General features: G+C 70.0%; 46 protein-coding genes and 1 pseudogene (2 of these 47 running past the window's edge). 20 read left to right on the forward strand and 27 right to left on the reverse strand.

Annotated elements, in window-relative coordinates; genetic code table 11:
- A pseudogene (locus OV427_RS11555) lies at positions 1–211 on the reverse strand (methyl-accepting chemotaxis protein); its annotated part reaches 881 nt to the left of the window's first position; the annotation flags it as partial.
- Between the two features lie 365 nt (positions 212–576).
- On the opposite strand from OV427_RS11555, the gene OV427_RS11560 reads away from it, so the two are divergent.
- On the forward strand, positions 577–1176 hold the full coding sequence (locus OV427_RS11560) for a hypothetical protein (protein ID WP_267856133.1): 600 nt from the start codon (positions 577–579) through the stop codon (positions 1174–1176).
- Between the two features lie 3 nt (positions 1177–1179).
- Here the strand turns inward: OV427_RS11560 and OV427_RS11565 are convergent, their stop codons facing one another.
- Positions 1180–1923 (reverse strand): PP2C family protein-serine/threonine phosphatase, encoded by a 744-nt coding sequence (locus OV427_RS11565; RefSeq protein ID WP_267856134.1) that lies wholly within the window; start codon positions 1921–1923, stop codon positions 1180–1182.
- 383 nt (positions 1924–2306) lie between these two features.
- On the opposite strand from OV427_RS11565, the gene OV427_RS11570 reads away from it, so the two are divergent.
- Complete coding sequence (locus OV427_RS11570) at positions 2307–3314, forward strand: hypothetical protein (protein ID WP_267856135.1); 1008 nt, start codon at positions 2307–2309, stop codon at positions 3312–3314.
- 4 nt (positions 3315–3318) lie between these two features.
- On the opposite strand, the gene OV427_RS11575 is transcribed toward OV427_RS11570, so the two are convergent.
- The 3 genes from OV427_RS11575 to OV427_RS11585 all read right to left on the reverse strand — a co-directional run bounded on the left by OV427_RS11575 (position 3319) and on the right by OV427_RS11585 (position 6830).
- The gene (locus OV427_RS11575; RefSeq protein ID WP_267856136.1) at positions 3319–4617 is read right to left on the reverse strand and encodes a hypothetical protein; all 1299 of its coding nucleotides are present in this window, start codon (positions 4615–4617) and stop codon (positions 3319–3321) included.
- 21 nt (positions 4618–4638) lie between these two features.
- Entirely contained in the window at positions 4639–5523 is an 885-nt protein-coding gene (locus OV427_RS11580) for a hypothetical protein (RefSeq protein WP_267856137.1), read from the reverse strand.
- Between the two features lie 188 nt (positions 5524–5711).
- A complete protein-coding gene (locus tag OV427_RS11585) occupies positions 5712–6830 on the reverse strand; it encodes an aminotransferase class I/II-fold pyridoxal phosphate-dependent enzyme (protein ID WP_267856138.1) in 1119 nt (372 codons plus the stop codon).
- Positions 6831–7035: 205 nt separating this feature from the next.
- Here OV427_RS11585 and OV427_RS11590 point away from each other — a divergent pair, with 205 nt between their 5' ends.
- Genes OV427_RS11590 through OV427_RS11600 form a run of 3 tightly spaced genes read left to right on the forward strand, consistent with a single transcriptional unit; the run spans position 7036 to position 9136 of the window.
- Positions 7036–7509, forward strand: a complete 474-nt coding sequence (locus OV427_RS11590) for a TlpA disulfide reductase family protein (RefSeq protein WP_267856139.1) — start codon at positions 7036–7038, stop codon at positions 7507–7509.
- A gap of 40 nt (positions 7510–7549) precedes the next feature.
- Entirely contained in the window at positions 7550–8596 is a 1047-nt protein-coding gene (locus tag OV427_RS11595; protein WP_267856140.1) for an SDR family NAD(P)-dependent oxidoreductase, read from the forward strand.
- 54 nt (positions 8597–8650) lie between these two features.
- Positions 8651–9136 (forward strand): hemerythrin domain-containing protein, encoded by a 486-nt coding sequence (locus OV427_RS11600; protein ID WP_267856141.1) that lies wholly within the window; start codon positions 8651–8653, stop codon positions 9134–9136.
- Here the strand turns inward: OV427_RS11600 and OV427_RS11605 are convergent, their stop codons facing one another.
- A complete protein-coding gene (locus tag OV427_RS11605; RefSeq protein WP_267856142.1) occupies positions 9137–10246 on the reverse strand; it encodes an MJ1255/VC2487 family glycosyltransferase in 1110 nt (369 codons plus the stop codon).
- Between the two features lie 70 nt (positions 10247–10316).
- On the opposite strand from OV427_RS11605, the gene OV427_RS11610 reads away from it, so the two are divergent.
- Together OV427_RS11610 and OV427_RS11615 are read left to right on the forward strand one after the other, a co-directional pair.
- A complete protein-coding gene (locus OV427_RS11610) occupies positions 10317–10604 on the forward strand; it encodes a hypothetical protein (RefSeq protein ID WP_267856143.1) in 288 nt (95 codons plus the stop codon).
- Between the two features lie 104 nt (positions 10605–10708).
- Positions 10709–11614, forward strand: a complete 906-nt coding sequence (locus tag OV427_RS11615; RefSeq protein ID WP_267856144.1) for a LysR family transcriptional regulator — start codon at positions 10709–10711, stop codon at positions 11612–11614.
- A 1-nt stretch (position 11615) separates the two neighbouring features.
- Here OV427_RS11615 and rsmB read toward each other — a convergent pair whose 3' ends face one another.
- From rsmB to OV427_RS11635, 4 genes are read right to left on the reverse strand one after another with little or no spacing between them, the layout of a single operon-like run.
- Positions 11616–12932 (reverse strand): 16S rRNA (cytosine(967)-C(5))-methyltransferase RsmB, encoded by a 1317-nt coding sequence (rsmB, locus tag OV427_RS11620; protein ID WP_267856145.1) that lies wholly within the window; start codon positions 12930–12932, stop codon positions 11616–11618.
- On the reverse strand, positions 12929–13849 hold the full coding sequence (locus OV427_RS11625; protein WP_267863411.1) for a type II 3-dehydroquinate dehydratase: 921 nt from the start codon (positions 13847–13849) through the stop codon (positions 12929–12931). The genes rsmB and OV427_RS11625 overlap by 4 nt, the downstream gene beginning before the upstream one ends.
- A gap of 47 nt (positions 13850–13896) precedes the next feature.
- Positions 13897–14835: a methionyl-tRNA formyltransferase gene (gene fmt / locus OV427_RS11630; protein WP_267856146.1), complete on the reverse strand. Its 939-nt coding sequence runs from the start codon at positions 14833–14835 to the stop codon at positions 13897–13899.
- Between the two features lie 29 nt (positions 14836–14864).
- The gene (locus tag OV427_RS11635; protein WP_267856147.1) at positions 14865–15446 is read right to left on the reverse strand and encodes a signal protein; all 582 of its coding nucleotides are present in this window, start codon (positions 15444–15446) and stop codon (positions 14865–14867) included.
- 103 nt (positions 15447–15549) lie between these two features.
- Here OV427_RS11635 and OV427_RS11640 point away from each other — a divergent pair, with 103 nt between their 5' ends.
- Positions 15550–17145 (forward strand): HEAT repeat domain-containing protein, encoded by a 1596-nt coding sequence (locus tag OV427_RS11640; protein ID WP_267856148.1) that lies wholly within the window; start codon positions 15550–15552, stop codon positions 17143–17145.
- Positions 17146–17151: 6 nt separating this feature from the next.
- Here the strand turns inward: OV427_RS11640 and OV427_RS11645 are convergent, their stop codons facing one another.
- Complete coding sequence (locus OV427_RS11645) at positions 17152–19269, reverse strand: FUSC family protein (RefSeq protein WP_267856149.1); 2118 nt, start codon at positions 19267–19269, stop codon at positions 17152–17154.
- The gene (locus tag OV427_RS11650; RefSeq protein WP_267856150.1) at positions 19266–19964 is read right to left on the reverse strand and encodes a dienelactone hydrolase family protein; all 699 of its coding nucleotides are present in this window, start codon (positions 19962–19964) and stop codon (positions 19266–19268) included. Before OV427_RS11650 ends, OV427_RS11645 begins: the two co-directional genes overlap by 4 nt.
- Before the next feature lie 282 nt (positions 19965–20246).
- Between OV427_RS11650 and OV427_RS11655 the strand changes: the two genes are divergently transcribed.
- The 3 genes from OV427_RS11655 to OV427_RS11665 all read left to right on the forward strand — a co-directional run bounded on the left by OV427_RS11655 (position 20247) and on the right by OV427_RS11665 (position 23852).
- On the forward strand, positions 20247–20810 hold the full coding sequence (locus tag OV427_RS11655; protein WP_267856151.1) for a DUF6992 family protein: 564 nt from the start codon (positions 20247–20249) through the stop codon (positions 20808–20810).
- 835 nt (positions 20811–21645) lie between these two features.
- A complete protein-coding gene (locus OV427_RS11660) occupies positions 21646–22125 on the forward strand; it encodes a hypothetical protein (protein WP_267856152.1) in 480 nt (159 codons plus the stop codon).
- 68 nt (positions 22126–22193) lie between these two features.
- On the forward strand, positions 22194–23852 hold the full coding sequence (locus OV427_RS11665) for an alkaline phosphatase family protein (RefSeq protein WP_267856153.1): 1659 nt from the start codon (positions 22194–22196) through the stop codon (positions 23850–23852).
- A 55-nt stretch (positions 23853–23907) separates the two neighbouring features.
- Here the strand turns inward: OV427_RS11665 and OV427_RS11670 are convergent, their stop codons facing one another.
- The gene (locus tag OV427_RS11670) at positions 23908–25287 is read right to left on the reverse strand and encodes an LETM1 domain-containing protein (protein ID WP_267856154.1); all 1380 of its coding nucleotides are present in this window, start codon (positions 25285–25287) and stop codon (positions 23908–23910) included.
- Between the two features lie 169 nt (positions 25288–25456).
- On the reverse strand, positions 25457–26302 hold the full coding sequence (locus OV427_RS11675; RefSeq protein WP_267856155.1) for a metal-dependent hydrolase: 846 nt from the start codon (positions 26300–26302) through the stop codon (positions 25457–25459).
- Positions 26303–26577: 275 nt separating this feature from the next.
- Here OV427_RS11675 and OV427_RS11680 point away from each other — a divergent pair, with 275 nt between their 5' ends.
- The 3 genes from OV427_RS11680 (at position 26578) to OV427_RS11690 (ending at position 30099) form a co-directional block, all read left to right on the forward strand.
- Positions 26578–28437, forward strand: a complete 1860-nt coding sequence (locus OV427_RS11680; protein ID WP_267856156.1) for an HSP90 family protein — start codon at positions 26578–26580, stop codon at positions 28435–28437.
- Positions 28437–29552, forward strand: coding sequence for a hypothetical protein (locus OV427_RS11685; RefSeq protein ID WP_267856157.1), 1116 nt, complete (start codon positions 28437–28439; stop codon positions 29550–29552). Before OV427_RS11680 ends, OV427_RS11685 begins: the two co-directional genes overlap by 1 nt.
- Before the next feature lie 205 nt (positions 29553–29757).
- Positions 29758–30099 carry a hypothetical protein gene (locus OV427_RS11690; protein WP_267856158.1) on the forward strand — a complete coding sequence of 114 codons (342 nt, stop codon included), beginning with the start codon at positions 29758–29760 and terminating at the stop codon, positions 30097–30099.
- Positions 30100–30263: 164 nt separating this feature from the next.
- On the opposite strand, the gene OV427_RS11695 is transcribed toward OV427_RS11690, so the two are convergent.
- From OV427_RS11695 to OV427_RS11715, 5 genes are all read right to left on the reverse strand, one after another.
- Positions 30264–32699 carry a Tex family protein gene (locus OV427_RS11695; RefSeq protein WP_267856159.1) on the reverse strand — a complete coding sequence of 812 codons (2436 nt, stop codon included), beginning with the start codon at positions 32697–32699 and terminating at the stop codon, positions 30264–30266.
- Between the two features lie 97 nt (positions 32700–32796).
- A complete protein-coding gene (locus tag OV427_RS11700; RefSeq protein WP_267856160.1) occupies positions 32797–33348 on the reverse strand; it encodes a GNAT family N-acetyltransferase in 552 nt (183 codons plus the stop codon).
- 95 nt (positions 33349–33443) lie between these two features.
- Entirely contained in the window at positions 33444–35696 is a 2253-nt protein-coding gene (locus OV427_RS11705; protein WP_420718262.1) for an alkaline phosphatase D family protein, read from the reverse strand.
- A gap of 146 nt (positions 35697–35842) precedes the next feature.
- On the reverse strand, positions 35843–36934 hold the full coding sequence (recA, locus tag OV427_RS11710) for a recombinase RecA (protein WP_267856162.1): 1092 nt from the start codon (positions 36932–36934) through the stop codon (positions 35843–35845).
- Between the two features lie 112 nt (positions 36935–37046).
- Positions 37047–37904 carry a hypothetical protein gene (locus OV427_RS11715; protein WP_267856163.1) on the reverse strand — a complete coding sequence of 286 codons (858 nt, stop codon included), beginning with the start codon at positions 37902–37904 and terminating at the stop codon, positions 37047–37049.
- Positions 37905–38055: 151 nt separating this feature from the next.
- On the opposite strand from OV427_RS11715, the gene OV427_RS11720 reads away from it, so the two are divergent.
- The 5 genes from OV427_RS11720 (at position 38056) to OV427_RS11740 (ending at position 41052) form a co-directional block, all read left to right on the forward strand.
- Positions 38056–38667, forward strand: a complete 612-nt coding sequence (locus OV427_RS11720) for an RNA polymerase sigma factor (protein ID WP_267856164.1) — start codon at positions 38056–38058, stop codon at positions 38665–38667.
- Positions 38664–39140 (forward strand): anti-sigma factor family protein, encoded by a 477-nt coding sequence (locus OV427_RS11725; RefSeq protein ID WP_267856165.1) that lies wholly within the window; start codon positions 38664–38666, stop codon positions 39138–39140. The genes OV427_RS11720 and OV427_RS11725 overlap by 4 nt, the downstream gene beginning before the upstream one ends.
- Entirely contained in the window at positions 39137–39634 is a 498-nt protein-coding gene (locus tag OV427_RS11730) for a DUF3106 domain-containing protein (RefSeq protein WP_267856166.1), read from the forward strand. The genes OV427_RS11725 and OV427_RS11730 overlap by 4 nt, the downstream gene beginning before the upstream one ends.
- 71 nt (positions 39635–39705) lie before the next feature.
- Positions 39706–40002, forward strand: coding sequence for a hypothetical protein (locus tag OV427_RS11735; protein WP_267856167.1), 297 nt, complete (start codon positions 39706–39708; stop codon positions 40000–40002).
- A gap of 114 nt (positions 40003–40116) precedes the next feature.
- Positions 40117–41052: a serine/threonine-protein kinase gene (locus OV427_RS11740; protein WP_267856168.1), complete on the forward strand. Its 936-nt coding sequence runs from the start codon at positions 40117–40119 to the stop codon at positions 41050–41052.
- A 132-nt stretch (positions 41053–41184) separates the two neighbouring features.
- Here OV427_RS11740 and OV427_RS11745 read toward each other — a convergent pair whose 3' ends face one another.
- From OV427_RS11745 to glmU, 8 genes are all read right to left on the reverse strand, one after another.
- Positions 41185–41904: an SMI1/KNR4 family protein gene (locus OV427_RS11745; protein ID WP_324289952.1), complete on the reverse strand. Its 720-nt coding sequence runs from the start codon at positions 41902–41904 to the stop codon at positions 41185–41187.
- A complete protein-coding gene (locus OV427_RS11750) occupies positions 41858–42184 on the reverse strand; it encodes a hypothetical protein (RefSeq protein ID WP_267856170.1) in 327 nt (108 codons plus the stop codon). Before OV427_RS11750 ends, OV427_RS11745 begins: the two co-directional genes overlap by 47 nt.
- A gap of 3 nt (positions 42185–42187) precedes the next feature.
- Positions 42188–42826, reverse strand: a complete 639-nt coding sequence (locus tag OV427_RS11755) for a hypothetical protein (RefSeq protein ID WP_267856171.1) — start codon at positions 42824–42826, stop codon at positions 42188–42190.
- A 26-nt stretch (positions 42827–42852) separates the two neighbouring features.
- Positions 42853–46905, reverse strand: coding sequence for an RHS repeat-associated core domain-containing protein (locus tag OV427_RS11760; RefSeq protein ID WP_267856172.1), 4053 nt, complete (start codon positions 46903–46905; stop codon positions 42853–42855).
- Positions 46902–48212: a hypothetical protein gene (locus OV427_RS11765; protein WP_267856173.1), complete on the reverse strand. Its 1311-nt coding sequence runs from the start codon at positions 48210–48212 to the stop codon at positions 46902–46904. Before OV427_RS11765 ends, OV427_RS11760 begins: the two co-directional genes overlap by 4 nt.
- A gap of 11 nt (positions 48213–48223) precedes the next feature.
- Positions 48224–50677 carry a type VI secretion system Vgr family protein gene (locus tag OV427_RS11770; protein WP_267856174.1) on the reverse strand — a complete coding sequence of 818 codons (2454 nt, stop codon included), beginning with the start codon at positions 50675–50677 and terminating at the stop codon, positions 48224–48226.
- A gap of 348 nt (positions 50678–51025) precedes the next feature.
- Positions 51026–52861, reverse strand: a complete 1836-nt coding sequence (gene glmS, locus OV427_RS11775; RefSeq protein WP_267856175.1) for a glutamine--fructose-6-phosphate transaminase (isomerizing) — start codon at positions 52859–52861, stop codon at positions 51026–51028.
- 105 nt (positions 52862–52966) lie between these two features.
- The gene (gene glmU, locus OV427_RS11780) at positions 52967–54370 is read right to left on the reverse strand and encodes a bifunctional UDP-N-acetylglucosamine diphosphorylase/glucosamine-1-phosphate N-acetyltransferase GlmU (protein WP_267856176.1); all 1404 of its coding nucleotides are present in this window, start codon (positions 54368–54370) and stop codon (positions 52967–52969) included.
- A gap of 519 nt (positions 54371–54889) precedes the next feature.
- Between glmU and ggt the strand changes: the two genes are divergently transcribed.
- Positions 54890–56471 carry the 5' portion of a gamma-glutamyltransferase gene (gene ggt, locus OV427_RS11785; protein WP_420718355.1) on the forward strand. It continues 173 nt past the right edge of the window, so the window shows 1582 of its 1755 coding nt (coding positions 1–1582); its start codon is at positions 54890–54892; the stop codon falls past the right edge of the window.

Below are 56471 nucleotides of genomic sequence, written 5' to 3' on the forward strand. Positions count from 1 at the left end.
CGAGCTGGCCAATCTCGTCGTCCGAGCGCACCGTCAGCGTGCCGCGGAAGTCGCCCTCCGCCACCACGCGGGCCGTGGCGGCGGTCAGCTCGCGCAGGGGCGCCGTCAGCCGGCGGATCAACGTGAAGACCACCGCCCCCGCGACCAGCGCGAGCGCGCCGTTCAGCAAGAAGAGCCAGAGCAGGGAGCCGAAGGAGAACGCCTCGGAGCCGGACCGCAGCAGAGCCCCCGTGAGCGCCACGCTCACGGTGGTGAGGACGAAGATGACCAGGGAGATGGCCACCGACAAGCGCGCGGCAAGGCTGTGCGTCATTCGCTGCGAAGCCAAGGAGAGGGACACGAGGGGGAGCCGCCGAGCATACTCCGATCGGCACTCGGTTGTTGAGGGGTGCGCACTGAATTCACAGGTTGCGTGGTGGTCTGAATGACCCTGGTGGACCCGACACGGCTCCACGGGTCGTCCCCTCCAAGGTGACGTTTGCGGTCGTCCGTGGATCGCAATCTTGCGCCCGGACTCCGACACTGTCCGCGACGTTGGCTTGACGGGAGCGCGGCCCCTGCGCTCCCGTGTGCGCCATGCGCCTGCCCTCCCTGCTGTCGGCCATGGCCCTGCTCGCCCTCACGCCTGGCAGGCTGCGGGCGGAGGAAGCGCAAGGCGAGGTCCGGGCGAAGGCGGAGCCCGCCCCCACGCCGCGCAACTTCGGCAACCTTCGCGTCGGAGGCTCCACGGCCAACGGCAACGGCCGGCCCGAGCTGTGCCTGGAGCTGTCGCCGGTGTCCTTCCTCTCCGTGGAAGGCTGTGGCACGGGCAGTGGATTCCTGCACGGAGACCCGGAGCCGGAGGTGGCGCACTTCCGCGCCAAGCTGCGGCTCCTGTCCTTCGACGCCGAGGGCTGGGGCACCCTCCAGCCCTTCCTCGCCGCCGGCATGGCCGAGGCGCAGGTGGGCGAGGACGACCCGGGCTTCCAGTTCAACGGCACGGACGCGCGCCGCGTGTCCACGACGGGGCCGGAAATGGGCGTGGGGCTGCGCTTCCTGCGCCCGCTGGCCTCCGGCTTCGAGCTGGTGGGCGACTTCAACCTGGGCATGGCCTGGCTGCCACATGCCCCGGAGCTGGTGAAGCCCCAGGACACGTGGCTGCCCTCGGCCAGTCTTTCCTTCGGCGTGGGCTTCTGAAGCTCACGCGTCCGCGACGCGCAGCACCACGGCGGTGATGTTGTCCTTTCCACCGGCCTCGTACGCATCCGCGACAAGCGCGTCAGCCACCTCGCGCGCCGAGGACAGCGTCAGCCGCCGCAGCAGTCCCTCCATGCCCAGCGGCTCGTAGAGTCCGTCCGAGCACAGCAGGAACACGTCCCCGGGCTCCGGGCGCAGCCGCTGCACCGTGGGCTCCGCGTTGTCCGTGCCCAACGCGCGGGTGATGAGGTGCCGCCAGTTGCCCGAGCCGCCCGGCGGCTCCATGCCCGCGTCGCGCAGCTCCTCGATGAGCGAGTGGTCCCGCGTCAGCATCTCCAGCTTCCCCGCGCGCAGCCGGTACAGCCGGCTGTCACCCACGTGGGCCACGGCCGCGCCGTGCTCGCTCACCGCCAGGGCCACCACCGTGGAGGCCATCTCCCTCAGGCGGCCCACGCGCTGCGCCTGCAGGTTGCGCTGCGCCAGCGCCGAGCACGCCGACAACAGGTTCTCCTCCCGGCTGCGCCCCGGGTCCGGCACCGTGGGCCACGTGGAGTCCCGGTCCTGCTCCAGGCGCAGGCCGAAGCCCACGAAGGTGTCCACCACACAACGGCTGGCGACCTCTCCACCCTCCTGTCCGCCCAGCCCGTCCGCAACGACGAACAGCCCCAACTCCGGCAGGACGCAGTACGCGTCCTCGTTGTGCGGCCGCCGGCCAATGTGGCTCTGTCCCGCGCTGTCCATTCTCATGACTCCTCCTCGGGCCTCTCCCCAGCAAGCGGGAGGCCAGCGCCCGCTCCCCCGGTCGGGCTCTGGAACGGATACCTCCGTTCGGGCGCTCCTGGAGTGTGAGTGCCACAGGACCCCGACATCCAGGCCCCACCCGTTCGATGGCCGACGCTGCAAGCGCCTTCCATCCATCAACGCGCACCCCAGCGTGGGGTCGCCACCCCACACCGTGGGAGCCGGCCTGGAATTGAACACCTGAACGGAATGACGGCACACCTGATCGACTCGATGGAGCCCGGCACTCCCCGGACGACGGCGAATCAGCGGAGGCGCCCTGGCAACTTTCCTGGCGACCGCGCGACAATCCGGATGCGGCCACTCGTGCGTGCCGCGTGGGGTGCCCGATGTCCTCCATCCGTCGCGTACTGTCTGGCATCTCCTCCTCCATCTCCCGCGCCCGGCTGGACGTGGAGACGGAGCCCGTCACGCCGCTCACCCCGCGCGAGCCGCTGCAGCCGGTGGAGCACGTGCGGCGCGGCTTCTCCGACCAGAGCGACTTCCAGGTGGAAGGCGAGGACCCGGGCGCGTCGCTCGCCGCGGACGCGTCCGACTTCACGGGCCGCGCCTCGTCGTCCGGGCCCACGCCGGAGCAGCTCCGTGTGTTCTCCGGGGAGAGCTCCTTCGAGGCGGCGGGCACGCGCTCGCGCTATGCGCAGATGCTGGGCTCGCAGCTGCCGTCGTCGCTGGGCGCGCCCCAGGAGCGCTCGGGCGGCATGTCGCCGGTGTCGGGAGGCCGGGGCCGGGGCGTGGACGCGCCGGACATGGATGACCTGCTGTCGCCCGACGCGGCCGCGTGGGAGCTGCAGAACCTGGACACCTCCACGCCCAGCGTGGTGGAGCCGGAGGACCTGCTCTTCATGCTGGACCCGCCCGGCTCCGCGGGCCCCGCGGACCCCGTGCTCGAGCTGGGCCTGGACGACATCTTCGAGGACGGGCCGGCCGGCATCTCCGGCGCGAGCGCCGCGACGCCCCAGGCCATGGACTCCGTCGACGCCATCGACGACGCCGGGATGGACGCGCTGGACGACGCCACCCACGTCCCGCCCGAGTTCCTGGACCCCGCCGTGAGGCCCGCCGGTCCGGACGAGTTCCTCGCGGACACGAACGACCTGGGCTCGATGGTGCCGGAGGAGCCCTCGGTGGGTGACGCGGCCCTGGCCGGAGTGCTGGCTCCGCTCGTCGCCAGCCCCGCCGCCGCCAGCGCGCCGGTGTCCGCGGCGCTCGCGTCCCAGGGCGTGGAGGCGGTGGCGGATACGTTCGAAGTGGAGCCGCCGGCCCAGGCCACCGTCGACCTGGACGCCGCCGCGTCGGGTGAGCCCGCGGCCCAGCCGTCCGTGACGACCGAGAGCTGAACCCTCAGGGGGCCTTGCGGTCGGCCAGCGCCGCGTCGAGCTGCGCCTGGGCCTCGTCCACGTCGTGGGTGAGCTCGCGCACGTAGCGCATGCGCTCCTCGCTCTGCCACTCGGCGGGGGAGAAGGTGGAGGTGGCGTACTCGCTCGTCGTGTGGACGTAGCCGCGCAGGCTGGTCATCAGCTCGCGGTCCGGGTCTCCCGACTCCTTGAGGAGGAAGCCCTCCACGTCGCGCAGCTTCAGCGGGAAGGTGGGCACCTCGTCCAGCACGAGCTTGCCGAAGACGGTGAGCTTCACCTCCTGCTGCCCCTCCTTCAGCTCCTCGTTGAAGGACACGTGCGCGAAGGGCACGCCGCTCTCGTCGTCCACGCGGCCCGCCACCACGTACCGTCCGGCCTTGCGGACCTGAATCCCGAGATAGAGCTGGAGTGAGCCCGCCTCCACCACCTCGCGCACCCGGCCGGTGAACAGCGCCGGCGGCGACGGGGTGTAGAGGATGTCGAAGAAGGCCGAGCCCTCGGACTGGCCCGAGCTCACGCGCACGTCGACGCGCAGCGTGCCGGAGAACATCGGGAAGCCCTGCTTCGACGGCTGGAGCTTGCCGGTGAAGATGCCGTCGCCCGCGAGCGAATCACCCCCGGCGCCGCTGTCCACGAAGGCCAGCGGCACCGCGGCCGCCGCCACGCCGCCCGTCATGTGCTCGGCCTCGTGCGCGGTGGCGGACACCACCTGGCAGGGCCTGGGCGCGTGCTGTGCGTCCTCACAGGAGACGAAGAAATGCACCGTCTCGTCACCGACGACGAAGACGCGGTCCTGCTTCAGCTTCAGCTGCACGTCCTGATTGTCGCGGCTCAGCGGGCGCGTGCGCTCCGGCTCCGCCAGGTCCATCTGGTCCGGCTGCTCGCGGCCGGGGCGCGAGTCCGGCGGGTAGCGCGTGGCGGACACGTACGTGTCCAGCGTGCGCTTCGCCCGCTCCAGCCGCTGCTCCCACAGCGTGCGCCGCGCCTCGCGCTCGGCGTCCTGCGAATCCGTCGCACCCGCCTGCGCGGCGCCTGGCGCCCGAGGTGCTTCGTGTGCCGCCCTGCCCTGCTCACCGGCGAACCTGCCGGGAGCTTCCGGCGGCCCACCGGCACGCGCCGCCTCGTCCGGAGACGAGGAGGCGCGCTCGGTGGACGACGGGCTGGCACCGCCACCTCCCGTCCACCACCACCCGAGCAGACCCAACGCAACGGGGATGAAGACGACGGCCCACCGGGCGCGGCGGGAGCGGGAAACAGGAGGAGGGACGGTGCCAGGAGCAGTCATATCGCTTCTTGGAAACGGGGCTCAGCGAGCGTAGTTCACCATGTCCTCGCGGACCTTGGCGACGATGCCACCCCAGTTGCCGTTGGCGTAGTGGTTGTACGCCTCGCCGTCATCGCGCAGCTGCACGGAGTGGTAGCTCCACTTCGCCTTGCCGTCGCTGCACGCGGCGGTGCCGGTGTTGAGCGTGCCGCCGCAGAACCAGTCACCGGGGTTGCACTGCGAGCTGCCCGAGCTGCCGGACACGCCACCGGTCGAGTGGTAGGACACGGCCTCGTCGTCCTGGCCCGGGAGGATGCCCGAGTACAGCGTGCCCTTGGAGCCCGCGAAGTTGTAGAACCAGATGTTGCGCGTGGTGTTGTGGTTGTACATGGCGCGCGCCGTCGTAGTGACCAGGTCGCTCACCAGCGGCTCGCTGACCGCCCACTCACCCACGTCCGCCAGCTCGCTGCCGCCGCCCGCGCCAGACGCCACGTCCACCCACTTGATGTTCCAGCCCGTCTGCGTGGTGCCGTCCGTGTTGCCGCACACGCCGCTGGCGTTGGGGGTCGCGTTCTTCTTGTAGCGCGCCGAGCCGCCGTACAGCGACAGCGCGTAGCCAATCTGCAGATCACCCGCGCTGTGCGCGGCGATGAAGCACCAGTTCGCGCCGGTGCAGAAGCAGTCCAGCGCGTCACGGATACGATAGTTCTCGCCGCCAACGCGCTGCGTCCCGTTCCAGTTGACGGCCTTCTTGTTCACACCGGCCGCGGTGCCGGACGGGCCCCAGTAGCTGAAGTCGTTGTAGTTGCCGGCCTGCGTCGAACCACCGTTACGGCCGTGAATCCACAGCGAGTAGTTGGTGGCGGCGGCCTCCGTGCCCGCCAGCAACGTGGCGGCGGCTACGGCCATACCGATGAAGTTCTTCATATTGAGCGCCTCGCTCCGAGATGAGGGAAGACCTCGCACGGTGGGGGACCGGGCGGGGAAGCGCACACTCTAGGACGTCGGGCTGTAAAAGGTCGAGATCACGGAAATCTTGAAGTGAAGGGAAGAACTGACACGTCGCGTCACAGAGTGACGCTGACGCACCAGGGCCATGACCGCGTGCAGCAGCGTCAGCGCGTGGCGATGACGTGACGCTCCAAACGGGCGAGGGCGTCGGGGAGATTCACGCGGCCCAACCCCAGACGGAAGTGGTTGCCGGGGAAGTCGTAGACGTCGCCGGGCAACAGCAGCACGCCCTCGCGCTCGACGAGCTCTTCGGTGAAGCGGGCCACGGGCGTGTCGCGCAACAGGCGAGGGAAGGCCACGCTGCCGGCGCGCGGGCGCACCCAGCGGAAGGTGTCCGCGTGGCGCGCGAAGAAGGCGTCCAGCAGCGCGAGGTTGGAAGCGAGGATGCCGCGGCTGCGCGCGAGCACCTGCTCCTTCGCGCGCAGGGCGATGAGCGCGAGCACCTCGCTGGGGGCGCTGTTGCAGATGGTGGTGTAGTCCTTGAAGGCCATGCACCGGCGCAGCACGTCCGCGTCGCGGCAGGCGAGCCACCCCACGCGCAGCCCCGCCAGCCCCATCGCCTTGGACATGACGCCCAGGCTGATGCCGCGCGGCGTGCGCTCCGCGGCGGAGGGCAGCGTGTCGCGCGCGTCGTACTCCAGCAGGCGGTACACCTCGTCGGACAGGAGGTGGATGCCGCGCTCGTCGGCCAGCGCGCACAGCGCATCGAACGTCGCGCGGTCCGGCAGCGCGCCGGTGGGGTTGTGCGGGAAGTTCACCACCAAGAGGCGCGTGTCCGGCCGCAGCGCGCGGCGGAGGGCGTCCAGGTCCAACGCCCAGCCGTCCTCCTCGCGCAGCGGGAGCAGCGTCACCTCCGCGCCCGTGGCGCGCGCGACTTCGTAGAGGGACTGGTAGCCCGGCCAGGTGACGACGGCGTGCGTGCCCGGGCCCAGCAGCACGTTCATCAGCACGAAGACGGCTTCCTGCGCCCCGGCGAAGGTGAGCACGTCCTCCGCCGCGAGGCCCGGGTAGAGCGCGGCGAGCTCCTGCTTCAGGACGGGCAGGCCGGTGGATTCCGTATAGCCCAGCGTCAGCCCCTCCCAGCGGGCCAGGGCGTCCGGGTCGGCGAGCGCCAGCAAGTCCTTCAGCCGCCAGCCCTCGAGGTCCGACGAGCACAGCAGGTAGGGCGCGGAGAACTCGTACCGCGCGAAGTACCGCTCCAGCTTGAAGTCGGGGATGCGCATGGCTCGCCTCTCTGCCCTCTCCGGGGCCGGGCGTCCAGCGGCCTTGCGATGCGCCGCCACTGTCCCCGGGGCGGGGATTGGCCTGCACCGGGGCCCGTGCCGTCCGGGCAGGCGAGCGGCCTCGGAAGCCGCGCGGGGGGAGGACGGCGCCGGCCGATGCATAGCTTGAGTCGCGTCCTCCTGAAGCCCACTCGTGGGAGCCTGCATGCCGACGCTCGACATCCCCATCAAACTGTTGGACCCGGACGGCGGTTGGGTCAACGCCCCGGTCCATGTCTCGGAGCTGGATGAGCTGCCCGTCCTCCTCCACTTCTTCACCATGAAGGACGCCCAGACGCTCTCGGACTTCGATGAGCTGAAGCGCTTCATCGGAGAGTTCTCCCCGCGCGGCCTGCGCGTCATCAGCGTGGACGTCACGCACTCCGAGAAGGAGCTGCGCGACACCAACGCGGTGGAGGCCTTCGCGCTGAAGCACGACCTCACCCACCCCATCGCCGTGGACGACGGCTCCATGGCCCAGGCCTACGGCGTGACGCAGACGCCGGCGTGGCTCGTGTTCGACGCGGACTCGGGCCGGCTGCGCCACCACTTCACCGGACGCAACGGCGCGCACCACGTGCGCCAGGTGCTGGACCGCTTCACGCGGTACGACACCTCGGCCGCCGCTCCCGGGCCCTGACGCCCGCGCCTTCGCGCACCCGCCACACGGAGAACCGCACATGGCAGATCGCCGCAAGGACAAGGACGCCTCCCGCATTTCCCTGGGGACGCTGGCCGCGGCCGGTGTCGGCGCGGCCCTGGGACTGCGCAGGATGATGAAGCCGCGCTTCCGGTTCGCCGGCCGCACGGTGCTCGTCACCGGCGGCTCGCGGGGGCTGGGGCTGGTGCTGGCGCGCCAGTTGCTGAAGGAAGGGGCGCGGGTGGCCATCTGCGCCCGCGAGGAAACCACGCTGGAGCGCGCGCGTGAGGAGCTGGAGCGCGGCGGCGGCGAGGTGCTGGCCATTCCCTGCGACGTGAGAGACCAGGTGCAGGTGGAGGCCATGGTGGCCACCATCCACGAGCGCTTCGGCGTGGTGGACGTCCTCATCAACAACGCGGGCGTCATCCAGGTGGGCCCGCTGGAGTCGATGACGCTGGAGGACTTCCGCGAGTCCATGGACACGCACCTGTGGGCGCCGCTGTACACGACACTGGCGGTGCTGCCGGAGATGAAGCGGCGTGGCTCGGGCCGCATCGTCAACATCGCCTCCGTGGGCGGCAGGGTGAGCATCCCCCACCTGGTGCCGTACGCGGCGAGCAAGTTCGCGCTGGTGGGGCTGTCGGACGGGATGCGCGCCGAGCTGCGGCAGGACGGCATCCTGGTGACGACGGTGTGCCCCGGCCTGCTGCGCACGGGCAGCCCGCGCAACTCCTGGTTCAAGGGCAACCACGAGGCGGAGTACGCGTGGTTCACATTGGGGGACTCCATTCCCTTCATGTCCATGAGCGCGGAGACGGCGGCGCGCAGAATCCTCGGGGCCTGCCAGCGCGGTGACGCGGAGGCCCTCGTCGGCCTGCCGGCGAAGCTGGGCGCACTGGGCCGGACACTGGCGCCCAACCTGACGGCGACAGTCTCCGCCTTCGTCAACCGCGCCCTGCCACAGGACAGCAACCCGGACCGCGTCCGGGGCAACGAGAGCGAGACACCCCTCACCCAGTCCTGGCTCACCGAGCTGACGCGCCGCGCGGCCGAGCGCAACAACGAGAACGAGGTCCCCCTCCATTGAGGCCCCTCACCCGCCCCGCCGCCCACCCAACCCCGAACACGATGGGAGCCATGGATGAATGCCATTGACCTGCTGAAGCAGCAGCACCGCGAAGTCGACGTGCTGTTCGAGCGCGCCGCCCGGGCAAAGCCGGGCGAGAAGGTCGGCCTGCTCGGGCAGCTTGCCGAGAAGCTCACGCTCCACGCGCGGATTGAAGAGCAGCACTTCTATCCCTTCGCCCGGAGCAAGGGCATCCAGGACATGGTGGACCACTCCCTCCAGGAGCACGCGGAGGCCAAGCGGCTCATCGCGAACCTGCTCCAGTCCAAGCGCAATGACCCGAAGCTGGACTCGGCGCTGGCCAGGCTCCAGCAGTCCGTGCAGCAACACGTGAAGGAAGAGGAGGAGAAGCTCTTCCCCCTCCTGGTAGGCGTCGCGTCGGCGGAGGAGCTGGACGGGCTGGGCGACACCCTCCAGCAGTCCGCCGACGAGCTGTCGAACCAGGAACTGCTCCAGATGGCGGAGAGCGAGGGCGAAGCCCTCCCGCCGGTGCAGTCCTAGTCAGTCCTTCGCGTCCATCTCCGCGCGCTCCATGGCCCAGTGGCCGCGGTGCTCGTAGGCCAGGCCGAGCTGCTCGCGCAGGGCGGCGAGCATCTTCGTGTTGCCCTCCTGCTCGTAGCCCTTGAGGGCTTCCTGGCACCGGGGGATGCGCTGGAGGAACTCCTTCAGCGCGTCCACGGACAGCTCCTTCACGTACATCCCGTACCCGAGCTTCTCCAGGTACAGCGCGTTGATGATCTGCTCGAACTGGCCCACCAGCGGGATGCTGAGCACCGGCTTGCGCAGGTACACCGCCTCGCTCATCAGCGTGTAGCCGCCGCTGGCCACCACGCCGCGCGACGTGCGCAAGTCGTCGATGAAGCCCTTCTCGCTGAAGGGCCGGTACGTGAGGTTGCCGTCCACCAGGTCTTCGGTGATGTCCCGGCGCAGCCCGTACACGCGGCAGGGAATGCCCGCGGCCTTGAGGATGTCCGGCAGCGCCGTGTTCGTCGTCGACGTCTGGTACACGAGCAGGTGCTCGCCCGGCTCCGACTTCGCCTCCAGGATTTCCGGCCGCAGAATCGACGGCGCCAGCGTGGTGCGGCGCTTGCGCACCGGCGGGTAGAAGAACGTGGTGACGAGGTAGTGGAAGGCGCCCGGCAGCTTCGCCTTCACGATGGCGCGCGAGGTCTCGAAGCTGTCCTCGTACCCGGCCAGCAGCTCCGGCTCGTGCTGACAGCGGTTGATGACCTGCATGTTGTCCACGCTGATGACGGGCAGCCGGTGCGTCTTCGCGAACAGGTAGCTGAAGGACTCGAAGTCGCTGACCACGACGTCCGGCTTGAAGTCATCCACCAGGTCGAAATACTGGCGGATGTTCTGCGGCAGACCCTTCAAGGCGCCCGACACGTTCTGCAGCACCGTCTGCCACTTCTTCACCGAGTTGCCCTCGTACGCCAGCGTCAGGCCCCAGATGCCGTGCACGTTCTGGAAGCGCTTCTTGAGGTAGTCCTGGGCCCGGCCGGAGACGACGATGTGGACCTCGTGCTCCTTGGTGAGCTCCTCGAGCAGCACGCGCGAGCGCGTCGCATGGCCCATGCCTTCACCGACGACACCGTAGAGGATTCGCATGGCCCGGCAGCATACGCGGGCCACCCCCTCCCCGTTGAGCCCGCCGCCGCCCGGGGCTATAGCGGCCCTCATGCCCCCCTCTCCGGAGCCCCAACCTCCACGGCGTTCGTCTGTCGGCCGCTCGGCCGCGCTGGGGCTGTGCGGTGGCCTGCTGCTCGGGGGACTCGGCCTGCTGGCCGCGGGCCTGCGCGCCCTCTTCACCGCCGTGGACTGCGCCGGCCTGTCCGGCCCCGAGTGCGAGCTGCTCCAGCAGGCCACCCGTGAGATTGGCCGCATGCAGTCGCTCAGCGGTGGAGCGCTCACCGCCCTCGGCGCGTCCCTCTTCGTCCTGCTGCGCCCGCGTCCTCCCGCGCCCTGAACGGCCGGGCAGGCCCGGGCCCGGTAAGGTCATTTCGCTGCGGCAGGTAGGCAAGCTAATTAATTCTGGCCTAATCATTAGGTTTGGGAGTAGGAGGCGACCTTATGCAGCTCGAATCCTTGAAGATGTTCTGCGACGTGGTCGAGACGGGCTCGTTCTCCCGCGCGGCGCAGCTCAACCATGTGACGCAGTCGGCGGTGAGCCAGCAGATTCGCGCGCTGGAGAACCGCTATGAGCAGAAGCTGCTCTCACGCAGCGCGCGGCAGGTGACGCCGACGCCCGCGGGCGAGCGGCTGTTCCGCGGGTGCAAGGAAATCCTCGCCCGGTTCGCGGAGGTGGAGCAGGAGATCCGCGAGCAGGCCACCGAGGTGGCCGGCACCAGCACGGTGTCCACTATCTACTCGGTGGGTCTGCACGAGCTGAACGCGGTGCAGAAGGTGCTGCTCAAGGCGCACCCGAAGGTGAACATGCGCCTGAACTACCGGCGCAACGACCAGGTGTACGACGACGTGATTCTCGGCGCGGCGGAGATTGGCATCGTCGCGTACCCGCAGCCGCGCGCGGGCGTGGACATCCTTCCCTTCCGCGACGACAGGCTGGCGGTGGTCTGCGCGCCCAACCACGCCTTCGCCACGAAGCAGAAGGTGAGCCTCACCGCGCTGTCCGGCGTGCCCTTCATCGCCTTCGACCGCGAGGCGCCCACGCGCAAGGCGCTCGACAGGCTCTTCCGCGAGAAGAACATCGACATCAACCCGGTGATGGAGATGGACAACGTGGAGACCATCAAGCGGGCGGTGGAGATGGGCCTGGGCGTCGCCATCCTCCCCATCTCCACGGCCCAGGGTGAAGTGAAGGGTGGCTCGCTGGTGGCCAAGCCCTTCGCCGAGGGGCCCGTGTCGCGCCCCATCGGCCTGCTCATCCGCAAGGGCAAGTACCTGGACCGCGCGTCCGCCGCGGTGCTGGAGGCCTTCAAGGCCGCCGCCAACCTGCCGGCGGCCGACGAGGCCTGAGTCAGTAGAGCTTCCGGAGGCGCGCGGCGAAGAACCCGTCGAAGCCCTCCGGTCCCGGCAGCGTGCGCAGGTACGCCTGCGTCAGCGGCAGCTTGAGCCCGGGCAGCACCGGCGGCTCCGCCGTCCACTCCGGGTGGCTGCGCAGGAACATCTCCACCTGGTCCTGCGCCTCCTGCGCCTCCACCGTGCACACCGCGTACACCAGCAGGCCCCCGCCGGGCACCGCCTCCTGGCAGTTCTCCAGAATCCGCCGCTGCAGCGTGGCCAGCCGCGAGAGGTCCTCCTCCTTGCGGCGGTAGCGCAGCTCCGGGTGGCGGCGCAGCGTGCCCAACCCGGAGCACGGCGCGTCCACGAGGACGGCGTGGAACTCGCCCCACTCTTGAGGGAAGGGCTCCGCCGCGTCGTGCGCGTACGCCTTCAGCCGCCCGGAGAGGCCCAGGCGCTTCGCCTCGGCGTCAATCTTGCGGAGCTTGTTCGCGTGGAGGTCCACCGCCACCACCTCGTGCTCCTGCGCCAGGTGACAGGCCTTGCCACCCGGGGCGGCGCACGCGTCCAGCACGCGCGCTGACTCCGGAATCGCGCCGTAGACGCCGACGAGCTGGGCGGCCTCGTCCTGCACCTGCCACAGCCCCTCCGCGTAGCCGTACAAATCTTCCACCCGGCCCACCGGCGGCAGGGTGATGCCCACCGGCGACACCGTGGTGGCCTTCGCGTCCACGCCCGCTTCCTGGAACTGGGCGAGCAGCGCGTCGCGCGTCACCTTCGCGGTGTTGGCGCGCACCACCACCGCGGGGGACAGGTTGTTCGCCACCAGCATGGCCTCGGCGCGCTCGCGGCCGAACTGGCGCATCCAGCGCTCCACCAGCCAGCGCGGGTGGCTCTCGCGCACGGACAGGTGCTCCACCAGGTCCGACGCCGGAGGCAGCGGCGGCCCCGGCAGGTCCGCCAGCTTGCGGAGGATTGCGTTGGTGAAGCCCGTCGCGCGCGCGAGGCCCACTTCCTTGAGGGCCTGCACCGTCTCCGCCACCGCCGCGCGCGCGGGCACGCGGGTGTGGAAGATTTGATAGGCGCCGATGCGCAGCGCCGCCAGCACCTTGTCCTCCAGCGCGTCCAGCTTGCGGTCGGCGAAGCGGGTGATGGCGTAGTCCAGCGCGAGCTGCCGGCGCGTGCTGCCGTACGCCAGCTCGGTGACGAGCGCGGCGTCGCGAGGGTCCTTCGGCGGGGACTCGGACAGCATCGTGTCCAGCACCACGTTGAGGTACGCGTCCGTGGCGCGCACGCGCGACAGGACGTTGATGGCCAGTGCGCGCGCGTTCATCCTTCGTCCAGCCGGGTCAGCAGGTCCACGAGCTGCTCATCCGAGAGCCGCGACGCGGGCAGCGTGGAGAGGGTGAGGCTCTGGAGGCTCTCCTCCAGCAGCTCGCGGTGCCCGCTCTCGGCGGGAGCGCCGCGCTGCACGGCCTGGTACTGCGTGCGTGCCCAGGCGGCCAGCTCGGCCGGGGTGAGCTTTCCCGCCAGCCGGTCGGAAATCTTCTGCCGCACCAGCGCCCGCGTGAGCAGGTCCGACGCGGGCGTGGCGGACTTCGAGCCCCGCCCCAGCGTCTTCCCCGGACGGGCCTCCGCGGCCTCCTCCTTCGCGGGCGCCGACTTGCGGCCCAGCGTCTTCGTGGACCCGCCCGCCTCCACGGCGCGGGCCAGCGACTTCGCGGGAGTGCCCACGGACTTCACCAGCGACACCGGCGACGGCTTCGACGCGGGCGCGGCCTTGGTGGACGGCTCGTCCTTCTTCCGGCCGAGCGTCTTCTTCGGCCCCGCCTGCTCCGGCGTGAAGACGCCGCTGGAGAAGGTCTCCAGCGCCTGGAGGTACGGCTCGAAGCCGCCCTGCGTGCCGTGCACCTGGAGGACACACGCCTCGCCCACCACGGACTCACGGGCCGGCGGACGCAGCAGGACTTCAATCGTGGGCAGCCCCACCGCCTCCAGCCCTTCCTTCAGCGCGTACGAGCCGAAGAGGCCGGCGGGGTTGATGAGGATGCCGTCCACCTCCTCGCGCTCGGCGGCGAGCGTGTCCAGCAGCACGCCCTCGTGGTTGGACTGGACCACCTTCAGCTCCAGCTCCAACTCCTTCGCTCGCGCCTTCAGCGCGGCGTCCAGGTCCGACAGCCGTCCTCCGGACGTACCCTCGCGCACGCCGAGGAGATTCAGGTTCGGCCCGTGCAGCACCAGCAGTTTCATGCCCATCCCCGCTTGCCCTCGTTCACGTTCAACACCGCTGTGCCTCGCTAGCTCGCGCTGAAGGGAAAGGTGCCCGGCGCCAGCTTGTGCCCCGACAGGAAGTCCGCCGCGCTCATCACCCGCTTGCCCTCCGGCTGGAGCTCCAGCAGCACGAGCGAGCCCTCGCCGCAGGCCACCTCGATGCCGTCCACATTGGCCGCGAGCACCGCGCCGGGCGCGCCCGTGCTGCCGGCCGCCCGGACCTTGTGGACCTTGAGCAGCTTGCCCCCCAGCGTGGTGAAGGCGCCGGGCCACGGGGTGAAGGCGCGCAGGCGCCGCTCCAGCTCCACCGCCGGCTTCGTGAAGTCCAGGCGGCCCTGGTCCTTCTCGATGATGGGCGCCAGCACCACGCCCTCGGTCGGCTGTGTCACGGGCTTCAGTTCGCCGCTGAGGTACTTCGGCAGGGACTCGCGCAGCACCTCGCCCCCGAGCGCCGCCAGCTTCACGTGCAGCGAGGCGCTCGTCTCGTCCGCCGCAATCGGCAGCCGCTTCATCGCCAGCACCGGCCCGGTGTCCAGGCCCTCGTCCATCACCATCAGCGACACGCCCGTCTCCGTGTCACCGTGGGCAATGGCCCACTGAATCGGCGCGGCGCCCCGGAAGCGCGGCAGCAGCGAAGCGTGAACGTTGACGCAGCCCTTGGGCGGCAACTCCAGGATGTCCTTGGGGAGGATGCGCCCGTACGCCGTGACGACGCAGATGTCCGGGTTGTACTTGCGCAGCTCCTCGGACAACGGCGGGGTGCGCAGCTTCACCGGCTGCAGCACGGGCACGCCACGCGACAGGGCCAGTTCCTTCACCGGCGGCGCGGCCAGCGTGTTGCCGCGGCCCTTGGGCTTGTCCGGCTGGGTGACGACGGCCACCACGTCGCCCAGCTCGAAGCAGGCGGCGAGCGACGACACGGCGAACTCCGGCGTGCCCATGAAGATGATGCGGGGTCGGCTCATAGCGGTTGCGCTTCTCCTGGGCCGGCGACTCAGGCCACGGACTTGAAGGTGCCCCCGGTGGGATTGTCCACCGCCTGACGCTTGCGGGTGTGCAGCGCGGTCAGCGTGTCCAGCGCCGCACGGGCCTCCGGGGTGGTGGCCGTGCCCCGGAGGGCGTCCAGCGCGGACTCCAGGGCATGCGCCTCTTCCGCTTCACGCTGGCGGATGCGGTCGAACGCCTCGCTGAAGCGCTCGAAGAAGCGCTTGAGCTCGTCGCCCTTGCGCAGGGGCCGCAGCCGCGGATAACGCCCCGCGGCAAGCGCCGCCACGTAGAGGCTCATCACATGCACCGGGCCGGCGACCCGGTGGGTGAAGAGCAGGCCGAACAGCCCCAGCGCCACGGCCGTGCCCACCGTGCCCAGCCCCGTGAGCCACAGCAGCGACTCGCCGCCGTCCAGGCCCGAGGCGACGGAGGACACGTGGATGCGGTGCGCCAACAGCCCGAAGACGAGGATGCTCCCCGCGCCGATGCCGGCCAGCAGGGTGATGTATTTGAGCTGGAACTCGCGGTCGAGGATGTACGTCCGACGGGCGTACGCGGGGCGCGTCGACTTCTGGGGTTCATCGGCCATGTCGTTGACCAGCGTACCCCAGGAGACCTGGGTGGTTTGCTTCCTTCGTGCCAGGAGGTTTACACGGAAGACAGGACAAACCCGCAGACGCAAAGGAGACCGCATGTTCCGCTCCCTCGCCGCGTTGTGTGTCGCGCTCTCAATCCTCACGCTTGGAGGCTGTAAGGGCGACCCGGCAAGTCCGGAGTACTGGGGGTCGAACATCCAGCAGTCGCGGCGTCCCGAGGACCGCATCCGCATGGTGGAGGCGCTGCGGACGTCGGGAAAGCTGAATGCGACCTTCCTTCCCATGCTGCACGAGCACCTGGCGAGCGAGAAGAAGCCCGAGGTGCGGGCGGCGCTGGCGCGGGCCCTGGGCGACTTGAAGTCCACCGACTCGGTGGAGCCGCTGAAGGCGGCGCTGGACCCCGCCGCCGCGGACATGTCCTCGCAGCTCGCCAACAAGGCCATGGTGACGACGCTGGGCGCCATCGGCGACGTGCGCGCCGTGCCCGCGCTGGTGCCGCTGCTGCGCGCGAAGGACAACTACACGCGCATCGAAGCCGTGCAGGTACTGGGAGCGATGAAGGCGAAGGAGGCCGTGGAGTCGCTCATCGCGCTGGCCACCGACGACACCGTGGAGCCCTTCCTCAACAAGAAGGCCATTGAAGCGCTGGGCAACATCGGCGACCCGCGCGCGGCGCCGGCGCTGGTGCGGATGCTGACGAAGGAGCGCAAGGGCAAGTCCTTCTACGTGGAGAGCTCCTACGCGCTGTTCCAACTGGGCCAGCCCGCCGCGGACGCGCTGCTGCCCGCGCTGGAGGGCAAGGACCCGGAGCTGCTGAAGTGGGCGCAGTCCAACGGCGTCAACCCCGCCAGCTACTCGATGAAGGCGGCGACGGTGCTGGGAGACCTGCGCGAGAAGCGCGCGGTGGGGGCGCTGATGAAGCAGCTCTCCTTCACGCACTCGGACGCGCAGATTCAAGCGCTGGTGCGGATGCAGGCCGCGGACGCGCTGGCCCGCATGCGCGCGGCGGACGCGGTGAAGCCCCTGGCGGCCATGCTGACGGAGACGGACCCCACGGTGCGCGACGCGTACGTGCGCGCCCTCACGCGGCTGGGCGGGCGTGATGCGCTGCCGGCGCTGGAGAAGGCCGCGGGCACGGGCGACTTCGACACGCGCGAAATCGCGGTGCGCGGCCTCGCCATGCTGGGGGACGGGCGTGACCTGCCGCTGTTGCAGAAGCTCATCGCCGCCGAGCCGGCACGCACCGCGGCCGACTGCAAGAAGACGGGCGAGGAGGGCTGCGACGACGCGGCCGCGCTGGGCAAGAAGCGCGCGGACCAGCTGGCCCGCTACACGAAGCTGCTCGAGGCGGCGCAGGCGTGCGAGGGCAACACGGGCTGCTGGGTGCAGCGCCTGGAAAAGGCCAACCCGCTGATGCTGGAGCGCGCGGCACTGGAGCTGGGCCGCTCCGGCTCGGCCGACCACGCGGCGGCCCTGGCCGCGCGGCTGGGCGAGCGCAACACCGAGTCGCGCATGGCGCTCATCCTCGCGGTGGGCTGGCTGCTGGAGGACTCGAAGGACGCCGTGGCGAAGGTGCGCGAGGGCGCACTGCCGGCGCTGCGCAAGCAGCTCCAGGACGAGCAGGGCATGACCCAGTTCGCCAGCGTCAACGAGGACCTGCGGCGGCTGGTGGCGCGCATCGACCGCATCTGAACTGGCTCACGTGAGCAGCAGCGGCGGCAGGCGCTCCGCCGCGTGGTGCAGCACGGAGAGCTGGCGGACCAGCCGCTCGCCCTGGGTGCGGGACAGCGCGTCCCCCTCCAGGGGCGGTGAGTCCGGAGGCAGCGGCGCCGGGGCCCGGCGCTGCTCCACCGCCGAGGCCACCTCGTCCAGCACGGCGGCGGTGTAGCGCGCCATGGGCTCCAGGTCCGGAGCGCCCGGCCCGCGCCCGCCGGTGGACAGCGCCGTCACCGCGGACGTCAGGCGCCGCGCGTAGGTGAGCAGGGCCATGACGGGCTCGAGCTGCTGCGCGGGCCCCTTCCACTCGGAGAGCACCCGCTGGAAGGAGGCCTCGGCGGAGAGCAGCGCCAGGCCCATGCGCCGCCGCGCCTCGCGCACGGCGGGCTCGGCGTCGGAGCGTGCCGCGGCCACCTGGCGCAGGTAGTCGCCGTCCGCGCGCAGCGCGGTGGCCACCTGCTCGGGGAAGCGCAGGTGCTCCGGGCTGGGCCACAACAGCCGCGAGCAGACGAGCGCGAGCGCGCCCCCCAGCAGCGTGTTGACGATGCGCACCCCGGCCAGGTCCCAGTCGCCGGACTGGAGCTCGGAGAGCAGCACGATGGCGGGCGTGAGCAGCACCTGGAACGCGGGCAGGCTGAGGGGCTGCACGCTCATGGCGACGGCGAACAGCACCATGATGGCCACCAGGATGACCACCGGGTCCCTCACCAGCGCGACGAGCCCCGCCGCCACGGCCGCGCCCAGCAGGGTGCCCGCCACGCGCTGCAGGCTGCGCTGGAGCGTGAGCCCCGAGTACGGCTGGAGGACGATGATGACGGTGATGATGACCCAGTAGCCGTGGTCCAGCCCGAGCCCCCGCACGAGCGCGGTGGCGAGCGCCGCGGAGACGCCCAGCCGCAGCGCATGGCGGAAGATGACCGAGCCCGGGTTGAGATTGTCTCGCAAGGGCTCCAGCAACGAGGGTGCGGGGGCGGCCTCCGCGCGGGGGCCCAGCGGGAGGGCCTCCGGCACCGGCTTCCCGTGCTCCAGTCGCGCGGCCACGTCGAGGAGCGCCTGGGTGAACTCGCGCAGGCGGCCCAGCAGCGCGTGCGCGTGGGCCCAGGCGGCGCGGGCGGGCTCGGGAAGGCGGGCCTCGGCGTCGAGCATCTCCAGGGCATGGAGCACCCGCTCCGGTCCACAGGCCCTTCGCGCGTGCACGTCCTCGCCCTTCTCCAGGGCCAGGGCGATGCGCCGCAGGTCGGCGGCCAATTCCGCCAGGGAGCGCTGCACCTCGGCGCGGAGGGCCAGGTAGCGGGGCTCGCGCGGCGCCATCTCCAGCGTCTCCGTCAGCGCGACGAGCAGGGGCACCAGCGCGTCGGCGCCCTCGCGCAGCACGAGCAGGTGCTCACCCCGCCCGCTCTCCCCGACCCGGCTCCGCCGTGTGGCGGCGAGGACGGAGCTGGCGGTCTCCAGGGCCTGACGGATGCGGGGCTCCCATGGCACCGCGGGCACCGTGAACGCGGAGGCCGCCGGGCCTTCCAGGGGCCAGCGCCCCACCTCGTCCGCGCGCTCCGCGAGCACGTCGTAGCAGCGGGCGATGGACAGGCGCGCGGGCCGATACGGGCGCAGGGGCCACAAGAGCAGTGCGAGCAGCATCGCCCACACGCCGCCCACCAGGAAGAGGCCGGAGCGGGCCAGCGCATCGGCGAAGTCGTGCGCGGGGAGCGACAGCGACACCACGGAGTAGTTGGCGAGCACCACGCCCAGGAAGCCGGGCGTGTCGCCGTAGGAGCGGGCGAAGCCACACGCCGTCACCCAGCCCAGCGTGAGCGCGACGGCGGCCCAGGCCGGCGGGTGCGCGGCGGAGACGAGCCCCACCCCCGCGCCGAGCAACGTCATGGCCCCCATCGCGAGGGCCCTGTCACGGTAGGGCCCACCCCGGTCGACGAGGGTGACGAAGAGGCCCGCCAGGCCCACCCACGTGGCCGCGGGCAGGTGCAGCGTGGCGGCCACCGCCATGGGGACACCGACGGCGAGCGCGGCGCGCAGCCCTGCGCCTATCGCGGGCCGGACGGGCTCGACGTGGAGGAAGGACTGGAGCTGGCGCCGCAGGGGACTCATGGAGCGGAAGGCTCACCCGTCCATTCCAGGACTCCGGGCCCGGCGGCGGCACGGAAGCAGTCGGAGAACCAGGCCAGGGCCAGACGCGCGGCCGCGTCGAGCGGGGCGTCCTCGGGGAAGCCCCGGGTGGCACCCTCGACGAACCGCAGGGCCTTGCGAGTCTTCAGCGCATCGAACACGCGGCGGTTGAGCGAGACACGGTCCGCGTCGTCGCCCGCGGCGAGCAGCAGCGTGGGAGCGCGCACGTCGTGGAGGAGCTCGCCGGCCATGTCGGGCCGCCCGCCGAAGGTGACGACAGCCTGGACACCGCGAGGCTGATGCGCGGCGGCCACGAGCGCGGCGGCGGAGCCCAGACCCGAGCCGAGGTAGCCCACGGGCAGCAATGACAGCGAGTCATCCCGCTGGAGCCAGTCGCGGGCGACCTCCAGCCGATGGGCGACGAGCTCCACGTTGGAGCCCTCGCGCAGCGTCCACTCCTGGGCCAGCTCCTCCTCGGCCGTGCGGAGCCCCAGCTTCAGCGTGGCCAGTCCCGAGGCGTGGAGGATGCGGGTGACGTGGCTGCTCCGGCGACCATCCTGGCCGGCGCCATCGGTGGCGAGCACCACGAGTCCCGAGGAGCGCTCGGGCACGGAGAGCCGTCCTTCCAACAGTCGCCCGGCGACACCAATCTCCACGTCACGGTCGTGTACGCGCATCGACCCTCCTCCCGACGCGGGCACCGCGTGTGCCCGGACCTGTCCCGTGAAGGTGGTGTCCAAGTGCGCTCCCGGCTGGGGCCCCCTCCCCGGGTGCAAGGGGAGCGAGCGGCCGTGCGCCTCATGGGACTCTCGCTTCAAGTCACGGAGGAGTTAACGCCCGGAGGCCCGGCCCGCCATGCGAGCGAACGACGGGAGGTTGGAACCCAGCCGCCGGGACAGGTGCCGCGACCTGGAGCCGTGGTCATTGGCTTGGAGATGGCCCGCTTCCGGTGACCGCCCATGCTCTCCTTCTACTGGCCCCCGCCGTCGAAAACATGGTCGCTGCTCGCGTCTCCGACGGGGCCCACCACGCCACCTTCGCCAGAGCTTCGAGCCCTCAACGCCGAGCGACTGCGCGAGGACCGCATGGCGGTGGACGGCCTCACCGCGACGTCCCTGCTGAGCGTGGCGGTGGGCGCCTGCGGAGCGCTCCGGGCGAGGCGTGCGCGCGCTCGCGCCTTCCACCTGACGAGCGCGGGCATGCACCTGTTCGTCCTCGGCACGGCAGTGGTGGGGCGCACGGCGCTGGAGGTCCAGGACCCGGCGACCCTGGGAGCCCGGGACAGCGTCCAGCGTGGAGCACGGATGCTGCGCCTGCTGGGCGCGGGCATCGCCTCGGAGGTGGGCGCGGTGCTGGCCGGAGCCCTCGTGCTCCGGGCAGCGCGGCGAAGAAGCGAGACGCTCGCGGGCGCTGGCACGTCCCTGGTGCTGCATGGCGCGATGCTGCTGTGCATCGACACCGCGCTCTTCCTGCGCAATGCCTATCACCAGCGCCGGGTGCTCCAGAGCGTTGGCAGCGCCTGAGCGGCGCGGACTCCTGCCTGTAGCCCATTGCGCTACAACTGCAACCCGCCTGTGACACGGCAGGTAACAGGCTCCATCAAGCCCCACGCCATTCCAAGACATTCCGCGCTGGCACGGTGCCTGCCTACGGCCGTCGCCGCGGGATGAACCCGGGTCATGGACCCGCGTTCATCCCTGCCAACCATGCGAGGGAGTCGACCATGAAGACGGTAGCCGGGGTTCTTGTGATGCTTGGGATGATGCTGACCGCCTGCGACTCCATGCCTGAGATGGACCCTGCCCAGCAGGAAGCGGCCACGCTTCCCGAGGAGCAGGAGGTTACGCAGCAGGCCACGCCCGTGAATGGAGACTGCACGGCGAGCATCTACTGTGGAAACTGGGCGACGTGCAGCGGTTCGGAAGGCCGGTGCCAGGCCGTTCCCGCTACAATTGCCAACCCCTGGGGCAGCGTGAAGTGCACCACTGGCGCCTCGACTGTGAATGAGGTGTTCTGCAACCCCCTGCAGGTCCCCACGTGTGGCTGTGGCCAGGATGGCTGCTGCTCCGAACTGTGTGCCCTGGACCCTGACTGCGGCACCTGCGTCGTGGGCAAGGCCTGCACTTCGGACGGCCAGTGCGGCGGCAGGGCGAGTGGCAGGTGCAATACCACGACCCGGAAGTGCAGCTGCTTCCTGTAGGCACGGCGGCATCCCCGCGCCTCGCAATGAGTGGCGGGAATCGAAACGGAGCGGAGTCCTCCCGCCTCGTCTCGGACTGAGCGCGTAGAGGTCGGTCATCCGTCCGTAGGACGGATGACCGATGCGCGCGGAAGCACGAAGCCGGTACCGTCGTCCGCATGGATACCCGCTCCCTGTCTGAACGGCTCACCATCGCCACGCCCTGCCAGATGCGCTGGGACGAGATGACCGGGGATGCGCGTGTCCGGCACTGCGGCGCCTGCCGGCTCAACGTCTACAACGTGAGCGAGATGAGCACGTCCGAAGTGGAGGCGCTGCTCCAGCCCGGTGGGAGTGTCTGTGCCCGGGTCTATCGCCGGTCGGATGGAACGGTCGTCACGGGAGACTGCCGGCGCGTGTGGCGCGAGCAGCGCGCGGAGGCGACCACGCTGCTCGGTACGGCCGTGACGGCGACGGCCGCGCTCTCGCTGCTCGCGTTGATCGGCCTGCTCACGCTCACCCTCTTCGGCGACAACATCCGGCGCCTGTTCGGGGCCACCACGGGAGCCCTGCCGGCCGCGCCGGTCTCCGCCCGCAGCACACCAGCCTCGGTCTCCACCCCGAGCTCCGCCACGGGGATGAACCAGAACCATTATTAGAAGCGAAGGCAGCGACGGGAGACGCAATCGGGTTGCTTCGGCCCCTCCGGCCGGAGAGGCTGCCCGGCGTGTCACGACTTCTCGCCGCCCTCCTCGTCCTGTCCGCCCTGCCCGCCGCGGCCCGACCCCCGAAGCTCACCCTGTTCATCAGCGTGGACGCGCTGGGCAGCGACCTGCTGCTGCGCAACCGTCCGCGCCTTACCGGCGGCCTGGGGAAGCTGCTCGACGCGGGGGCGTTCTACCCCTACGCGCGCTACGCCTACGCGGAGGCCCGTACCGCACCGGGTCACGCCACGCTGGCCACCGGTGCGAATCCGTGGCGCCACGGCATCGTGGACAATGACATCCATGACCGTGCCACGAACCAGAGCGTGCAGGCCTACACGGACCCGGCGTACCCCATCCTGGACGGAGTCACCGCTCCGACATCGGACACCAGCCCCGGGAATCTGATGGCGGAGACGCTGGCGGACCGGCTGCGCGTGTCCACGCAGGGCCGGGGCAAGGTGGTGGCGCTGTCGTTCAAGGCGCGCGCGGCGATTCCGCTGGCCGGGCGGCAGGGGCAGGCGTGGTGGTTCGACGAGGCCACGGGGAAGATGGTGACGAGCACCTGGTACGCGAAGGCCGTGCCCGCGTGGATGCAGGCGCTCAACGCGCGCAAGCTTGCGGATGCGGCCTTTGGCAAGACGTGGGACCTGCTGCGTCCGCGCGCCGAGTACGCGGGCGAGGACGACCGCGACGCGGAACCGCCGAACCCCTACAACATGGGCCGCACCTTCCCCCATGCGCTCCACGGCGGGCTGGAGGCGCCGGGGCCCGCGTCGTACCGCGTCTTCGCCGTGTCGGCGCGCTCGCATGATTTGCTGGTGCAGGCGGCGAAGGCGGCGCTGGCGGGCGAGGGCCTGGGCAAAGACGACGTCCCGGACCTGCTCGCGGTGAGCTTCAGCGGCACGGACGCGGTGTTCCACACGTACGGGCCCACCTCGTGGGAGATGCAGGACACGCTGCTGCGGCTGGACCAGGCGCTGGGCGAGCTCATCACCGCCGCCGAGCGCGCGGCGGGAGGCAGGGCGAACCTGGTCATCGCGCTGTCGGCGGACCATGGGGGCGCGGAGATTCCGGAGGTCTGGGTCCAGGCGGGCGTGCCCGCGGCACGCATCCACCCGGTGGAAGTGGCCAGGGAACTGGCCGAGGAGTTGCGCGCGACGTTCGGCGCCGACGTGACGGTGAAGATGCTGGAGTTGGACGTGTACCTGGGCGGCAAGGCCCTGGAGTCGGGACAGGTGGATGGCGTGGCGGTGCGGCGCGCGGCGGCGGCCTGGCTGGCGAAGCAGCCCTTCACGGTGACGGCGGTGGCGAGGGACGACCTGGACACGGCCCCGGACGTCACGGGGCTGCTGGCGCCGCTGCGGCGCGGCTACTACCCGATGCGCAGCGGGGACGTCCTCTTCGTGTCGAAGCCCTTCCACGTGGTGAGCGACTACCCGCGCGGCACGAACCATGGCACGCCATACGCCTACGACGTGCAGGTGCCCGTGGTGTTCGCGGGCCGGGGCGTGAAGCCGGGCCTGTACCGCCAGGAGATAGACCCGGTGGACGTGGCGCCCACGCTGTCCGCGCTGCTGGAGATGGGAATGCCCGCGTCGGCCGAAGGCAAGCCCCGCGCGGAGGTCCTCTCGGGGCGGCGAAGCACGCGGGCGAGAGGTCTCGCCGTACAAGAGCGCTGACTGCGACAGCGCCTGCTTCAACTGCTCCGGCGGCACCCGCAACTGACGGCGCGCATCACCCCACCTCGCGCTCCTGGATGAGCTCGTCGTTGTCCGCCTCGACGGGCTCCTCTTCCTGGAACGAGCTGGGCAGCAGGCTGAAGGGCAGCACCTTCGTCAGGGCCGCCAGCAGCAGGAATCCACCGGGCGCCGCGAAGATGGCGAGCGCCGGAATCGCCTTCGCCACGTCGATGAGCTGCGCGCGCATCCGCTTGCGCTCCTCACCCGTCAGCTTCTGCCGCCGCGCCACCTTCGTCAGCAGCACCGCCAGGTCGCCCGTCTCGCGGACCTCCTGCATGAGCCGGTGGAAGTTCTTCTCCAGCGTCTCCTGCATCCCGGCCACCAGGTCCTCGCCCATGGCGCCCGCCGCGTCCGTCACCGTGAAGACATCCACCAGCGAGCGGTGCTGCGCGTAGAACTCCGCCATCTCCAGCTCCAGCCGGTGCAGCTCCTCCTTCGGCACGTGCAGCGCGTCCGCCAGCTCGCTGATGAAGACGCGCTCGCGCCGCGTGCGCCGGCCGTCCACCAGCGCCGCCAGCAGCGTCTGCTCCAGCAGGAAGTGCCGCATGTCCACGCTGCGCACCTGCTTCACCACGTCGCGCACCGAGCGCCGCCGCTCGAAGGACTGCTTCACCGCCGCCTTCAGCTCCGACTCCATGGCGTCCGGCAGGCGCAGGTCCTCCACCTGCCGCAGAATCGCCCGGCGCGCCGGAGGCCCGGGCAGGCGGTCCACGCACGCCAGCCCCGTCAGCACGTCCACCAGCAGCGCCTTCTGCTTCGCCGCGAAGTCCAGCCGCCGCTGCGCGCGCTCGCGCTGGAACCGCCCGGTGGAGAAGTAGTCAATCGCCTGCCGGCAGAACAACTGCGCGTCCGCGTACTGCGCGCCGTTGTGCAGCACCAGCCCGTACACCGGGTCGCCCGCCAGCGTCGGCTCGCGCTTGCGCAGCGCCGCCTCCACCTTCCCCGCCAGCCGCTTCGGCACCGGCTTCCCGGCCGCCAGACACTTGTCGAGCGCCACCGCCAGGTCCAGCTCCCCGGTCAGCACCGCGAACAGCAACAGGAGCTGCTCCCGACGAGGCCCCGCCGGAGCACCCACCAGGTGCGCCACGTCCAGCGCCAGCCGCGCCAGCGTCTTCACCACCGCGCGGAAGAGCTGCTCCTCCAGCGCCCGCGCCTGGAACTCCGTGGGGGCGCCCGTGTCCTCCGGCATGGGGGCGTCCGCGGGGGTGCCATACAAGAGCCCGCTGGCGCGCAGCGTGCGGCGCAGGTACGCGCGGGCCCGTGCACGGCCAGACCCCAGCGGCGCGGCGGACGGCTCCAGCGAGGGCGAGCTCGCGGAGGCCATCGCCTCGTCCAGGAGCGGGAGCAGCCATCCCGCCTTGCTGAAGTCCAACACCGGTACACCCCCTCGACCGCCGCCGGCGGACCGGGAGCAGTGAGACCGGATGTAACCCAGGCGCTCTCCGGATTCCACCCGGCCTGGGGACGGGTCCGTTCCCCATGAGTCAGCGGCCCAGAACCCGCGCTACTGGCGGACGCGAAGGCCGCTGACCTGGGGAAAAGGACTACAGGGCGGTGGCCTTTCCGGGCTCCAGGTCCACCACCTTCGCCGGTCCGCGCAGCGTCTTCAGCTCACCCCGCAGTGCGTCGGGGGTGCCCTGGAGCAGGGGGAAGGTGCCGTAGTGCATCGGGACGATGCTCTTCACCTTCAGCAGCCGCGCCGCCTGGGCGGCCTCCGCCGGGCCCATGGTGAAGTGGCCGCCGATGGGCAGCATGGCCACCGTGGGCTTGAACTGGGCGGCGATGAGCGCCATGCCCTCGAAGGGGCCGGTGTCACCCGCGTGGTACAGCGTGGGCCCGTTGTCGATGGCCACCACGAAACCCAGTGGGGCGCCCGCGTACTGGGCCGAGGCCTTGGGGTCCGCCTGGTAGCTGCTCGAGTGCACCGCCTCCACGAGGTGGATGGTGGCGTCCTTCACCTTGAAGGTGCCGCCCGCGTTGGCGCCCACGGCCTGGGCCTCCGGCAGACCCAGCAGGTTGATGAGCTCGAACGAGCCGAACACCTTCGCGCCCGTCTTCTGGGCCAGCGCCTTCGTCTCGCCCACATGGTCGAAGTGGCCGTGGGTGACGAGGATGGCGTCCAGCGCCTCGGGCTGCGCCGCGCCCTGCGGGGCCTTGGGGTTGGTGAGCCACGGGTCGATGGCAATCACCGCGCCGCCCGGGGTGCGCACGATGAAGGCCGCGTGGCCCCACCACGTCACCTCCGTCTTGCCCTTCGTGGCCGCCGCCGGAGCCTTGGCGCCCGCCGCGGCCTTCCCCTGGGCCGGAGCGGCCGGGGTGCCCTGCGCCGCCGCCGTCCCGCCGAGGGCCACCAGCGCTCCCACCACCACTGCCATGAGCTGCGTCCGCATATGTGTCCACTCCTGTGCGTCGAAGTTGTCGAGCTGCCGCCGGGGTGCCCCAGGAGGCACCCACGTCCGGGCCGCCGCTTGTCACTTCCCGGGCGGCCACTCAAGGGGCTGGTGCTCCCGCCTGCTCCCCGGCGGACAGATGCCCCGGAGGACCGCGCGGCTCAAGCTCGAATCGACTGTCGACATGACGGGCACGCGGACAGCCGGAAGGACTCCCGGGCGCGCTGAGCTTCTTCCCCGCCCGGGGCGGCCCCGCGCTAACGTCCCCGGCCGCCGTGGACCACCGATTCCAAGTCAGCCTCCGTGGGGTCATCGACCTCCTGTCGCACCATCTCTACAGCTCGCCAGGTGTGTATGTGCGCGAGCTGCTGCAGAACGCCACGGACGCCATCCGCGCGCGCCAGCTCCTGGAGCCCGAGCACGCGGGCACCGTCCGGCTGGAGCTGATGGAGAAGCAGGACGGCAGCCCGCCCACCCTCCTCTTCAGCGACGACGGCGTGGGGCTGACGGAGGACGAAATCCACCGCTTCCTCGCGACGATTGGTGAGTCCTCCAAGCGCGAGGAGGCCCTGGCCGCCCGCCGCAACGACTTCATCGGCCAGTTCGGCATCGGCCTCCTGTCGTGCTTCATGGTGTGCGACGAATTGCTGGTGGTGACGCGCTCGGTGCGCGGGGACGGACGGACGCTGGAGTGGCGCGGCCGGCACGACGGCACCTACGCCGTGCGGGAGTCCGAGCACCCGCTCGACAGGCCGGGCACCCAGGTCTTCCTGATGGCCCGCGCGGACATGACGGAGTGGTTCACCCCCGAGCGCCTGCGCCACCTGGCCCGGCACTACGGCGGACTGCTCCCCTTCCCCATCCAGCTCACCGCGGGCGGGCGCACCGAGCGCCTCAACCCGGACGGCCCGCCCTGGCGGCACAAATACGAGAGCGCGACCGAGCGGCGCAAGGCGCTGCTGGCGTACGGGCGCGACGTGTTCGGCACGGACTTCATCGACTGCATCCCCCTGCGCTCCACGGCGGGCGACGTGGATGGGGTGGCCTTCGTGCTGCCTGCGTCGCCGCACTTCAACGCGCGGCAGAAGCACCGCGTGTACCTCAAGCACATGCTGCTGTCGGAGAGCGCGGAGAACCTGCTCCCCGAGTGGGCCTTCTTCGTGAAGTGCGTGGTCAACGCCAACGCGCTGCGCCCCACCGCCAGCCGCGAGTCCTTCTACGAAGACGAGTCCCTCGCCCTGGCGCGCGAGGCGCTGGGCCAGGGGCTGCGCACGTACCTGGTGGAACTGGCGCACGAGGACCCGCGCGCGCTGCAGCGGCTGATTGCGCTGCACGGGCTGAGCGTGAAGGCGCTGGCGCTGGATGACGACGACTTCTACAAGCTCGTCATCCACTGGCTCCCCTTCGAGACGTCGCTGGGGGTGATGACGCTGGCGGACTACCGCCGCGCGCACCCGGTGGTGCGGTACACGCCCACGCTGGACGGCTTCCGTCAGGTGGCGCGGGTGGCCGGGGCGCAGGGGCTGTGCATCATCAACGCGGCGTACACGCACGACGCGGCGCTGCTGGAGAGGCTGCCGCACGTGGTGCCGGACGCGCAGGTGGAGCCCTTCTCCGCGGCGGACCTGCCGCAGAGCTTCGAGGAGCTGACGCTGGACGAGCGCGAGGCCGTCTTCCCGCTGCTGCGCATGGCGGAGCGCGTGCTGGCGCCGTTCCGCTGCGGCGTGGTGGTGAAGAAGTTCTTCCCGGCGGAGGTGCCCACGCTCTACAGCTCGGACGCGGAGGCCGTCTTCCGGCGCGACGCCGAGCGGGCGCGCGAGGAGTCCGACGACCTCTACGCCGGAGTGCTCGACGGCGTCATGGCGGCGGCGGGCGGTGAGCCGGCGCAGTTGTGCTTCAACCTGTACAACCCGGTGGTGCGCCGGCTGGCGGCGGTGGCGGACCGCGAGGTGCTGAAGCTGTCGGTGGAGATGCTCTACGTGCAGGCGCTGCTCCTGGGGCACCACCCGCTGAACGCGCAGGAGATGGCGCTGCTGAATCAGGGGCTTCTGGGCCTCATCTCCGCGCAGCTCGGCGGCACGGGCGAGGGCGGAGAGGGCGGCGAGGACGGCGGCGGCTCGCGGGGGTTCCACTGATGTCCGGCGACTGGCGCGAGCAGGCGCAGGGGCTGTGGGAGCGCGCGGACGCGATGGAGCCCGGCGAGGGCAAGGTGCGGCTGCTGGAGGAGGCAGTGCGGCTGGCGGACGCGCACGCGGACACGGGCCTGGGCTACATGCTGCGCGACTCGCTCATCGACGCGGCGACCTTTGGCGGCTTCCCCGACAAGGCGCTGGTGGCCTTCGCGTGGTGCCGGGGTCAGCAGAAGAAGGACCCGAAGCGCTTCGACCCCGAGGGGATGTTCTGGAAGCAGAAGTGGGTGGTGGGGCGCATCAAGGAATTCCCTCACATCACCCGCAAGCAAATTGCCGACGCGCTGGACGACGTGGAGCAGTGCTTCGCGACGGCGGACGCGGGCCGGCGCTCGGTGATGAAGCTGCGCTACATGGCGGCGAGGGAGATGGGCGACGAGGCCGAAGCGGAACGCCTGTGGGCCGCGTGGCTGGAGGCGCCGAGGGACCACCTCACGGACTGCCGCGCCTGCGAGCTGGACGACGAGCTGGACCACCACGTCGACAAGGGCGAGTGGGAGCAGGCGCTGCGCAAGGCACGCCCCATCCTGGAGGGCCGGCAGGGGTGCGCGGAGATTCCGCACCTCACCTTCGGCACGCTGCTGTACCCGCTCTTCAAGCTGGAGCACCTGGAGCAGGCGCGAGAGCTCCACCGGCGCGGCTACGCGATGGTGGCCAAGAATCGCGAGTTCCTCGCCACGGTGGGTGAGCACCTGGAGTTCCTCGCGCTGACGGACAACCTGTCGCGCGGGCTGACGCTGCTGGAGAAGCACCTAGGCTGGGCGCTGGAGCATCCGAGCCACCGGGACAGGTTTACCTTCTACGCCTCGGCCGCGTTCCTGCTGGAGCGCATCCAGGCGGAGGGCGGCCGGGACACGGTGAGCCTGCGGCTGACGAAGGCCTACCCGGGCTACCGCGCGGACTGCGGCTACGAGGTAAAGGCGCTGCACGCGTGGGTGGACGGACAGGCGCGGGAGATTGCGTCCCGCTTCGACCTGCGGAACGGGACAGACCGCTTCGCGCGACTATTGGCGCGCAACCGGACGCTGGCGCACGAGGCGCGGCCGTTCGCCATTGATTGACTCAGCAGCGCGACAACTGCAATCCCGTGGACAGAACGACTGACATTGCGGCCCCGTGTCTGTTCAATTCCCACGCGGATACGTGAAACCCGCAATACCGCCATTTCTTGAGACTCCCTACCTGTGGCCCGCGTCCGAAACGGGCGCCTCCGGCGAGTGATTGCCCCCATCCGCCGGGGTCCTCCCAACAGTGACAGGTGAGTCCATGAGCTTCGTGAAGAGTGTCGTCCTGGCCGCGTTTGCCGCGAGCGCCGTTGCGTGTGGTGGTGCCGCGGACATGGAAGAGAGCAGCACGCCGGAGCAGGTGCAGACCCCGTCCGATGAGCAGGTGAACGGCACGCAGGACGAGCGCGACGTGCACGCGCTCGCCACCTGTACCGGCTACGACGGCAACAACTTCTGCCTCGTCGAGTGCTACGACGGCACCAGCAACTGGTACAACGTCGGGCACGTCTCGAGCATCCCGTACGGCAACTGCACCGAGGCCGGCAGGAACTTCTGCGCCTACTACGGCCTCAGCCGCAAGGGCTCCTGCTGGGGGTACTGAGCTCCACGCGCACGCCTGAATGACAACGCCGGGCCCGGGAGCACTTCCCGGGTCCGGCGGTATGGACGACTCGACGTGCGCTCAGCACCTGAGGTTGTGCAACGGCTTGTCGAACGGCTCCAGCCCCTTCTTGTCGTCGGAGCCGGCTGAGCACCGACGCGCGCTCAGCGCTTCAGGTTGCGGAACGGATTGTTGAACGGCTCCGGCCCCTTCTTGTCTCCAGAACCCTGAGAGCCTGACGACGGCTTGCCGGCAGGTCCCGAAGCACTGGAGCCCGCCGCGCTGGAGGGCCGGCCACCCGCACCCGACGAAGGCCTGCCGCCGGAGCCCGCACCACCCGCGCCGGAAGGCCGCGAGTCCTGCCGGGGACCACCGCCACGCTCCGTCATCCGTCCCGTGCCCGTCGCACCGCCCACGGCCGGACGGCTCGCGCCGGCCTGCGGCGCCCCACCCTCCTGCACCGCGCGCACGGAGAGGGCCAATCGCTTGCGCGCCAGGTCCACGGTGAGCACGCGCACCGTCAGCCGGTCGCCCACCTTCACCACCTCGGACGGGTCCTTCACGAACTTCGTGGAAATTTGCGACACGTGCACCAGTCCGTCCTGGTGCACGCCCACGTCCACGAAGGCGCCGAACGCGGTGACGTTCGTCACCACGCCCTGCAGCACCATGCCCTCCTTCACGTCTTCCAGCGAGCGCAGGTCGTCGCGCATTTGCGGCGCCGTGAAGTCACCGCGCGGATCTCGGCTCGGCTTCTCCAGCTCCGCGAGGATGTCCTTCAACGTCAGCTCGCCCAGGTCCGGGCCCAGGTAGCGCTTCGCCTCAATCTTCCGCACCAGCCCCGCGTTGCCCACCAGCGCGCCCACCTCCACGCCCAGATCTTTCGCCATGCGCTCCACCACGGCGTAGCGCTCCGGGTGCACCGCGCTCGCATCCAGCGGCTCCGGCCCGCGCACGCGCAGGAAGCCCGCCGCCTGTTCGAATGTCTTCGGCCCCAGCCCGCTCACCTTGAGCAGCTCGCGCCGCGTGGTGAAGCGCCCCTTCGACGCGCGGTGCGCCACCAGCTTCTTCGCCAGCGACGGGCCCACGCCGGACACGTGCTCCAGGAGCTGCGGCGACGCGGTATTCACATCCACGCCCACCGCGTTCACACACGAGTCCACCACCTCGCCCAGCTTCTTCTTCAGCAGCCCCTGGTCCACGTCGTGCTGGTACTGCCCCACGCCGATGCTCTTGGGGTCGATCTTCACCAGCTCCGCCAGCGGGTCCTGCAGGCGCCGGCCGATGGACACCGCGCCGCGCAGGCTCACGTCCAGGTCCGGGAACTCGTCGCGCGCCACCTCGGACGCCGAGTAGATGGACGCGCCCTGCTCGCTCACCGACACCACCGGCACCTGCGAGCCCAGCGCCTTCAGCGTGTCCTTCACGAAGCCTTCCGCCTCGCGGCTGCCGGTGCCGTTGCCCACCGCAATCAGCTCCGGCTTGTGCTTCTGCACCACCGCGGACAGCAGCTTCGCGGCCCGGACGCGCTCGTCCGCGCTGCGCTCGCTGTAGAGCGTCAGCGTCTCCACCACCTTGCCGGTGACGTCCATCATCGCCAGCTTGATGCCCGTGCGCAGGCCCGGGTCCAGCGCCAGCACCGCCCGCGCGCCCGCCGGCGCCGTGAGCAACAGGTGCCGCAGGTTCTCCCCGAAGACACCGATGGCCTGCTTGTCCGCGCGCTCCTTCAGCTCCGCGCGCAGCTCCGACTCCAGCGACGGCCCCATCAGCCGCTCCCACCCGTCCTCCACCGCCGCGCGCAGCTCCTGCGAGAAGAGGGACTGCGGCTTCGTCACCACGCGCGAGCCCAGCAGCGCCTTCACCTCGTCGTCGGGCATGGAGAGCTTCACCTTCAGCACGCCCTCCTCCTCGCCGCGCAGCAGCGCCAGCACGCGGTGGGACGGGGCCTGTGACAGCGGCTCCTCGTGGCCGTAGTAGTTCTCGAACTTGGTCTGCTCGCCCTTCTTGGAGGCCACCACGTCCGAGCGCAGCGCGCCCCGCTTCGCGCACACCTCGCGAGCCTCGCGGCGCAGGCCGGCGTCCTCCGCCACGCGCTCGGCGCAGATGTCGCGCGCGCCCGCGAGCGCCGCGTCCAGGTCCGGCACCTCCTTCTCCGCGTTGACGAACGGGCGCACCTTCGCGTCCCGGTCATCGCCGCGCTTCCCCTCCTGCTTCCACACGAGGTCCGCCAGAGGCTCCAACCCCCGCTCGCGCGCAATGGCGGCACGCGTGCGGCGCTTGGGCTTGTACGGGAGATACAGGTCCTCCAGCTCGGTGCGCGTCTTCGCGGCCTTGAGCGCCTTCTCCAGCGCCGGCGTCAGCTTCCCCTGCTCCTCAATCGTGCGGAGGATGGTGTCGCGGCGGGAGTCCAGCTCGGCGCGCTCGGAAGCCCGGTCCAGGATGGTCTGGATTTGAACCTCGTCCAGACCGCCTGTGACTTCCTTGCGGTAGCGCGCGATGAAGGGAACGGTGGCGCCCTCTTCGTTCAGCGCGAGGGTCCGGTCCACCTGCTCGGGCTTGAGGCCCAGCTCCTGGGAAAGCTCGACGGCGTAGGCGTGCATGGCGCCATGTCTATAACCCGGCCCCCCGGGGCCTCCCAGAGACCGTCCCGCGGAAGCGACGCGTGGAGAACGGCCCATGCGTCCGGAGCAGGTCACCTCACCACAAGTGCGCCTGGCCGCGCCGCCGCGCCTCCCACTCGGGCCGCAACAGGCCCCAGGTCTGCTGGTCCCTGCGCTGGCCCAGTTGCATGCAGTGGCCGCGCATCGTTCCCTCCAGGGTGAAGCCCAGCTTGCGCGCCACGCCCTGCGACGCCGCGTTCTCCGCCAGTGTCACCAGCCACAGTCGGTGCAGGAAGGGCAGCGCCGTGAAGAGCCGCTCCAGCATCATCCCCACCGCGCGCGTGCCCAGCCCGCGGCCGTGGTACGCGTCGGACAGCATGTAGCCCAGCTGCGCCCGGCCATGCACCCGCGACACGTCCCGCGCGGACACCGTGCCGACCAGCCGCCCGTCATGCTCCACGAACCAGCGGAAGCCCTTCGCGCGCGAGTCCCCCAGGGTGCCCGCCTCGGCGATGCGGTGCAGCAGTTGCTCGCGTGAGTCCTCCTCCGTGTCCACGAAGCGGCGTGCCCCGGGCTCCGCGCGCAGCACCATCCAGTAGTCCACGTGTTCCGGCCGGGCCGGGAGGAGTCGGACCTCGGGAGCGCTCATGCCCGGCAGCTTAACCTCCTGGAAAGGCCGAGGGCCGCGACCGGGAAGCACGTGGCTCCCAGCGCGGCCCTCCGCACATCAGGCAACGGCCCCGCTCAGATGGCGGTGATGTCGCCGTCCTTCACGCGGAACTTCTTCGAGGTGAACTTCGCCGCCAGCTCCGAGTCGGCGCGCAGCGAGTAGTCCTTCGCGATTTCCGTGCTCGGGATGAGGTGGAAGGAAGCAATGGCCTCGTCCTTCTTCACCTCCAGCACCACGAAGCCGTGGGCGTCGCCGTCCGCGAACTTCATGCCGGGGTTGCCCGCCTTCAGCGTATCCTCCAGCTGCTGGACGATGTACTTGTGCACCGCCGAGCCCGAGCCGTAGCCCGCACCCAGCAGGGCCCGGCCCGCCAGCTCCTTGATGGAGCCGGAGGAGATGGCCGGCGCCGTCAGCGTGGGCACGCCCAGCGTGGTGGGGGACGCCGGGTTCAGGCCTTCCACCGACGCGAAGGACGCGTGGATGTCACCGGAGACGAACAGCGTGTTCTTCTGCAGGTTGTTCGCCTGGATGTACCCCAGCAGCTCCTTGCGCTTCGTGGGGAAGCCGTCCCACTGGTCCACGTTGAAGTAGAAGGACTGGCGCAGGTTCGTCTCGGGGATGTCCGTCTTCTGCGACAGGTCGTACACCATGGCGGTGAGCGACACGGAGGAGACGGCAATCTTCCAGGTGTTGGCCGCCTTCACCGTCTCCTTGAACCAGGCCTCCTGGGCGTCACCCAGCGCATTCTCACTGGCCTTCGCGGAGCCGGCGTACTTGAGGCCCGCGAACAGGTCGAACACCGGCTTCACGACGATGTAGCGCGAGCCCTGGATGGTGAAGAGCGTGGGCTTGCCCATGTGCACGTACGCCACGCCGCGCGGCGTCTCCGCGGTGATGGCGATGCGCGGAATGGCCGACTGGCCCGCGGCCACGCGCGCCGCGCTGACGGCGTCGATGACCTGGTTGACGTAGAACAGCGACTGGTTGCCCTTCACCCACGTGGCGGCCTTGGCGGCGGCCTGCTCCTGGGTGAGGCCCGCCTGCACCGCCTGCTGCACGTACGCGCCCTGCAGGGCCTGCTTGTACGGAGCGAGCGGCGCCGCGTCGATGTCGACGTACGCGAACGTGTCCGCCGTGAAGGCCGGCTTGTACGGCGCCGGCATCGTCGCCGAGTCGATGACCACCGTGCCCGGGTACGCGTCCTCGGGGATGAGGTGGTCCGGACGCTGGCTGCGCATGTCCAGCACCATCAGCTTCAGGTGCTGGCCGAACTCGAAGTCACGCCAGATCTTCGTCCCACCCGCCTGGGCGGCGACCACCTGGTCGATGTCGATGGCACCCTCGGCCGCCGCGGTGTTGTCCAGCGGGATGTACTCGAAGAAGGCCTGCTCCGCGTTCTTGCGGCGCGCCGTCTGCTTCTCGTCGAAGCGCCCGTCCGAGTACGTCGCGGTGTCGCCCCAGCAGTCATCGGAGAACTCGTGGTCGTCCCACACGATGATGAACGGGTAGCGCTCGTGGACCTTCTGGATGATCTTGTCCGAGCGGATGGCCTTGTAGAGGTCGCGGTAGTTGGACAGCGCGTTGGCCGCGTAGAAGGCCACCAGGCCCTCGCCCTCGCGCAGCGCCTTCTCCGGCTCGGCGAAGACGATGGAGCGCGTGCCGTTGGCGTCCTGGAAGGACGAGTCGCCCGTCGTCTCGTAGACGTAGTCGCCGAGGAACACGACGAAGTCGAGGTCCTCGTCGAGCTGCAGCAGGCGCTGCCACGCGTTGTAGTAGCGGCCGATGAAGTCCTGGCAGCTGGCGAAGACGAACTTCACCGGCACGTCCGCGCCCGCGGCCGGCGCCGTGCGGGTACGGCCCGTCGCGGAGCTGACCTTCTGGCCATTCACGTCGACGGTGAAGCGGTAGTAGTACGTCGTGCGCGGCGACAGGTTGGTGACCTTCACCTTGAGGGCGTGGTCATGCGCCGCGACCGCGGTGTAGGACTCGTTCAGCACCAGGCTGCTGAAGTCCTGGCTGGTGGAGACCTCCAGCTGCACCGCCCGGTTGGCGCTGGCGTTGTCCGGGTCCACCGCGCGCACCCACAGCACCACGCTGTCCGGGCGCGGATCGCCCGAGGCCACCGACTGCGGGAAGAACTTCGCGGTGTCATCCGACGGCGCCCCCGACTCGTCTTCGTTGCAGCCAAACGCGGTGCTCGCGGCGACGGCGACGACGGCTTGAAGGAAACTGCGACGCTTGAATGGGTCGAACAAGGCAGGACTCCGGGCGGGTTTTGGAAACTGGAGCGCGGAGTCTAAGTCGCTCAACTGCCTGCCAGGAAACATCCACTTGCGCTTCCGCGCGCAACGCGCCGTGTCATCCACCAGCGGTGTGTGCGGGCATGGCGCGGGGAGAAAAGCAGGAGGGCCGACCCCCTCGCGGAAGGCCGGCCCTCGTACTCAGGCTGCATTGACCGGGGACTGGCTCCGGCTCACTTCACGGCCTTCACGCGGGCGCGCTTCTCGGTGCCACCCTCGGCGGGGGCCTCTTCCGCGGCGGGCGCGGCGGCGGCGGCCGGCGCCTTGTTGATGCCGTACTTCTCCAGCACGCGGGCCTCGATGTCCTTGGCCACCTCGGGGTGCTCCTTGAGGTAGTCCTTGGCATTCTCACGGCCCTGGCCGATGCGCTCTCCGTTGAAGGAGAACCAGCTGCCGCTCTTCTCCACGATGTTGTCGTTGGAGGCGAGGTCGATGAGGTCGCCCTCACGGGAGATGCCCGTGCCGTACATGATGTCGAACTCGACCTCCTTGAACGGGGGGGCCACCTTGTTCTTCACGACCTTCACGCGGGTGCGGCTGCCCACCACGTTCTCGCCGTTCTTGATGGCGCCGATGCGGCGGATGTCCAGGCGCTGCGACGCGTAGAACTTCAGCGCGTTGCCGCCCGTCGTCGTCTCGGGGTTGCCGAACATCACGCCAATCTTCATGCGGATCTGGTTGATGAAGATGACGCACGTCTGGCTCTTGGAGATGGTGCCCGTGAGCTTGCGGAGCGCCTGGCTCATGAGGCGGGCCTGCACGCCCATGTGGGCGTCGCCCATCTCACCCTCGAGCTCGGCCTTCGGCACGAGCGCGGCGACCGAGTCCACCACCAGCACGTCGATGGCGCCCGAGCGCACCAGCATCTCCGCGATTTCGAGCCCCTGCTCACCGGTGTCCGGCTGGCTCAAGAGCAGGTCATCGGTGCGCACGCCCAGCTTGCGGGCATAGCCCACGTCGAGCGCGTGCTCCGCGTCCACGTAGCCGCAGATGCCGCCACGCTTCTGCGCCTCGGCGACGATGTGGAGACACAGCGTCGTCTTGCCGGAGGACTCCGGCCCGAAGATTTCGATGATGCGGCCCTTGGGCACGCCACCCACGCCCAGGGCGATATCCAGGGAGATCGAGCCCGTCGAAATGGCCTGGATGTCGCGCATCAGCGGCTCGTCCTTGCCGAGCCGCATGATGGACCCCTTGCCGAACTGGCGCTCCACCGCGGACATCGCCAGCTCGATCGCCTTTTCCTTCTCCTGATTCACGGCCATTTCTGACTGCTCCTTGTATTGGCGGACCACCCCGGTCCACCTGAACGCGCTTTTAGTACGCGATGGGTAGACCCTAGTCCACCCCTCTGACATCCGTCCTGCATCCTGGCCTTCAGCTCTCGCGGAGGGCAGCCAGGAAGGCGGCCACCAGCCCGCCCAGGACGACCCACAGGCCCACCGGCCCGTCGGTGACGAGTGGAACCACCAGCCCGAGGCAGGTGACGAGGGCCAGCAGACCGAGCCCCACCCGGTACACGGCGGACTTCGGGGGGGCAAGCCACAAGGCCATCAGGGCCAGCACGGAGAGACCTACCTGCGTGGTGACCAGGCTGTCAGGCCCGCCCGACCTCGCCAGTTCCTGCGCCACCTGGGTCAGCAGCCCCGCCACCAGCACGGTGCCGGGGACGGCGGGGCCCAGGGCGTGGCCCACGCCCCGGCGCCCGTGGGCGCGCAGGTGCTCCAGGTCCTCCGGCCGCACCTCCAGGGCGTAGGGGAAGCCCAGGGACAGGAGCGACTCCACCGCCACGGCGCGGCAGGAGCGGCCCCGGGTGTCCACCAGCCCCTCCAGCTTCCCGGTCTCCAGGAGCCGGTGGAAGGTGTCCGCCAGCGGACGATTCCCCCCTTCCGCGGCAATCTGCTCCAGCAGCGCGTTCAGCCGCAGGGCCAGTTCCGGGCGCTCCTTCTCCGGTGCGCGGCGGGCCTGCTCCGTCAGCACCAGGATGGGCAGCGGCAACTCCAGCGGCGGGGTGGGCTTGCCCGGCAGCGCGAGCCGGGACGGCCCGGCGGCCTCGGGGGAGCGGCGCTCGCCCTGCCTGGCGTGGCGCGCGGACGGAGCCACCGCCGCGGGAGGCGGGGCCTTCTCCAGCGGAGAGGAAAACGGCCCCTCCCAGGAGGCCAGGTCCTCGTCCGCTTCCCCGGGCGGGGCCTCCCTCTCCACGGCGCCGGCCGCGGGAGGCTCCCAGGCCGCCACGTCGGGGGGCCGGGTCTCCGGGGCCTCCTCCGGGAGCCGGTGCGTAGGTGGATGTAGACGAGGAGCGTCCGGCACGGAGGAAACTGTAGCCACGGGCCCGGGTGCGGTTCAAAGCGAAGGCGCCCGCAACTTCTTGCGGGCAACGGGGTTGATGTCCGCCGTGGACCTGGATTCGGACGCACAGGCGATGCTGAAGGTGGCCAAGGGAGACCGCCAGGCGTTTGCCTGGCTGTTCGACCGCTACCACGCGAGCGTGGCGCGGTTCGCCTTCCGCTTCGTGAATGACCGGGAGCGCGCGGAGGAGCTCACGCAGGACATCTTCGTGAAGCTCTACCGCCACGCGGGCGCCTACAAGCCGACGGCGCGCTTCAAGACGTTCCTCTTCCGGGTGGCCACCAACCACTGCCTCAACGAGGTGCGGCGAGGAGAGTACCGGGTGTCCCATACCTCGTCCGAGACGCCGGAAGGTGAAGAGACGGGAGCGGTGGAGATGGCGGGGCCGGAGGGTGACAGGCCGGACCAAGCGCTGGCGGGGCGGGAGTTGGAGCGGGTGGTGGGCGCGGCGCTGGGAGACATGAGCGCCCGGGAGCGCGCGGCCTTCACCATGTGCCGCTTCGAGGGCATGGCGTACCGGGACATCGCGGAGGCGCTCGAGGCGAGCGAGGCCGCGGTGAAGAGTCTCATCCATCGCGCGACGCTGGCGGTGGCGCGAAGGATTGAAGAGCTGCAGGCGGGCACCGCGCCCGCGAGGAGCAGGGCATGAGCTGTGGTTTCGAAGAGGACCTGACGGCGTACGTGGACGGGGAGCTGCCCCCGGCCCGGCGCGAGGAGGTGGCGGCCCACCTGGGCACCTGCGCCGGATGCCGCTCCACGCACGCGCTCTTGCGCAACACCGTGGCGCGGCTGGCGGAGCTGCCCGCGTATGAGCCCTCCTCCGCCACCCGGCGCGCGGTGATGGCGAAGCTGGACGCGCTGCCGGTGCCCTGGTGGGAGCGACTCCGGACGTGGCTGCGGCCCGTGGTGCTGGTGCCGACGGCGGGCCTTGCCGCCGCGGTGGGCCTGGCGCTGCTGATGGCGGGCCCCGGCCCGGACGCGCCGCCCGAGCTGGAGGACGCGGCGGTGATGGAGCTGGCCGCCAACCTGGAAGTGGCCGAGGACTACGAGGTGCTCGGACTGGACAGCGCGGAAGACCTGGAGGTCGTCGCGAACCTCCACGAACTGGAGGCGACGCCATGATGAAGCGACTGGACCTGGCCGCGCTGGGACTGGTGGTGACGCTGCTGGCGGGCGCCACCGCGCGCGCGGAGACGGAGGCGCCCCGCACGGCGGCCGAGCGCTTCGAGCGGATGACGCCCGAGGAGAAGGAGGCGCTGCGCGCGAAGCTGCGCGAGTTCAAGTCGCTGCCTCCGGACGAGCAGGCGCGCATCCGCGGCAACCTGGAGCGCTGGCGCAAGCTGCCGCCCGAGGAGCGCGAGCGCATCCGCGCCAACCTGCGCGAGCTGAAGCGACTCTCCCCCGCGGAGAGACAGGCGCTGCGGGAGCGCGTGCGCGAGCTGAGGAAGCTGCCGCCCGAGGAGCGCGCGGAGATGCGCGAGCGCGTGCGGCAGTACCTGCGCGAGCACCCCGAGAAGCGCGAGCAGATGATGGAGAACATGCGGCGCTGGCGGCAGTTGTCGCCCGAGCAGCGTCAGGAGGTGCGCGAGCGCCTGCGCGAGAGGCGGCGCCGGTGAGCCGCGGCCCGACAGTCCTTCCGGTGGCGACAGGCAGCGCGCGCAAAGCAGCGGCGGTGAGCGGCGGCGCGATGCACTCCCTCGCGACACCTCGCCATGCACGGGGCGCGGCCCGCTGGAGCCGGGCCCTCGCCGCGTTCCTCGTCGCCCTGACGCTGGGAGCACTCCCCGCCGCCGCGCAGGAGTCACCGCCTCCTCCGCCGCCCCCTTCCGTCCCCGCCCAGCCTCCGCCGCCCAGGAGCACACCGCGCGCCCAGCCCACACTGACCGACGAGGACCGCGAGGTGGTGGAGAACCTGGAGCTGCTCGAGAGCCTGGATGCGACCGAGGACCTGGATGTCCTGCTGGAGCTGAGCCAGAAGGAATGAGCCACAGCGGAACCACCGTCCACGCCTGACGGAATGGTGCAACCGAGTTGCATACGCACTCATCGTGCGCGTGGCGGCGGGTGACGGAAGAGGGCTTCGCGGTACAATCGGGCCATGCTCGTCGCGGTCCCCCGCCCCGTCGAGGTTCCCTCTCGCCGCTTCGGCCACTACCTGCTGCGCACGCGCCTCGGCACCGGAGGCATGGCCGAGGTATTCCTCGCGGACGCGGTGGACGTGCGCGGCCAGCCCTTCAGCGTGGCGCTCAAGCTGATGCGCAGGGACGTGCCCGCGGAGGTCTTCGCCGACGAGGCGGACCTGATGGGCCTGCTGGAGCACCCCAACCTCGTGCAGCGGCTGGAGGTGGGCGAGGCCTTCGGGCGCCCCTTCATCGCCATGGAGTTGCTGGTGGGAGGAGACCTGGGCGGGTTGATGCGCGCGCTGCATCAGCAGCGCCTGCCCTTCCCTCCCGACATGGCCGTCCACGTGGGAATCGAGGTGCTGCGCGGGCTGGCCTACTTCCACCAGGCGCGCACGCGCAGCGGCCGGCCGTTGGGGCTGGTGCACGGCGACGTCAACCCCGCCAACATCTTCTTCTCCGGCGACGGCGACGTGAAGCTCGGCGACTTCGGCGTGGCCAAGGCGCACGGCGCGGACATCGGCCCGGCGGACGGCGTGGCCGCGGGCAAGCTGCACTACCTCTCCCCGGAGCAGACGCGCGGCGAGCCGCTCACCCCCGCCTCGGACGTCTTCGCCATGGGCATCGTCCTCCATGAGTTGCTCGTGGGCACGCACCCCTTCCAGCGTGAGTCCACGGACGTGCACGTGGTGATGGCGGCCATCCGCGCGGCACGCCTCCACCTGCCCTTCACCATGGACCGGACGCTCGCCGCCATCCTCCGCAAGGCCCTGGCGCCGGACATGGCCAGCCGCTACCGCACCGCGGGCGAGCTCGCCGGCGCGCTCCTCACCTGGTCCCTGGACACGGGCCACGGCCCCACGCGCACGGACGTGCGGCGCTGGCTGGCGGAAGCGCTCGGCCTCATCGGCTGAAATGACGAAGCCCCGGACTTCGGGCCGGCTGCTCCGGGATGGGCAGCACTCTTCCTTTGCACCAGAAACGGTTCGCGGTGAAGCCTCGATGGGGAGCAGCACTGGAGCAACGAGACCCGTCTCATGAGGGTTTCACCTGCTGGGCGCAAGGCGCTGGCGTGCCTCCTTCAGAAGAACCGTGAGGACGCGGCCCCCGGCATGCATCAGGTACGGGGCGCTCTCGCCACGGCGGTCCTTGTACTCGCGCAGGACGATTCGTCCCGCCTCGGCTTCGGCGGCAAGCCATTCCACGACCTCGGTGAGGGAAGGAGCGAGGACGGCCTTGTCGTCCTCGTCGCGGCCGAAGTTGATGACCTGACCGGAGGTACCGCGCTCGCCCGGGGAGAGGTCCACACCAAGGTAGTTACCTTCCAGTGGCTCCTTCCACAGGGGCAGCCACCCCTCGCAAGTGTAGGCGCGCCGAATGGCGCCTCCAGGCAAGGAGCTGGCCAGGGCTCCGAGCGCCTTGAGCTGTCTGGGTTGATGGGTGGCTCGCAGCTCGGCCCAGACCCGCCACTCGGAGAGCGCCGTTTCGACGGGGAGGAACTGGAAGCCGGCGAGAAGCCCTGGATGCTCGCCCTGCTGGCCGTCATTCAACAGCCATTGCGCGACGACCTCCTCGGGCAGTGGGCGCCCCATGGCCTCTGCCAACGCGTGGAGACTCGAGTCGGAGGCTGGAGGACGCAGTTGCAGGAAGAACGAGGGATGATGTGCTCGCAGCCATTCCCGATACCGCCCCCAGGCGTTCGTCAGCCGCTCCGCCTCCTCATTCCTCGTCATACTGAAAGTCGGCGGTGAAGGCCCAGCGCCCATCCGGCTTGCGCCGGAAGACGTAGCAGGCGCTCCGAAGGCCTGTGGTGTAGCGCCGGTGCAAGAGGAAGAGCTTCCTCACGGCGAGCTGGACCTCCTCGTCAGGCACCACGGTGCCGGACCCGACAGCGAGCGGCTCGATGCTCAACACATAGCTCTCGCTACTGTCCGTCCCGGGCTGGCGCTCCGCCCGAAGGCTCGCCGCATCCCACTGGGAGGGAAGCAGGGCCAACACCGCGCCCCCCAGTTCCCGGTCAATCGGAAGCTGTTCCTCCTGCAGCATGGCTCACCCGTAGTGCATCTGTGTTTCGACGTCGTACTGGCGAGGATCTCCAGCCACGCGCCAGAGCGGCCAGCGAAGCTCACGCCCGTGCTGGGTATACAGCTCGAAGGCCCGCTTCAGCAGTCCCTCGAGCTCCGGACTGATGGCCACCTCGCGAAAGTCCTCGTCCTTGGTGACGAGGAACCTCGCGAGAGAGGGCAGGCGCTGCTCGAAGGTCAGCTCCGACCAGCCGCCGCCCGCGGCTGCAATCATCGCCCTGGCAACGGCCTGGTCCAGCGGCTCCCGGGCCCGCTCGAGCACCTCGCGTGCGTCGGAGGTCTCGAGGGCCACGTCGTAGGTCCATCCCGCTTCGCCTCGATGGAACTTGAACTCGATGAGATGCAGCGGCACCCCCGCCGCGATGGCTTCCTTGAAGAAGCGCCGGTACGCGGCGACGAGCGCGGAGCCATCATGACGGATGGGCGGCGGCTTCCCCCCCTTGAGGCTTCCACCGTTGAGCGCACTGCCTTCGGGGTCCGCATCGTCGTCGAGCATGGCGCGAGAGGTCGCGGTGACATGCACGGGCGGAGCATCTCGGAGGTAGCCCCGCATCACGTTCGCCAAGGCTTCGATGTGCGGGTGCAGTTTCTCTCGGGGGGTCATGCTGGAGCTTCCTTTCATACCCTTCTTCAATCCGGGGGATTAGGGATGGTTGTCTCGAACCCGGGAACCTGCTCTCCATTCGCGTCCAGCAGGTCATGCTTGACTTCGTGGGGGCGCATGTCGTCGCCGTGGAACCTGGGCTCATGGACGCTCTTGCAGCCCGGGTTCTGCTTGGCGTGTGAGATGGATTTGTTCTCCCACTTCCTCTTCGCACTCTGGTTGGATTTCCTGCCATGCTCGGGGATGAGGTTCTCCGCGATGTTGACGTTTCTGGCATCCGCCGCGCCGCGCTGCGGAATCAGATGTCCCCGGTGGTCGACTCCCGGCTGGTATCCCTCGAGTGTGATGTGGGAGACGCTTTTCTGCTCATAGTTCTTCGGTGGATTGAGCTCGCCCTCGACCCGGATGGGTCTTCCCTGCGGATCCATGTAGTAGACAGCCGCGCCGTTGTCGTACTCGATGCGGCGGGTCCCCTCGGGCATCGGGGTGCCATCTGACAGGAATGCTTCGTCCTTGCCGAGGACGGTCTCGCTGGTCGGGACCTTCTCGGCGTCCGGCGTGTGGCTCGAGTTCGCGTTGGGCCTGACGGCGTGGTCGAGGCCGAGCACATCGACCTGAACCAGCGGATTGGGAGCGTAGGCGTACAGGTTGGCTCCGCCCGCGAGCCCCAACGGATCGCTCTGCAGGTAGCGACCCAGGGTCGGGTCGTAGTAGCGGAAACGGTTGTAGAAGAGCCCCGTGTCGGCGTCGTGATAGTGGCCAGGGAAGCGCAGGTGGAAGGCGAGCTCCGACGACGGGTCCACCTCGACGTGGCCGTAGGGATGGATGTGGTTCGCCCACCACACGACGCGTCCGGCCGCATCTTCGATGCACGAGGGGACGCCGACCTGGTTCGTGAAGAGGGTGTGGACCCGACCGCTCTGGGGAGCCGCATCTTCGCCGTCGTAATCCACGAACAACAGCGGCACCAACGCGTCGTGGGAGGCGTACACGTACACGCGCAGCCGCCGCTCCGGGGACAGCTCGGCCGCAAGCCGCTCTCCGTCCCAGTAGAACCACGTCTGCCGTGCCCCCCGTCCGCAACGGATGCGCCGACCAATGGCGTCATACTCGGCCGTCCAGGGCTCCCCTCGCCCGTCCTCGATGCGCACCAGCATGTCCGCGCTGTTGTACGTGTAGCGCGTGCATGTGCCGTCCCAGCCGTGACGCTCGGCGATGTGGTGGCGGTGGTCGTAGACGAAGCGCTCGTCGTTCGCGGAAGCCAGCCGATTGCCCGCGGCGAGCGTCACCCCGCGAAGTCCCGGCTGCTCGAGCAGGTTGCCCGCGGCATCGCGCCGGTACAGGAAGGCCCCCAGAGGCCCTTCTTGGCTCGTCAGCCGGTGCGCTGCATCCGTGGTGAAGCGCGTCGTGCCCCGCTGGCCGTCCCACGCCTCGAGGAGGTCTCCCTCCGGGGAATAATCGTAGCGGGCCCAGCGCGACTGGAGCGCCCCGTCCTGCGCGTGTTTCCAGGCGAGGCTCGCGCGGAGCCGGCCCTGGTCGTCATATTGGGACAGCTCCTGGGTTCCATTCGCGTGCTGCCGCAGGACCAGTCCCGTTGGCTCCCTCCAGAGCCAGTGCTCCCGCCCCGTCGGGTCTCGCAGGCGCTGTTCCCCGGGTTGCTCGGAGGCGTGGAGTATTGTGGTGAAGGACTCCAGCACCGTCGTTCGCCGCAAGGCCGGCGTCTGCACATGCTCGACGCCCCGACCGTCCCGCAGGTCGTACCTCATCCGCCCGAATGCATCCCGCCGCAGGACGACCTCATGGCTGTCCGTGGAGGCGCGCACCGGGCGGCCTCGCGAGTCGTATTCGAGGCGGTGGGTGCCGCCGGAGCCCAGGTGGCGCACCGCCGTGCGGCCATTGTCTCCGTGCTCGAGGCGCAGCAGCACTCGGCCAAGCGCGTCCCGCTTTTCCAGCAGGCGGTCCCCCGCGTCCCAGGTGTACTCGTCACGCGGCGCCCCATGCCGTCGCACCCGGACGAGCCGGTCCTTCTCATCGTAGTCGTAGGCGCTTGCAGTCCCGCCCGCGTCGACGATGCGTGTCACCCGCTCCGTGGATGAGTACTCGTACTGGAGGGTGTTCCCGAGCGCATCGCTGTCCGTCACCTTCAAATTCCAGCGACCGACGCGGGATTCCCGCTCACGGCCGTCCGCGTCCCGATGCCACACCGTGTTGCCCGAGGAATCATGGCGCCACTCGCGGTGGCGGCCCGCCGCGTCGACTTCTCTGAGCAACCGCCCAAGGCCATCATGGGTGCACACCAGCCGCTGCTCCTGGGCCGCCCCATCGGGGCGGAACCGCACGAGCAGCGCCACCTGCTCCCGGAGCTCCCGCGGTACCTGGGACAGCAGCGTCCGCGAGGCGCCCCGCGCCGCCTGTGGCAGGACTTCCGCCATGGCTCCAAACAAGCGTCCCAGCGGCGTCGTGGGAATCGGGAACATCACCGGCGGAGGGACGCGCGGCAGCTCCTCTGGCGGGGGCAGCATCCGCTGGTAGGGGTCGATTCTCCCCACCAGGGCGCCGTGCGCGTCGTACACCATCTGCGTCACGCGCCCGCCGGAGTCCATCTCCCGCAGCACGCGCCCGTCCGAATCCACCTCTCGCGTCAGGACGCCACCGTACGGGTCCACCTGCTTTCGCAGGGTGAGGTTCTCGTCGTACTGGAAGGTGCTGATGCCCCCCTGCCGCTCCGTGACACAGGTCTCCCGCTTCTCGGAGTCGTACTCGAAGCGCGCCCACCACAGTCCATCCTCGCCCGAGGTCTCCTCGCAGCGGCCCCGCGCGTCATAACGCCACCAGAAGCCGTACCCGGAGGGAGTGCGCATCCGCGTCCAGCGATGCGCGTCGTCATACTGGTACGCGTGGCGGCCACCCTCCGCATCCTCGGACAACACGAGATGCCCATGACGGTCATACTCGTACCGGGCCACCCGCCGCGTGCCGCGCGCCTCCATCCGGAGCACCTCGGTCATCCGGCCCGCGGCGTCGTGGACGAAGCGGTAGCGGCAGGTTCCCTCGGGCGTGTGCTCCGTCACCTCGCACAGCCGCTCGCCCTCGTGGCGCAGCTCCAGCTCGGCCCGCCCGGAGCGCACGAAGCGGGGCCGCGCGACGTCCTCCCCCTTGGCGACCCGCATGACCCATCGCGCCGCGCGGCCCTCGGAGAGCTCCAGGTCTCCATTGTCCAGGCGGCGCAGCACCACCCCGTGCCGCCGCGTCTCGCGCTCGCCCTGCTTCAGCGGCGCGAAGTCGATGACGCGGCCCCGGGCATCCTCATATCGCCACGCCTGGTGGAACAGGTGCAGCGTGTGCTGATACTCGTGCCGGAACCCCCAGCCCAGCACGCCCTGCCGGTCCGCCCGGGCCGTGGTGTAGCGGCGCCGCCAGCAGAAGAGGCCCGGGGGCGGGGAGCGGACGTCCACGAACTCGTCGAAGTTGGCGCCCGTAATCACGTCCACCGGGTGGCCGGCGTTGCAGTGCACACCGTTCTGCGCCTTGCGTGCCGCGCGCAGCTTCTTCACCTTCGACACCAGCGCCTTCAACATCGCCATGCCCGCGCGCATGCCGAGTGCGACGAGCGAGATGGTGGGCGGCCCGCCCACCAGCACGGGCAGGGGAATGGACAGCACCATCGTCGTCGGAAGCACCAGGCTCTTGACGACCTTCTTCTTCTTGAGCCGCGGAATGGGCGGCATTCCCAGGTCCTGGCAGCTCAGGGCGGGCAGGGCCAGGTGGCTGAAGGCATCCCCGTCCACGGACACGGTGGCACTGCCCATGAAGATTTCGGACTCGTTGGCCGGAGGCTTGATGAAGACTCCGCCCATGGGGATATGGGGCGGGAGCGCCATGCCCGAGGAGCCCGCCTGCGCCCGGGGAAGTCCTCCAATCAGCACCGTCGCGCCCAGGATGGGCACGTAGTCCATCGGGTCGAACACCATGCCGATGTGTGGGTGGGGAATCGGGATGGGCGGCACCGGGCCGGGGGGCTGGATGATGTGGATGTCGATTCCCAGCAGCGGGTCCAGGTGCTTGGCGGCGGGCATCATGACGGCATCCCCCGGGAGTCGGAGGGCCGCCAGCGCGGCCCCAGGAGCTTCTCCAGTTGTTGCAGGAGCGGCTGCGCGTGCTCGCGGTACTGCCACGTCCGGGTGAGCCGCAGCATGCCCTCGCCCAGGTAGCCCAGCGTGGACGAGCGGCGTGTCTCCTCATCCATCCGCTGCCCCACCTTGAGGCCCTCCACGCCGCAGCGCCATGAGGCGTCGTGGACCCGCGACAGCTCATGGCAGTAGGCCGCCATGCGCCAGCACTCCAGCAGCATCCGCGTGTCCTGGAGCTGCTCGGCCAGGGGGACCGTCTCCTCGTACACCGCCGCGCCGCGCCCGTATGACGCAGCCGCGACGAGCCCAGCCCCCAGTGCCAGGCGCACCTTCAGCCGCAGGGCGAGCGCGGTGGGCTCTCCCCTCGACTGGGCCTCCAGGGCCGCCGCCTCCGCTTGGCGGTAGGTGCGGATGGCCTCCACGGGCCTGCCCACCGCCAGGTAGCCGGCGCCGAGCGCGAACCAGGAGGCCACCAGCAGGTGTCCCCACTGCTGCTGGTGCGCCACGGCCGCGGCCTGGGCCGCGAGCTGCTCCGCGCGCCCCAAATCCCGGGCTTCGATGGCGCGCCCCAGCTGTACGAACAGGTGGCGGTAGCGGCCATGCGGGGTGTCCAGGCGCCCGGCGGCGGCGGAGACCTCCTCGAGCGCCGCGCCCATGCCCAGGTCCGCCACCCGGGTGCGCACCCTGCGCGCCTGCCGCGAGGCGAGCTCCGCCAACCTCGGGTCCTCCCGCGAGTCGATGCAGACGAGCCGCACGTGGGGCTCGCGGGCACGCTCCACCGCCCGCTCCACCCACAGCCCCCACGCCTGGGCGGGGACGTCGCCCTCCGGCAGGAGCACCAGCACCAGGTGCCTGAACAGGGGCTGGTGGTGGGCATGGAAGGAGGCGGCCGTCTCGTGGAACACGTCCACGGCGTCCGCGTCTCGCGCGGGCCGGGGGGCGCGCCAGGAGGCGTCCGCGCCCGCGGCCGCCAGCTCGTCTCGCACCGCCGCGTACTGCACGGAGAGGGATTCCGCCAGGGCCAGCCCATACCGCGACGGCTCCTCGAAGCCGGGGGTGAGGCGCAGGAACAGGTCGGGCGTGGTGCCGCTCTCATGGTCCTCCACCTGGAAGAACGTCTCCAGCATCTGCCACTCGCCATGGGCGAGGACCCAGTGCAGCAGCCGGGCCTCGGGGTCCTCCGCGAACTCGCGCCACTGGGCCCGCAGCCGTTCGAGGCGCTTCAGGATGGGCGCTCGGATGTCTTGGTCGGCCATGTGCGCGGAAGTCAGTTGATCTTCACCAGCGCGCCGGTGATTTCGTTCAGCGCCGCTCCAGCCGAGCTGACCTTCGGCCCGGATACCGCGACACCCGCGGGGTCCAGCTTCACCGAGCCAGCTCCACCCGCGAGCGAGACCTCCACCGCGCCGGAGATTTCAATCTTCGTGGGCGTGAGCGTGATGGAGCAGCCGCCGCAGCTCAGTGAAATCTCGGTGCCGGAGCTCACCGAAATCTTCCCGCTCTCCTCGATGTGCACCTCTCCCGAGCCGTGCACCAGCTTGATGTAGCTGCCCGCATCGAGCTCCACGTGGCCGCCCTCGAAGGTGAAGGTGGTGGGCCCCTGGGTGAGCTGGTGCTTCACGTCGGCGGTGACCAGGCGCTCGGCGCTCACGGTGAGCTCGTCGTTGGCGGTGACGGTGGTCTGCCGGCCGGCCTCCAGCGTGACGGTCTCCTTGCCGGTGACTGTCTTGGCGCGCGTGCCGCCCACCGAATACGTCTCCTTGCCGTCCACGGTGAGCGTGCGGCTGCCGTTGACGGTGACGGTCTCGTTGGCCTTCACCGTCTCGGTGCGGTTCTCCTCCACGGTGACGGTTTCATCCTTCTTCACCGTCTTGGTGCGGTTGCCGGAGACGGTCATGGACTGCTCGCCGCCCACGCTCTCGGTCTGGTTGACCTTCACGGTGTTGGTCTGGTTCTTCTCCACCGTGTTGGCCTGGTCGTTGTTCACCTGTGTGGTGTGGTCGTGCTCCACCACCTCCACCAGGTCCTTCTGCGCGTGGAGGAACACCTGTTCCTCGCCCTTGGCGTCCTCAAAGCGCAGCTCGTTGTAGCCGTCCCCTCCCGGCGAGCTCTGGGTGCGCAGGGTGCTGCGGGTGCGCTCCTCGGGCAGCTTCGTCGGTGGAGGGTTGCTACCGTTATAGACACAGCCGGTGACCAGGGGCCGGTCGGGGTTGCCCTCCAGGAAGTCGACCACGACTTCCATGCCCACGCGGGGGATGAAGAGCGAGCCGAAGCCGGCCCCCGCCCAGGTCTGCGCCACGCGTACCCAGCACGACGCCTTGTCGTCCTCCGGGCCCACCCGGTCCCAGTGGAACCGCACCTTGATGCGGCCGTGCGTGTCGGTGTGGATCTCCTCCCCCGAGGGGCCCACCACCGTGGCCGTCTGCAGGCCGGGGATGCGGCTGCGCGCCAGGGGGTACTCCGGCCGGAAGGGTACCGACAGCGGAACGCACTCGAAGCGGTTCTCGTACCGCTCCCGCTTCGTCCCATCGCCGGAGTCCTCCCGGGAGAACAGCGGCCGCTCCTCGGGGGCCTCCCCCAGGTGTTCGATGCGAGTGATGAGGTAGGCTTGGTCCAGTTCGGCGCGCGCATGCCCCTGCAGCTCGAAGGTGTACCCCGGACAGAAGCCCGTCACGTTGCCCCGCCCCCGCCCCTTCTTCCGGCCCAACTGCTGGCCCTCGCGCAGCAGGCGAGCGCGCGCGGCCACGTCCTCCTTCGTGTACCGGTGGTTCCCCGTGTCGTACTCCGACAGGGTGAGCTCCGCAGGGTATAGATAGGACTCCCTTCCGCTCTCCTGCTCCTCCTTCGCGTCCTTCGTCAGGTTCAGCCTCGGCCGTGTCCAGTCGAAGTCCCGAACCACCACGCCAGTCGGGCGCAGGGTGCTGGACCAGTCGAACCCCTGGAGTGTCTCCACGTGCGCGAGCCCACCGGCCTGGTTGGCAATCCACACGGGGCCGCCGTCGAGCGTCTGGAGGGGCTGGAAGGGACTATTGGTGTCCACCAGGACGAGCCCCTCTGCGTCACCGGTGTGCTCGAAGTAGAAGGCAATGCCCTCCTCCTTCATCAGCCGCAGGATGAAGTCGAGGTCAGACTCGGCGTACTGCACGCAGTACTCGCGCTTGGGGTACTCACGCTGAAGTGACAGGCGCACCTTGCGTTTGAAAGGAATAAGCGCCTCCTCGATGACGTCCAGGAGCACTTCGGGCACGGACATCTCCTGGAAGATGTACGAGTCGACGCGCTGGGACAGTTCCCAGAGGGCCGGGACGACCTGGACGCGAACCATCGCCTTGTCGGCCAGGGAGCCCAGGTCCTCCACGTGACGCACGATGCCCTGGAGCTGGCGTGACAGCGTGCCGCGCTGGATGCCCAGCGTGCATGTCGCGCCGAGCATCGCGTCGACGTCCGTCAGGGGCCCATCGAACACCAGGTCGACCAGGGCCTCGTAGAGCTCGGACAGGCCCTCGCGTGCCTGGACACGCCGCACATGCCAGGGGGCAAGCGGCGAATCCGAGGAACTGAACGTGTAGCGCACCGCGGACACCGGGCTGCCACCACCGAGCAGCGACAGCACTCCCGAGATGGCCTCGCCTGCATCGCCCTCTCCAAGACTCCTGGCGACCTGTACGGCCGTGGACGCCATCTGTGCCAACTGCTGGCGGCGCTCGTCGAACGCAGACATGCGGTTCTCCAACCAGGCAATGAACAACCAATCAAGAGAGTTCTAGTTTCTTGACGATTGCAATCGCAAGCGTTGGCATCCACATAAGTCATTTACCCGCCCCTGGTGTTCCAGGTGCCACGGCGGATGCGTGTAATTCTTTAGTCATGCCAGACCAGCCAGGAAAGCAAAGAGGGTCAAAACAGACATCCCAGTGAGCCTGTTGCCCATGCCCGCGCAGGTTCCCCGTGGACGTGCGGCGCTGGCTGGCGGAAGCGCTCGGCCTCATCGGCTGAGACGACGAAGCCCGGGCCCCCTCGCGGGGAACCCGGGCTCCGGAAAGTCACTTCACGAAGAAGGTGACGGCGGCTACTCCACCGTCACGCTCTTGGCGAGGTTGCGGGGCTGGTCCACGTCATTCCCGCGCATCTCCGCCACGTGGTAGGCGAGCAACTGCAGGGGAATGGTGGCCACCACCGGCGCCAGCAGCGCGCAGGCGGGAGGAATCCGGATGACGTGGTCGGCCAGGCCGCCGACATGCGCGTCGTCCTCGTCGATGACGGCGATGACCTTGCCGCCGCGCGCGCGGACCTCCTCGATGTTGCCGATGATCTTCTCGTAGGCGACGTGCGGCTGCTTCGGCGCAATCACCACCACCGGCATCTTCTCGTCGATGAGGGCGATGGGGCCGTGCTTCATCTCACCGCCCGCGTAGCCCTCCGCGTGGATGTACGAGATTTCCTTCAGCTTGAGCGCGCCCTCCAGCGCCACCGGGTGCATGGGGCCGCGGCCGAGGAAGAGGAAGTCCTGCGCGTTCATGAACTCACGCGCGACGCGCTTCACCTGCGCCTCGCACTTGAGGACGTCCTCAATCATCTTCGGAATCTGCGTCAGGTGCGTCAGGTGCTCCTGCGCCGCCTGCACCGTGAGGGTGCCACGCATCCGGCCCAGCTTCACCGCCAGCAGGTACAGGGCGACGAGCTGCGTGGTGAACGCCTTGGTGGACGCCACGCCAATCTCCGGGCCCGCGTTGGTGAGCACGGAGAACTCGGCCTCGCGCGTCATCGCGCTGCCAATGACGTTGCAGATGGACATCGCCGTGGCGCCGCGGGACTTGGCCTCCTTGAAGGCCGCCAGCGTGTCCGCCGTCTCACCGGACTGGCTGATGGCGATGGCCAGGTGCGAGCTGTCCACGATGGGGTCGCGGTAGCGGAACTCGCTGGCCAGCTCCACCTCGACGGGCAGGCGCGCCAGCGACTCAATCATGTGCTTGCCGGCGATGCCGGAGTGCCACGACGTGCCGCAGGCCAGGATGGTGATCTTGGTCAGCGAGCGGACCTTCTCCGCGGAGAGGTTCCAACCCTCGAAGTGGACGTCGCCCTCGCTCAGGAGCATCCGGCCGCGCAGCGTGTCGCCGACGGCGCGAGGCTGCTCCCAGATTTCCTTGTGCATGAAGTGCTTGTGGCCGCCCTTCTCCGCCATCATCGGCGTCCAGTCGATGCGGCGCGTGGGCCGGTTCACCAACTGGCCCTGGCGGTTGAAGATGTCGACCTTCGCGGCGCTGACGACGGCGAGGTCTCCCTCCTCCATGTAGACGATGTCGCGCGTGTGCTCGAGCACCGCCGGCACGTCGCTGGCGATGAAGTTCTGCCCCTCGCCGAGGCCCAGCACCATGGGCGACGCGTTCTTGGTGCAGACGATGCGGTTCGGGTCCTTCGCCGACACCACCGCCAGCGCGTAGGTGCCCTTCACGTGCTCGATGGCCGCGCGCACCGCGTCCGGCAGCTCCAGGCCGCGCTCCAGCTCCTCGGAGATGAGGTGGGCGAAGACCTCGGTGTCCGTCTCGGAGGAGAAGGCGTGCCCGCGGCCGCGCAGCGCCTCCTTCAGCGACAGGTGGTTCTCGATGATGCCGTTGTGCACCACCGCCACGTTCTTGTACGTGTGCGGGTGGGCATTCTCGTCGGACGGACGCCCGTGCGTGGCCCACCGCGTGTGGCCGATGCCGATGGTGCCCTGCGGCTGGTCCGCCACCACCCGGCTCTCGAGGTTGCGCAGCTTGCCCGTGGCGCGCACCACGTTGAGCTGGTTGCGACTCACCACCGCCACGCCCGCCGAGTCATACCCCCGGTACTCGAGCTTCTTCAGCCCGGACACGAGGATGGGAGCAGATTCCTTGTCACCGACGTAACCAACAATCCCGCACATATCGACCTCTCTCTCACGCCCACGCCCGCCAGAGCAATCCGGGGCATTCCCCTACAACCCGTGTGGGCAGTTCTCTGGCTGCCCACCAAGCAAGAGCCGCGCCGATCAGCCGGCTTGAACCTTTGACGCCTTGCGCGCCTTCTTCGCGGCCACCCAGCCCTCCTTGGTGACCTGTGGCGTCCGAGACACAGCGAGGCTTCCAGGCGGCACATTTTTCGTCACCGTGGTGCCCGCGCCGACATACGCGCCGTCACCGACCTTCACTGGCGCCACCAGCTGCGTGTCGGAGCCGATGAACACCCCGTCACCCAGTTCAGTGACGTGCTTGTTCACCCCGTCATAGTTACAGGTGATGGTGCCCGCCCCGACGTTGCACCCGGCGCCAATCTTCGCGTCGCCCAGGTACGTCAGGTGGTTGGCCTTGGAACCCTTGCCGATCTGCGCCTTCTTCGTTTCCACGAAGTTGCCCAGATGCACATCCTCGGCCAACTCCGTTCCGGGGCGCAGGCGGGCGAACGGGCCAATGACGTTCCGCTCGCCGACCTTCGCCTCCTCCAGCACGGAGTAGGGCTTGATGACGGTGCCGTCCGCCACGGTGGAGGCGGTGATGACGCTGCCCTGCCCAATAGTGACGCCCTTGCCGATGATGGTCCCCGAGGAGAGCGTCACGCAGGGGCCCACCTCGGTGTCCGCGCCGATGATGACGCCTTCCTCGATGTAGGCCGTGGCCGGGTCCTGGATGGACACGCCCGCGCGCATGTGCGCCTCGTTGATGCGCTGCTGGAGCACGCGAGCGCGCGCCGCCAGCTCCACCTTGTCATTCACCCCGGCCGTCTCCGTGGCGTCCGCCTCCACCGAGCCCACCGGGCCCTGCTTCGCGGCCATCTCCACCAGGTCCGTGAGGTAGTACTCGCCCTGCGCGTTCGCCGGCTTGATTTGCGCCAGCGCCTTCCAGAGGAAGTCCGCGTCGACGGAGTAGATGCCCGCGTTGCACTCGCGCACCGCGCGCTGCTCCGGGGTGGCGTCCTTGTGCTCGACGATGCGGGCCACCTTGCCACCCTCGCGGATGACGCGGCCGTAGCCGGTGGGGTCCTCCAGCACGGTGGACACGAGCGCCAGGGCCCCGCCCGCCTTGTCGTGCGCGGCGAGCAGCGCCTGCAGCGTCTCGCGGCGCAGCAGCGGCACGTCGCCATAGAGGATGAGGATGCGGCCGGAGTACCCCTTCAGGGCCTCCTCCGCCGAGCGCACCGCGTCCGCGGTGCCACGCTGCTCACGCTGCAGGGCGAAGTGCAGCGGAGCGTCCGGGAAGAAGGCCCGAATCGTCTTCTCCACCGCCTCCGCCTGGTGCCCCACCACCGGCACCACGGACGAAGCGCCCAGTTCGAGGGCCCGATTCAGGGGATACGCACAAATGGGTCTGCCGAGGATGGGGTGAAGGACCTTGGCCTTCTCCGACTTCATCCGCGTGCCCTTACCCGCGCACAGCACCACCGCCGCCAGAGCTGTCATGCGGCGGAGAATTAGGGACAGGGAATCGAGTCGTCAACCGCACCTGCAGGAGAAGCCTCCCCGGTGTCAACCGGCGGAGGCCGGGCGCTGACCGCCACACTCAGCGAGTTGCTCTGCACGGAAATCCCGAAGCTGGGCTTCAGGAAGACCGTCACCCCACCCGAGGGCGGTACGGACCCGGGCAGTGTCTTTTTCTCGGGCGCGACTGGCGTGCTCATACGCGATTCCCCCGATGACGGTTCAGGATTTCCAAAGGATGCACCCAATCAGGACACAATCCAAGAGGAAAAATTCTACCTCGCTGAAACCCTGGTTCTGGGAAGTCGGTTCGTGCATACCGGGAGTCCTGTAGTCCGTCAGGCGCTCCGGAGTCCCGACCCTGAAGGGTGGGTTTCTGTCCCCTGGGTAACATCATACCCAGACTGAAGGCCAGGCTGGGACGTTCACGCGCCGTGTGAGGAGGCTGAACCGGTGAAGGACACGAGCTTCAGGAGTGAAGCGGCGCGCCCCGGCGCACGCGTGGCGGTGTCGGCGGCACGGAGCCTGGCGCTGGCGGTGGTGCTGCTGACGTGCGTGGCGCACGCGGCGCGCCCGTACCGGGGCGGCGCGGTGGCCACGGCCTACCCGCAGGCGAGCGCCGCGGCGCTGGAGATGCTGGAGAAGGGCGGCAACGCGACGGACGCGGCGGTGGCGGCGGCCTTCGTCGCGGCGGTGGTGGGGCCGTACCACTCGGGCATCGGCGGCGGCGGCTTCGCGCTGGTGCACGACGGCAAGAGCGGCGAGACGAAGGTGCTCGACTTCCGCGAGGTGGCGCCGAAAGCGGCCACGCGCGACATGTACGTGAAGGACGGCAAGGTGGTGCCGGGCCTGTCCACGGACGGCCCGCTGGCGGTGGCGGTGCCGGGCGCGGTGGCGGGCTACCTCCAAATCCTGAAGGAGCACGGGAAGCTGCCCCCGTCCGTCGTGCTGGCGCCGGCCATTGCCGCCGCGAAGAAGGGCATCTGGGTGACGCCGCGCTACCACTCCATGGGGGCCGGAAGGCTGGAGTGCCTGCGCAAGGACGCGGAGGCCTCGCGCGTGTTCCTGGTGAAGAACGCGGAGGGCGTGCCGGACATGCCCCCGCTGGGGCACGTCATCAAGCAGCCGGACCTGGCGCGCACGCTGAGCGGAATCGCCAGGGGCGGCGCGAAGGCGTTCTATTCGGGCACCGTCGCCAAGGCGATTGCGGACACGGTGCAGGCCGGCGGCGGCGTGCTGACGGTGGAGGACCTGGCCGCGTACAAGACGCGCCCCCGCCAGCCGCTGGAGGGCAGCTACCGCGGCTTCCGCATCCTCACCATGCCTCCGCCGAGCGCGGGCGGCGTGGCGGTGCTTCAAGTCCTGGGCGCCCTGGAGAAGCTGCGCCCGCAGGGCATGGCCTTCAGGGACCCGGAGGCGCTGCACCTCTACGTGGAGGCGGTGCGGCGGGCCTACGTGGACCGGGCGAAGTACCTGGGTGACCCGGACTTCTCGGACGTGCCCACGGCGCGGCTGGTGTCCCCCGGCCACATCGCGGACATCGCGGGCTCCATCGACGCGAAGAAGGCCACGGCGAGCGCGTCGCTGCTGCCGCCGGTGCCGGGCGCACAGGGCTCCACGCTGACGGACAAGCCCGCGGTGCTGACGCCGGAGCCGGAGCGCAAGAACACCACGCACATCTCCGTCATCGACAAGGACGGCAACGCGGTGGCCATGACGACCACCGTCAACTACGGCTTCGGCTCGTGCGTGGTGGCCAAGGGCACGGGCGTGCTGCTCAACGACGAGATGGACGACTTCTCGGCGCAGCCCGGCGTGCCCAACGCGTACGGCCTCATCACCGGCGAGCCCAACGCGATTCAACCCGGCAAGGTGCCGCAGTCCTCCATGTCCCCCACGCTGGTGTTCTCCAAGGAGGACCCGAAGAAGGTGATGCTGGCGGTGGGCAGCCCGGGCGGCTCCACCATCCCCACCACCGTCATCCAGGTCATCAGCAACCTGGTGGACAGCGGCATGGACGTGGCGCGCGCGGTGAACGAGGGCCGCGTGCACCACCAGTACATGCCGGACGAGCTGTGGGTGG

The organism is Pyxidicoccus sp. MSG2 (genome assembly GCF_026626705.1).
Taxonomy (GTDB): domain Bacteria; phylum Myxococcota; class Myxococcia; order Myxococcales; family Myxococcaceae; genus Myxococcus.

What these genes read in the sequence shown, in the direction of transcription:
- OV427_RS11560 (WP_267856133.1), top strand. Translation starts at nt 577, where the DNA reads ATGCGCCTGCCCTCCCTGCTGTCGGCCATGGCCCTGCTCGCCCTCACG.
- OV427_RS11565 (WP_267856134.1), bottom strand. Translation starts at nt 1,923, where the DNA reads ATGAGAATGGACAGCGCGGGACAGAGCCACATTGGCCGGCGGCCGCAC.
- OV427_RS11570 (WP_267856135.1), top strand. Translation starts at nt 2,307, where the DNA reads ATGTCCTCCATCCGTCGCGTACTGTCTGGCATCTCCTCCTCCATCTCC.
- OV427_RS11575 (WP_267856136.1), bottom strand. Translation starts at nt 4,617, where the DNA reads ATGACTGCTCCTGGCACCGTCCCTCCTCCTGTTTCCCGCTCCCGCCGC.
- OV427_RS11580 (WP_267856137.1), bottom strand. Translation starts at nt 5,523, where the DNA reads ATGAAGAACTTCATCGGTATGGCCGTAGCCGCCGCCACGTTGCTGGCG.
- OV427_RS11585 (WP_267856138.1), bottom strand. Translation starts at nt 6,830, where the DNA reads ATGCGCATCCCCGACTTCAAGCTGGAGCGGTACTTCGCGCGGTACGAG.
- OV427_RS11590 (WP_267856139.1), top strand. Translation starts at nt 7,036, where the DNA reads ATGCCGACGCTCGACATCCCCATCAAACTGTTGGACCCGGACGGCGGT.
- OV427_RS11595 (WP_267856140.1), top strand. Translation starts at nt 7,550, where the DNA reads ATGGCAGATCGCCGCAAGGACAAGGACGCCTCCCGCATTTCCCTGGGG.
- OV427_RS11600 (WP_267856141.1), top strand. Translation starts at nt 8,651, where the DNA reads ATGAATGCCATTGACCTGCTGAAGCAGCAGCACCGCGAAGTCGACGTG.
- OV427_RS11605 (WP_267856142.1), bottom strand. Translation starts at nt 10,246, where the DNA reads ATGCGAATCCTCTACGGTGTCGTCGGTGAAGGCATGGGCCATGCGACG.
- OV427_RS11610 (WP_267856143.1), top strand. Translation starts at nt 10,317, where the DNA reads ATGCCCCCCTCTCCGGAGCCCCAACCTCCACGGCGTTCGTCTGTCGGC.
- OV427_RS11615 (WP_267856144.1), top strand. Translation starts at nt 10,709, where the DNA reads ATGCAGCTCGAATCCTTGAAGATGTTCTGCGACGTGGTCGAGACGGGC.
- rsmB (WP_267856145.1), bottom strand. Translation starts at nt 12,932, where the DNA reads ATGAACGCGCGCGCACTGGCCATCAACGTCCTGTCGCGCGTGCGCGCC.
- OV427_RS11625 (WP_267863411.1), bottom strand. Translation starts at nt 13,849, where the DNA reads ATGAAACTGCTGGTGCTGCACGGGCCGAACCTGAATCTCCTCGGCGTG.
- fmt (WP_267856146.1), bottom strand. Translation starts at nt 14,835, where the DNA reads ATGAGCCGACCCCGCATCATCTTCATGGGCACGCCGGAGTTCGCCGTG.
- OV427_RS11635 (WP_267856147.1), bottom strand. Translation starts at nt 15,446, where the DNA reads ATGGCCGATGAACCCCAGAAGTCGACGCGCCCCGCGTACGCCCGTCGG.
- OV427_RS11640 (WP_267856148.1), top strand. Translation starts at nt 15,550, where the DNA reads ATGTTCCGCTCCCTCGCCGCGTTGTGTGTCGCGCTCTCAATCCTCACG.
- OV427_RS11645 (WP_267856149.1), bottom strand. Translation starts at nt 19,269, where the DNA reads ATGAGTCCCCTGCGGCGCCAGCTCCAGTCCTTCCTCCACGTCGAGCCC.
- OV427_RS11650 (WP_267856150.1), bottom strand. Translation starts at nt 19,964, where the DNA reads ATGCGCGTACACGACCGTGACGTGGAGATTGGTGTCGCCGGGCGACTG.
- OV427_RS11655 (WP_267856151.1), top strand. Translation starts at nt 20,247, where the DNA reads ATGCTCTCCTTCTACTGGCCCCCGCCGTCGAAAACATGGTCGCTGCTC.
- OV427_RS11660 (WP_267856152.1), top strand. Translation starts at nt 21,646, where the DNA reads ATGGATACCCGCTCCCTGTCTGAACGGCTCACCATCGCCACGCCCTGC.
- OV427_RS11675 (WP_267856155.1), bottom strand. Translation starts at nt 26,302, where the DNA reads ATGCGGACGCAGCTCATGGCAGTGGTGGTGGGAGCGCTGGTGGCCCTC.
- OV427_RS11685 (WP_267856157.1), top strand. Translation starts at nt 28,437, where the DNA reads ATGTCCGGCGACTGGCGCGAGCAGGCGCAGGGGCTGTGGGAGCGCGCG.
- OV427_RS11690 (WP_267856158.1), top strand. Translation starts at nt 29,758, where the DNA reads ATGAGCTTCGTGAAGAGTGTCGTCCTGGCCGCGTTTGCCGCGAGCGCC.
- OV427_RS11695 (WP_267856159.1), bottom strand. Translation starts at nt 32,699, where the DNA reads ATGCACGCCTACGCCGTCGAGCTTTCCCAGGAGCTGGGCCTCAAGCCC.
- OV427_RS11700 (WP_267856160.1), bottom strand. Translation starts at nt 33,348, where the DNA reads ATGAGCGCTCCCGAGGTCCGACTCCTCCCGGCCCGGCCGGAACACGTG.
- OV427_RS11705 (WP_420718262.1), bottom strand. Translation starts at nt 35,696, where the DNA reads ATGTTTCCTGGCAGGCAGTTGAGCGACTTAGACTCCGCGCTCCAGTTT.
- recA (WP_267856162.1), bottom strand. Translation starts at nt 36,934, where the DNA reads ATGGCCGTGAATCAGGAGAAGGAAAAGGCGATCGAGCTGGCGATGTCC.
- OV427_RS11720 (WP_267856164.1), top strand. Translation starts at nt 38,056, where the DNA reads ATGTCCGCCGTGGACCTGGATTCGGACGCACAGGCGATGCTGAAGGTG.
- OV427_RS11725 (WP_267856165.1), top strand. Translation starts at nt 38,664, where the DNA reads ATGAGCTGTGGTTTCGAAGAGGACCTGACGGCGTACGTGGACGGGGAG.
- OV427_RS11730 (WP_267856166.1), top strand. Translation starts at nt 39,137, where the DNA reads ATGATGAAGCGACTGGACCTGGCCGCGCTGGGACTGGTGGTGACGCTG.
- OV427_RS11735 (WP_267856167.1), top strand. Translation starts at nt 39,706, where the DNA reads ATGCACTCCCTCGCGACACCTCGCCATGCACGGGGCGCGGCCCGCTGG.
- OV427_RS11740 (WP_267856168.1), top strand. Translation starts at nt 40,117, where the DNA reads ATGCTCGTCGCGGTCCCCCGCCCCGTCGAGGTTCCCTCTCGCCGCTTC.
- OV427_RS11745 (WP_324289952.1), bottom strand. Translation starts at nt 41,904, where the DNA reads ATGGGCGCTGGGCCTTCACCGCCGACTTTCAGTATGACGAGGAATGAG.
- OV427_RS11750 (WP_267856170.1), bottom strand. Translation starts at nt 42,184, where the DNA reads ATGCTGCAGGAGGAACAGCTTCCGATTGACCGGGAACTGGGGGGCGCG.
- OV427_RS11755 (WP_267856171.1), bottom strand. Translation starts at nt 42,826, where the DNA reads ATGACCCCCCGAGAGAAACTGCACCCGCACATCGAAGCCTTGGCGAAC.
- OV427_RS11760 (WP_267856172.1), bottom strand. Translation starts at nt 46,905, where the DNA reads ATGATGCCCGCCGCCAAGCACCTGGACCCGCTGCTGGGAATCGACATC.
- OV427_RS11765 (WP_267856173.1), bottom strand. Translation starts at nt 48,212, where the DNA reads ATGGCCGACCAAGACATCCGAGCGCCCATCCTGAAGCGCCTCGAACGG.
- OV427_RS11770 (WP_267856174.1), bottom strand. Translation starts at nt 50,677, where the DNA reads ATGTCTGCGTTCGACGAGCGCCGCCAGCAGTTGGCACAGATGGCGTCC.
- glmS (WP_267856175.1), bottom strand. Translation starts at nt 52,861, where the DNA reads ATGTGCGGGATTGTTGGTTACGTCGGTGACAAGGAATCTGCTCCCATC.
- glmU (WP_267856176.1), bottom strand. Translation starts at nt 54,370, where the DNA reads ATGACAGCTCTGGCGGCGGTGGTGCTGTGCGCGGGTAAGGGCACGCGG.